Consider the following 56,227-nt stretch of genomic DNA (forward strand, 5'->3'; position numbering starts at 1 on the left):
GGTGCCCGATCAGTTCCCCGGCCAGGTCGCGCAGCAGCGGCGGGGCGATTGCGGCCAGCCCGAGCCCCACGTCGGCGTGCGCCCGGCGCAGCTCGCGGTGCAGCCGGTCCCGGTCGCCCGAGCGGACCCCGGTCACCACCCGGCGCAGCAGCTCCCGGGAGTCGTCGACCCGCTCGTCCGGCTCGTCCGGCGGGTCCTCCCGGCCGCCGGTCAGCTCCGCCACCCGCACCGCCCACCAGCGCCGCGCCGTCGGCTGCTCGCCCTGCTCCGGTACGCCGCCCGGGGCCGGCGGCGGCACGTCACCCCGAGGCGAGTCGTGCTTCGGGCGCCGGTCGTCGGCCTGCGGGGCGGGCGCCCCGTCGGCGGCGAGCCCGATCGCGGCCAGGTACCCGGACAGCTGCTCCTGGGCCACCCGCAGCGCGTACCCGGCGGTCTCCGCGTGCTCGGTCGCGGCGGACAGCTCCGGCGCGCCCATCGGGTTGGCCGACTCCTGTCGCACCCAGCGCAGCCGCTCGGCGGCCTGGCCGAACTTCTCCAACGCCAGGGCGAGTTGGGCGAGCGGCAGCTCGTCGGCGGCGGCGCGGACCTGCGCGCCGATGTCCTCCACGATGGACACGGCCGGCCCTAGAGGGTGGAGACGTAGAGCTGCGCCTGCTCGACCGCGACCAGGGTGGCGGCGAGGCACTCCTCCAGCTCCTGGCTGGCCTGGGTCAGCGACGCCTGGGCCGCCTCGACCGTCTCGTGCCCGCTGCCCTCCAACGCGCCGGCCAGGGTCTGCTGCGCCTCGGCCAGCTTCTCGCCGGCCGCCTGCACGGCTGTCTGCCCGTCACCTATCTGCTGGAGGGCGACATCGATGGCTGCCTTCAGCTCGGCGACGCTCGCCACGGGGGACCTCCTGGGGGCGGGGAGATCTCCATTACATCCCATCCCGACGGGCACGCGAACATCCGCCCTCGCGGTGTTTCTGCCCGGCTGCCCGATTACGGCTCTGACGTGCGCGGAGGCCCTCCGGCCCGACCACGCCGGTCCCGTCGGCGAGTCATCCGGTCCCGTTCACCGGGTCGCCCGGCCGTCACCTGCCCGGCGACGCTCAGCGATCCCGCGGTAGCCAGCGCGGACCGTGCACCTCGGCGCCCAACGCGCCCACCCGGGCCCGCAGCTCCCGGTCGGCGGTGACCACGACGCGGCGACGGTCCGCCGCCGCAGCGACCAGCTCGACCATCGTGTCGTCGCCGGAACCGGGGGCGGCGACCACCTCCACCCCCGGCACCGCCGGCACGCCCCGCGCCGCCCCCTCCACCACCAGCACCACCTTGACCGGTGGCGGCAGCTCCGGCGGTACGCCCGCCTCGGCCAGCGGCACCAGCGCGTCACGCAGCCGGGTCGCCGCCCCGGCCCGGTCCCGCCACCAGCCGTCCGGCCGCGAGCCCACCACGTTCGCCCCGTCGACGATCAGCAGCGCACTGGTGTCCATGCTCCCAGCCTGCCACCGGGCCGGCCGCCACCGGGCTCTCGACCCGCCCGCGTTTGTCGCGCCGGCCGCCGGGTAGCCACCGCCGACCGTGCCGCGCCATGTCGCCTCGGCGGCCGTGCCGCGTCAGGTCGCCTCGGTGACCGTGCCCGCCCGAGCAGCGGAGGACAGAGATGATGGGACCCGGTGACTTCGGCTCCGACCCGTGGGACGAGTTCCTGGCCCGGTACTTCGGCCGGGGCGAGGGGGGACGCCGGCCGGCGCACCGGGTCGACATCACCCGGCTGATGACCGCCGACGCGCGGGAGATGCTCGCCGACGCGGCCCGCCGGGCCGCCCAGAAGCACAGCAACGACCTGGACACCGATCACCTGCTCTGGGCGGCGCTGCAACGCGAGCCGCTGCGCGACCTGGTACGCCGCGCCGGCGCGGACCCGGACGCCCTGGTCAACGCGCTCGGCGGGCGCGGCGACGGGGCGCCCCGGGGCGAGGTGCCGCCGAACCTGTCGCTCACCCCGGCGGCCAAGCGGGCGCTGCTCGACGCCCACCAGTTGTCCCGGGCGATGGGCGCCAACTACATCGGCCCCGAGCACATCCTGATGGCGTTGCCGCTGAACCCGGAGTCGCCGGCCGGGCGGATGCTCGCCGCCGGCCGGATCCAGCCGGAGTCGTTGCAGGCGGCCAGCGCGGAACGCGGGGGTACCCCGCGGCCCGACCGGGGCACGCCCACCCTCGACCAGTACGGCCAGGACCTCACCGAACTGGCCCGCAACGACCAGATCGACCCGGTGATCGGGCGGGCGGACGAGATCGAGCAGGCGGTGGAGATCCTGTCCCGCCGGACCAAGAACAACCCGGTGCTCATCGGCGAGGCCGGCGTCGGGAAGACCGCCATCGTGGAGGGGCTGGCCGAGCGGATCTGCGACGGGGACGTGCCGCAGACCCTGATCGGTAAGCGGGTGGTCCAGCTCGACCTGCCCGGCCTGGTCGCCGGCACCCGCTACCGGGGCGACTTCGAGGAACGGCTGAAGAAGGTGATCGACGAGATCCGGGCGCACCGCGACGAACTGATCATCTTCCTGGACGAGATCCACACGTTGGTCGGCGCGGGCGGCGCCGGCAGCGAGGGCGGCATGGACGCGTCCAACATGCTCAAGCCCGCCCTCGCGCGGGGCGAGCTGCGGGTGATCGGCGCGACCACGCTGGACGAGTACCGGCGCAGCATCGAGAAGGACGCCGCGCTGGCCCGCCGGTTCCAGCCGGTCTTCGTGCCCGAGCCGAGCGTCGAGGACACCGTCACCATCCTGCGCGGCCTGCGGGACCGCTACGAGGCGCACCACCAGGTCCGGTTCACCGACGAGGCCCTTGTCGCCGCCGCCGAGCTCGCCGACCGCTACGTCACCGACCGCTTCCTGCCGGACAAGGCGATCGACCTGATCGACCAGGCCGGCGCGCGGGTGCGGCTGCGTACCCGGACCCCCGCAGAGGACGTGCGGGAGCTGGAGCGGCAGCTCGACGAGGTACGCCGCAACAAGGACCAGTCGGTCGCCGACGAGCAGTACGAGCGCGCCTCCGAACTGCGCGACCGGGTGTCCGAACTGGAGGACCAGATCCGCCGCGCGAAGGGGGAGGGCGAGCCGTCGAACGTGCCGACGGTCGGGCCGACCGAGATCGCCGAGGTGGTCTCCCGGGCCACCGGGATCCCGGTCAACCAGCTCACCGAGGAGGAACGGGACCGGCTGCTGCGCCTGGAGGGCCAGCTGCACGAGAAGGTGATCGGCCAGGACGACGCGGTCCAGGTGGTCGCCGAGGCGGTCCGGCGCTCGCGTACCGGGCTGGCCGACCCGAACCGGCCGATGGGCAGCTTCCTCTTCCTCGGCCCCACCGGGGTCGGCAAGACCGAACTGGCCCGGGCCCTGGCCGAGGCGCTCTTCGGCGAGGCGGACCGGATGGTCCGGGTGGACATGAGCGAGTTCCAGGAGCGGCACACGGTCAGCCGGCTGGTCGGCGCCCCGCCCGGCTACGTCGGCTACGAGGAGGCCGGTCAGCTCACCGAGGCGGTCCGCCGCCGCCCGTACGCGGTGGTGCTGCTCGACGAGATCGAGAAGGCGCACCCGGACGTGTTCAACATCCTGCTCCAGGTGCTCGACGACGGCCGGCTCACCGACAGCCAGGGCCGGACGGTCAACTTCAAGAACACCGTACTGATCATGACGAGCAACCTGGGCTCGGAGCTGATCACCGGCACCCAGCGTGCGGTCGGCTTCGCCACCGGCGCACCCGGCCAGCAGGAGGCGACCGAGCTGCGGGAGCGGCTGATGCGCCGGCTCCAGGAGAACTTCCGGCCAGAGTTCCTCAACCGGATCGACGAGATCATCATCTTCCAGCGGCTGGAGGCGCAGCAGCTGCGCCAGATCACCGAGCTGCTGCTGGAGGAGACCCGTCGCCGGCTGCACGCCCAGGACATCCAGGTCGACTTCACCACCGCCGGGGTGGACTGGCTCGCCGAGCACGGCTACCAGCCGGAGTTCGGCGCCCGCCCGCTGCGCCGGGTGATCCAGCGGGAGGTCGACAACCGGCTCTCCCGGATGCTGCTGGAGGACCGGATCTCACCCGGACAACGGGTCACCGTCGACGCGCGGGACGGTCAGCTCTCCATCGAGGTGGCCGCCGGCGAGCGCGGCTACACCGCCGCCGCGACGTCCCATCCACGATGAGCGGCGCGGTGTCGTGCCGTCCGCGAGGCGTGGCGAGGATCCATCCCCGACGGACCGGAGGGCGGGCATGACCGAACCCGAGGAGACCCGGGAGGACGCCGAGCGCAGCGAACCGATCGTGAGCCCACCGACGGCGAACCCGTCCCGGGTCAAGGTGCCGCCGGAGGGTGTGAAGAAGCAGACCGACGAGGGCGACCGGATCCCGTCCGGGCCGCCGCCGGAACAGGAGGCGTGATGGTACGCGAACAGCGCGTGGATCCCGAGGTGGACGTGCTCTGGGACGACTTCCACGCCCTGGTGAACGTCCCCTCCGAGCAGTTGCGCCAGTGGCTGCTGACCCGGGGCTCGGGCGAGGAGTCGTTCGGCCCCGACCCGAACATGGACCTGCCCGAGCCCGGCCGCCACATCCTGCGGGTGCTGAGCAAGCGCAAGGTGGACCTCACCCGCGAGGACATCGAGGTGATGCAGGAGGCCGTCGACCGCATCCAGTCCCTCATCGAGACGCGGCCGACCGCGGGCAACACCGACAACGAGTGGCGGTACTCGCTGCTCGACCTCGGCCACGACGTCCTCGTCGAACGCTGAGCCGCACCGGCGGCACCCGGACCGGGTTCCGGGTGCCGTCCGCGTTTCCGGGAACTACTCGGATTCCATGCTCGGCAGTTGCAGTCCGGCCGCGTCGGCGGCGGCCTGCCGGTCGGCGCGGGCCCGCTCCTCCCGGCTGAGCAGGTTGGCGTACTCGGTGATGTCGCCCGGCTCGGGCACCTCCGGCAGGCGGCGCAGGAAGGTCTCCACGTCCTCGGAGGCGGCGGTGTGCACGGCGGCCGCCTGGCGCAGCAGCTCGCGCTGGTCCGCGGCGGGATACAGATCAGTCATGTCGCCCTGATACCCGCGCTCAGGCGGTTCGCACCCCACCGGCCGCCGCCGGCTGCGCGCCGAAGTCGGGGTGCCGCAGCAGCCAGGCCAGGTAGTCCGGATGGTTCGCCAGCGCGTCGGTGTACGCGGCCACCGCCGTCTCCAGCACCGCCTCGGCGACCCGGGCGGCCGGCGCGTCCGGGTGCCAGCCCAGCAGCAGCCGCCAGCGCAGCGGCGCCCCGGCCAGCCGTCGGGTGACCAGCCCGGCGGGCGGCCGGAAGGTGGCCTGGCAGAGCGCCACCCCCTCGCCCGCGTCGACCAGGTCCACGCAGCCGCGTACATCCGTCTCGTAGACCTTGCGCGGGGTGAAGCCGGCGCGGGCGCAGGCGGCGGCGAAGCAGTCACCGAAGCACCCGTCTCCGGGCGCCGCCACCCACTGTTCGCGCCGCAGATCCGCCAGGCGAACCTCGTCCCGGTCGGCCAGCGGGTGGTGCTGCGGCAGGAGCACGAAGACCGGGTCGACGGCCACCTCCCGCCAGGTCAGCCCGAACGCCGCCGACGGGCTGGCGTCCCCGCACGCCCCGGTCAGTGCGAAGTCGAGCCGGCCGCCGGCCACCAGTTGGGCCAGCTCGTCCACCCACCAGGACGCGTACGTGGTGATCCCCATGTCCGGCCGCTCGGCGGCGAGCCGGTGCACCAGCCGGCCGAGGATCGGGCTGTTCACCCCGCCGAACCGGTACCGGCTCAGCGGGTCTCCCGCGCCGGCCAGCCGGGCCGCCTCGTCCTGGAGGCCCTTCATCGCGGGGAGCAGCACCCGGGCCCGGTCCAGCACCAGCTCGCCGAGCGCGGTGGGGCGGGCGCCGCGACGGTCCCGTTCGAACAGCGGGCCGCCGAGGGTCCGCTCGATGCGCTGGAGCTGGGCGGTCAGCGCCGGCTGGGCCAGGCCGAGCGCCGAGGCCGCCTTGGTGACGCTCCCCGTCTCCGCGATCGCGCAGACCACCCGCAGGTGTCGCAGCTCCAGGTTCATACGGTGACGGTAGGACCGCGAACCGTTATGCGGAAGAGCCGGCACGCCATCGGCGTATCTCGATCGGCCCGGGGTCTGATGCGTGTGGGGCGCTCGGACTCAGCGCGCCCGGCGCCGCGCCCGGCCCGGCAGGCGGGTACGCCGGCCGGTCACCACGTCGCGGACCTTGTCCAGTACGCCCAGCGCCGGCTCGACGAGCTTGTTCCACGGCGGGGTGGCCGGGGTGTCCGGGTGCGGCCGGGTCGGCGCCGCCTCCTCGGCGATCTCCCACCGGTTGCCGAGCCGGATCAGCTCGACCTCGGTGGCCACCCGACGCAGCCGCGTGACCAGCGTGGCGACCCGGTCGACGTGCCGGCGGACCCGGTCGGTCACGTCCGCCAGCGCCGGGTCCTCCGGCCCGGACAGTCCCTTCAGGGCGGTGAGCAGCGCCGCGTCCGCCGCGATCTCCCGGTCCACCAGCTCCGCGCTCTCCGGCACGGCGGCGCGGGTGGCGGGGAAGAGGTACTGCTCCTCGGCGGAGAGATGCCGGGAAAGCGCGGCGGTGAGCACGTCGAGCACCTCCCGGCGGCGGGCGGCCGGCAGGCCCGGTTCGGTGAGCCGCCCGGCCAGGCCGAGCAGCGCCCGGTGCTCCCCGGCCACGATGTCGTCCAGGTTCCGACCACCCGGCCGGTACGCGTCGCCGGCGCCGGGCGGCAGCGGCGGCAGGGAGACGCTCAAGGGGCCCTCCTCGACTGACGCCGGCGGGGGATCGTGGGGGCCGGCGGGCTCGGGCGGTGCGGGGACGTGTCAACGGCGGTACCCGGACGCGCCATCCGCGAAACCGCGGGTGGACGGGGGCGGGCCGGCCTACGGTGCCGGCTGGTATGAAGAAGCGATGACGAGCGACGCCGCCTCCGCCCTTCCCGACCCCACCGACGAGGTCGTGGACCTCTGCCGCGACCTGCTGCGCATCGACACCACCAACACCGGGGACAACGACACCAGCGTCGGGGAGCGGCGCGCCGCGGAGTACGTCGCGGCGAAGCTCGCCGAGGTCGGGGTCGACGCGGAGATCCACGAGTCCGCGCCGGGCCGGGCCAACGTGGTCGCCCGGATCGCCGGCACCGACCCGGGGCGGGACGCCCTGCTGGTGCACGGCCACCTCGACGTGGTGCCCGCCGACCCGGACGAGTGGTCGGTGCACCCGTTCTCCGGCGAGATCCGCGACGGCTACCTGTGGGGCCGCGGTGCGATCGACATGAAGGACTTCGACGCGATGGTGCTCGCCGTCGTGCGCGGCTGGCAGCGCACCGGGGTACGCCCCTCGCGGGACATCGTGCTCGCCTTCACCGCCGACGAGGAGGCCGGCAGCGACTACGGTGCGCACTACCTCACCCGCGAGCACCGCGGCGTCTTCGACGGCTGCACCGAGGCGATCGGCGAGGTCGGCGGCTTCTCGTACTCGGTCGACGAGCAGCAGCGGCTCTACCTGATCGAGACCGCCGAGAAGGGCCTCGACTGGCTGCGCCTGCACGCCAAGGGCCGCCCCGGCCACGGCTCGATGGTGCACGACGACAACGCGGTCGTCGCGCTCGCCGAGGCGGTCGCCCGGATCGGCCGACACCGCTTCCCCGTGGTCGTCACCGACACCGTACGCGCGTTCCTGGCGGAGGTCTCCGACGTACTCGGCATCGAGATCGACCCGGACGACCCGGAGACCGCGATCGCCAAGCTCGGCCCGATCGCCAACATCATCGGCGCCACCATCCGCAACACCGCCAACCCGACCCGGCTCGACGCCGGCTACAAGGACAACGTCATCCCCGGCCGGGCCACCGCCACCATCGACTGCCGCAGCCTGCCCGGCCAGTCCGAGCTGCTGGAGCGGCAGCTGCGGGAGCTGATCGGCCCGGACATCGCCATCGAGTACATCCAGCGCCAGCCCGCCCTGGAGACCACCTTCGACGGCGACCTGGTCGAGGCCATGTCCGCCGCGCTGCGCGCCGAGGACCCGGGCGCCCGCCCGGTGCCCTACATGCTCTCCGGCGGCACCGACGCCAAGGCGTTCTCCCAGCTCGGCATCCGCTGCTTCGGCTTCGCGCCGCTTCGGCTGCCCGCCGACCTCAATTTCTCCGGCCTGTTCCATGGCATCGACGAGCGGGTTCCACTGGACGGACTACAGTTCGGCGTGCGGGTTCTCGACCGGTTTCTCCGCAGCTGCTAACCGTGTCCGTCGCGTCACTGTCGGCGCGGATTCTCCCCATCGTGAAAGGGACTGCCTCACATGACCGACCAGCACGGTGAGCTGGACGCCGCCCTCGAACGCGTGATCGACGCGGCCCGGGCCCACCTGGCCGCCGTCCGAGCCGCCCAGGGCCGGATCGACGACGACGCCGTCTGGCAGGCGTACGTCAATTTGAACAACGCCTCGTTCGCGTACGACGAGCTGCTGCTCGACGGGTTCGGCGAGGTGACCCCGTGGGACGTCGAGTCGATCGACCCGGACGAGGCCGACGAGCGCTTCGGCGCCGTCGAGGGCATCGAGGCCACCGACCCGCACCCGCGGGTCATCTCGGTGCGGCAGCGCCGCGACTACCGCGTACCGAGCGTGTCCGCCCTGATCCGGGCGGCCGAGGCGGCCCGCCGCGAGGGCACTCCGGAGGAGGACGAGCCGGCCCCGGTAGAGGGCGTCGGCGAGGCCGTGCTGGAGCTGCTGCAGAGCGGCGACGGCTCGCTCAGCGCGTTGGACGTGCCCGAACTGGAGCCGCTCGACGGCCTGGTCATGGTCAGTGAGGTCGGCACCCCGGTCGACCTGGAGTCGTTCGACGACGACGACCCGCTCGGCCCGTTCCAGCCGGCCCCCGACGACCGCCTCGTCGGCCGACTCGACGAGCACCCGTTCCTCGAGCTCGACGAGGAGCACGACCACGCCCACTAGGGCAGGTCACCGGCAAACGGGCCTCGGCCACGCCGTCCCCCGGGACGCGACCCACCCGGTCCGCGTCCCGGGGTCCGGCGTGGCCGCCGGTCCAGTCCAGGCCGCGCCGGCCCGGCATCCAGAACGGCTTGACCACCAGCGCGCCGCTCGGCCAGCCGCGTTCCGCCCTGACGTGACGGCGGACGGCCTGGCGGTCGCGAGACGGCGTGCTAATACGACAGGCCCGGCTGCGGCTGGTTGACCAGGCGGCGGCGCAGCATCACCTGCCGCGTGCCGTCCCGGTACAGCCGCACCCGGGCCAACTCCCAGCCGGAGAACTCCGCCTGGATCGCCAACTGCGCCGCGGCGGTCACCCGGTCGACGTTCGGTGGCAACCGCAGCGGCGCGTATTCGTAGTCCATGACCTCTATGCTGCCCAGCCCGGTGGCCCACCGCCACCCCCTGCGGGCGACCGGGATCGCGTGTCGGCCGCCCGACGCCGGCCGGGCGGCTCAGCCGTCCCGTTCGGGATAGCCGACCGGCACCGCCGAGACGTCGTCCAGGGCGGTGACGATCTCCTCGGGCAGGGTCATCCGCTCCACCTGGAGCGCCCCGAGGAGCTGCCCCACGGTGCGGGCGCCAAGGATCGGCGCGGCCACCCCGGGCCGGTCCCGGATCCACGCCAGCGCCACCTCCAGCGGCGACACCCCCAGCCCGCCGGCGGCGGTGGCGACCGCCTCCACGATGCTGGAGCAGCGTGGCTCCAGGTACGGCGTGACGAAGCGCTCGAAGTTCGGCGACGCGGCCCGGGAGTCGGCCGGGCGGCCGTTGCGGTATTTGCCGGTCAGCACCCCCCGGCCCAGCGGCGACCAGGGCAGCACCCCCAGCCCCATCGCGTCGCAGGCGGGCAGCACCTCGCGCTCCACGCCCCGCTCCAGCAGCGAGTACTCCACCTGGGCGGCGACGATCGGGGCCCGCCCCGGCCAGGCGGCCTGCCAGGCGGCGGCCCGGGCGGTCTGCCAGCCGGAGAAGTTGGAAACCCCCACATACCGGGCCTTTCCGCTGGACACGGCGTGGTCCAGCGCGGCCAGGGTCTCGTCGAGGGGGGTGTCCGGGTCGTATCCGTGCACCTGCCAGAGGTCGACGTGGTCGGTGCCGAGCCGGCGCAGCGACGCATCGAGGGTCCGCAGCAGGTGCCCCCGCGAGCCGTCCCGGCGGCGGCCGCTGCCCGGCCGCAGCCCCGCCTTGGTCGCGATGAGCAACTCGTCCCGGGGGACCAGGCCGCCCAGCAGCGAGCCGATCACCGACTCGGCGTCGCCGTCGGCGTACACGTCGGCGGTGTCGACGAGGTTGCCGCCCGCGTCCAGGTAGCTTTTCAGCTGGGCGGCCGCGTCGTCGGCGTCGGTGTCCCGTCCCCAGGTCATGGTGCCGAGCGCGAGCCGCGAAACCGCCAGCCCGCTTCGGCCGAGCGGTCGCTGTTGCATGGGTGAACCTTATTTCGAACCTCGCGTCACGGATATCCTCGCCCGGAGTCAAGTTCCTGCTCCACCGACCGTGGCGGTTGTGACGTTCGGGGGTGAGCCGGTGATCGGTTCGGCCACCCGCATTGCGTAACCTGATGCGACCTGTGGTGCGGACGGTGGGAGGACCAGTGCGACTCGGGCTCAGCCTCGGATACCAGACGGCGTGGAGCACGCCGGCCGATCATCTGGCCCTGGCCCAGGAGGCGGACCGGCTCGGCTACGCGGTGGTGTGGGCGGCGGAGGCGTACGGCTCCGACTCCCCGAGCATGCTGTCGTGGATCGCCGGCCAGACCGAGCGGATCGACGTGGGCAGCGCGGTGATGCAGATCCCGGCCCGTACGCCGGCGATGACCGCGATGACCGCGGCCACCATCGACGCGCTCTCCGGCGGCCGGTTCCGGCTCGGCCTGGGCGTCTCCGGCCCACAGGTCTCCGAGGGCTGGCACGGTGTCCGCTTCGCCAAGCCGCTGGCGCGCACCCGCGAGTACGTCGACATCGTCAAGCTGGCGGTCGCCCGCAAGGAGGTCGCGTACGACGGCGAGCACTACACCCTGCCGCTGCCCGACGGCCCGGGCAAGGCGTTGCGGCTGGGCTTCCATCCGCCGCGCGCGCACATCCCGATCTACCTGGCCGCTGTCGGCCCGAAGAACCTCGAACTGGCCGGCGAGATCGCCGACGGCTGGCTGGCCGTCTTCTACGCGCCCGAGTTCGCCGAGGAGCAGCTCGCCGCCGTCCGCGCCGGCCGCGCCAAGGTCGGCAAGGAGCTGGCCGGCTTCGACGTGGTGCCGTCGGTCCCGGTGGTGGTCGGTGACGACGTCGCCTCCTGCGCCGAGCTGGTCCGCTGGTACGCCGCCCTCTACGTCGGCGGCATGGGCAGCCGGCAGCAGAACTTCTACAACCAGCTCGCCACCCGGATGGGCTACGGCGACGCCGCCCGCGAGGTGCAGGACCTCTACCTGGCCAAGCGGCAGCGCGACGCCGCCGCCGCGGTGCCGATGGAGTTCATCGACCGCACCTCGCTGCTCGGCCCGAAGGAGCGCATCGCCGACCGGATGCGGGAGTACGCCGCCGCCGGCGTGACCACCCTGTCGGTGACCATGTTCGTCGCGGATCGGGAGAGCGGTGTGCAGACCCTGCGTACCGTCGCCGAGGCCCTGGAGCTGTCGGGAGTCGGCGAGTGACCTGGGTTGAAGCCATCGTCCTGGGCATCGTCCAGGGGCTCACGGAATTCCTGCCCGTCTCCTCCTCCGGGCACCTGCGGATCACCTCGGCGCTCTTCTTCGACCGGGACGCGGGCGCGTCGTTCACCGCGGTGACCCAGCTCGGCACCGAGGCGGCGGTGCTCATCTACTTCATCAAGGACATCGGGCGGATCGTCCGGACCTGGTTCGTCGGCATGTGGGACCGCTCGGTGCGGTCCAGCCTCGACTACCGCATGGCCTGGTACGTCATCGTCGGCACCATCCCGATCGGCATCTTCGGGCTGCTGTTCAAGGACCAGATCCGCACCGCCGGCCGGAACCTCTACCTGATCTCCTTCACGCTGATCTTCTTCGCGCTGGTGCTGGCCTTCGCCGAATACTGGGGGCGGCAGACCCGCACGCTGGAGAACTTCCGGATGCGCGACGGCGTCGTGATGGGCTTCGCCCAAGCCATGGCGCTGATCCCCGGCGTGTCCCGCTCCGGTGGCACGCTCACCTTCGGCCTCTTCCTCAACCTCACCCGGGAGACGGCGGCCCGGTACTCGTTCCTGCTGGCGATCCCGGCGGTGGTGATCTCCGGGGTCTTCAGCCTCCCGGACGTCTTCGAGCCTTCCGCGCCGGGGACCGCGGCACCGAGCGTGGCCCAGATGTTCGTCGCGACGGTGATCGCCTTCGCCATCGGCTACGCGGCCATCGCCTGGCTGCTGCGCTACGTCGCCCACCACACCCTGTACCTCTTCGTCCTGTACCGGGTGGCGCTCGGCTCGCTGCTCCTCTGCCTGCTCCTCACCGGGACGATCAGCGCGACCTGATCCGCGGGTGCGAGGGAGCCCGGTCCGGGCGTTCCGGGTACGCCCGCGTCGCGCTCTGGTGGATACGCCGCTGGCCGGCACCCCGGTTGCGGGGTGCCGGCCAGCGGCGTTCATGTGTTCGGTTCTGTGGTTGTCAGCTGTTCCAGTACTGGGCGACCAGGTCAGCGGCCTGCTGCTCCCACTGGGCGTAGGCATCCGGGTACGCCGACACCTGCACCGTCTGGGCGGCCTTGGTCAGCGGCATGTCCTGCCACCCGTCAACCTGCTTCAGACCCTTCAGGAACGCCATCGTCGAGTACTCCGGATCAGTGATCTGCTCCGGCGAACCCCAACCACTGGACGGACGCTGCTGGAACAGACCCAGCGAGTCATGGTCATTCTTGTCGCCGAGGTGGCCCAGGTTCTCCAACTTCGACTCCTGCAGACTCGTCGCGATCGACACCACCGCGGCCCGCTCCGGCATCCCGGCCTTCTTCGTCGCCGCGATGATCGCCTTCACGTTGCCGGTCTGCTCGTCGTTCAGACCGATCCTCGACTGCGCGCCCTGCACACCATGCGGAATCAGCTTGCCGCTGTCCGGCTTGTCGGCCTGCACGGCGGCCACGGGGGTCATCGCGGTGGTGGGGGTCGCGTCGTGGTGGTTCAGCGGACCAGCCGCGAGGCCACCAGCGAAAGCCAGACCAGCAACACCAAGAACGCTCTTACGCAGCATCGTGTTCATGACAAAGCTCCATTCGGGGGTTGGCGCACACCCGCCGACAGGGGGACGGCATTTCGTGTGCGCAAGCACCACGTCAGGCGCTCAAAGCAAAGGGGAAAGTCATCGACCGGAACGCTCACGGGGCGAGGGGATCGCCTCCTCGTGGCGCCGGGACCATGTACAACGACCGACCACCCGGCGTCATTCCCGGGATCGACCCACCCGCCGACGCGGGCGGCCCGGGGCCTGGAGGCTCCTCGGTCGTGCAGCCCTGTACAACGACCCCCGCCCGTCAGCCATTCCGGCCGCAGGATGCCGCCGCTCACTCCCGAACCGGACATCCGGCGCGAAACGCGACACCGGGTGATCGCGGAACTCCGTGATCCACTCCATGTGCCGCAAACGGTGGTCACCGGCCCCGCCGAGACCACCACATGCCGCACACGGAGTCGACCAAGACGCGGCCGAAGCCGGGCGGCCAACCGGACCCCTCACTCCACCCAAGCCGGCAGTCAACCCCGCCGAAGCGGGCATCCCCCGCAAACCGCGCCCCCAGGCGGTCGCGAGTTCGGGTGATCCACTCCGTGTCGCGTAAATGGTGGTCACCGGCACGGCCGTGACCACCAGATGCCGCACCTGGAGCCGATCAAGACTCGGTCGACCGACCCACCCGTCCCGCCACCATCAGGCGGGCAGGCGGGTTTATGACCGCAGAGAGCGACCGCCAACGGGCACGGCGGGACACACCCGGCGTCGTACCGCCCTAGGGTGGTCAGGGTGGCGACCCTTCTGCTTCTGCGACACGGCCGAACCACCGCGAACGCCGACGGCGGCCTGGCCGGCCGGCAGCCGGTCGAGCTGGACGAGACCGGCCGTGCCCAGGCCACGGCCGTCGGTGAGCGGTTGACGGGGTTGTCGCTGGCAGCGGTGGTGACCAGCCCGCTGATCCGCTGCCGGCAGACCCTGCAACTGGCGCTGCCGGGGGTCGAGCCGGTGGTGGAGGAGGGGCTGATCGAGTGCGGGTACGGCAGCTGGGAGGGACAGCCGCTGAAGAAGCTGGCCAAGGAGCCGCTCTGGCCAGTGGTCCAGCAGCATCCCAGCGCGGCCGTCTTCCCGGCGGGGGAGTCGATGGCGGCGATGTCGGCGCGGGCGGTCGCGGCGGTGCGCTCCTGGGATGCCCGGGTCACCGCTGAGCACGGGCCGGAGGCGGTCTGGCTGGCGTGCAGCCACGGCGATGTGATCAAGGCGATCGTGGCGGACGCGCTCGGCGTACATCTGGATCTCTTCCAGCGGATCGTCGCGGACCCGGCGTCGGTGACGGCGATCCGTTACACGCCGCTGCGCCCGTTCCTGGTCCGACTCAACGACACCGGCGGCGACCTCGCGGGTCTGGTACCGCCGCCGGCGAAGCGGCGCCGGCGGGCGGCGCGTACGACGGATTCGGACGCGGCCGTGGGCGGCGGCGCGGGGGCGGCCCCGTGAGCGCGAGGAGTGAGCCGGTCCTGCGAGCCCCGCAGTCGTGAACTGAGGTGGTCCCGTGAGCGCGAGGAGTGAGTCCTGCGAGCCCCGCAGTCGCCGACTGGGGTGAGCCTGCCCGCCACGCCCGGGAAGGGCCCCCGTGGGTCCCGGCGTTTCGCCCTGGGCGGATTCAAGTCGGTGCGCTGCGCGGCGCTTCCGGCGTCCGGATAGGGTCGTGGGTATGACCCACCAGGTGCACGCCTTCGAGCCGCCGGAGCGGTTCGTCGCCGGAACCGTCGGCCCGCCGGGGGAGCGCACGTTCTTCCTCCAGGCGCGGGGTGGTGGTCGGCTGGTCAGCGTCGCGCTGGAGAAGGTCCAGGTGTCCCTGCTCGCCGAGAAGCTGGAGGAGCTGCTCGCCGAGGCGCAGCGCCGGTTCGGCGTCCAGCTGCCCGAGGCGCCCGCCTCGGCCGGCGACAACGACCCGCTGGACACCCCGGTCGACGAGGAGTTCCGGGTCGGCACGCTGGGCCTGGCCTTCGACGTGGACTCCGCCACCGTGGTGATCGAGGCGATCGCCGCCGGTGAGACGGAGGTCGCGGTCGCGCTGGGCGAGGCGGACGACGACGAGGACGAGGACCCGGACGAGTCGGACGACGACCTGGACCGGCTCCGGGTACGGCTGACCCCCGAGGCGACCCGTGCGTTCATCGAGCGGGCCCGCCGGGTGGTCAACGCCGGCCGCCCGCCCTGCCCGCTCTGCGGACAGCCGTTGGACCCGGCCGGCCACCTCTGCCCGCGGCACAACGGCTATCACCGGTGACCTCGTCGGAACTTCAGCCCCGACAGGACGGTGCCGCCGCGCTGCGGCTGCTCACCGACGGTGAGCTCGCCCTGGAGGGGCGGCTGGTCGACGCCTCCAACACCACCCTGCGCGGGATCCTCACCCTCGACGGGCTGACCGCCCGCTGTGTCTACAAGCCGGTCCGGGGCGAGCGTCCGCTCTGGGACTTCCCGGACGGCACGCTCGCCGGCCGGGAGGTCGCGGCCTACCTCGTGTCCCGGGCCACCGGGTGGGATCTGGTGCCGCCGACGGTGCTGCGGGACGGGCCGTTCGGGCCCGGCTCCTGCCAGCTCTGGATCGACGAGCCGGAGGAGGTCGAGCCGCTGGTCGGGTTCGTGCCGGCCGCGGCGGTACCGGCGCGCTGGTTCCCGGTCGCGGCAGCCCGCGACGACGACGGTGCCGAGTACGCCCTCGCCCACGCCGACGACCCACGCCTGGCCCGGCTGGCTGTCCTCGATGCGGTGATCAACAACGCCGACCGCAAGGGCGGCCACGTGATCGTGGGCCCGGCCGACCAGATCTACGGGGTGGACCACGGCGTCTGCTTCCACGTCGAGGACAAGCTGCGGACGGTGCTGTGGGGCTGGGCCGGCCAGCAGCTCCCGCCGGATGCGGTGGAGATGCTGGCCGGGCTGGCCGGGCAGCTCACCGGACGGCTCGGCGACGAGCTGTCCGAGCAGCTCACCATCGGTGAGGTCGCCGAGCTGGCGGCTCGGGTGGACCGGCTGCGGGAGACCGGCCGGTTCCCGCTGCCCCCACAGGACTGGCCGGCGATGCCCTGGCCGCCCATGTGAGCCGCTGTCGCGTTGATCACTCCGGGCCCGCCGCCCGAGCCCGTGACGGATCGTTAGGCTGGCGGTCATGGAGTCTTGGGTGGGGCACGAGGTGCCACGGCTGCCGGGCATGGGCCAGCCACTGAGGTTGTACGACTCGGCGCGGCGAGGTGTCCACCCCAGCCAGCCCGGCGGCGTCGCCTCGATGTACGTCTGCGGCATCACCCCGTACGACGCGACGCACCTCGGGCACGCCGCCACCATGATCACCTTTGACCTGGTCCAGCGGATGTGGCGGGACGCCGGCCTGACCGTGCGGTACGTGCAGAACGTCACCGACATCGACGACCCGCTGTTGGAGCGGGCCGAGCGCGACGGCGAGGACTGGAAGGTCCTGGCCATGCGGGAGACCGCCCTGTTCCGGGAGGACATGGAGGCGCTGCGGATCATCCCGCCGGCGCACTACGTGGGCGCGATCGAGTCGATTCCGGACATCGCCGAGAAGGTCCTCGTGCTGCTCAAGGACGGCGCGGCGTACCGGCTCGACGACGGCACCGGCGACGTCTACTTCGACATCACCGCCGCGCCGGCGTTCGGCTACGAGTCCAATCTGTCCCGCGAGCAGATGCTGGAGATCTTCCCGGAGCGCGGTGGCGACCCGGACCGGACCGGCAAGCGCGACCCGCTCGACCCGCTGCTGTGGCGTGGCGCCCGGGCGGGTGAGCCGTCCTGGCCGGGTGGTGACCTGGGCGCCGGCCGACCCGGTTGGCACATCGAGTGCACCGTGATCGCCCTGAACCTGCTCGGCGACCGGATCGACGTGCAGGGCGGCGGCAACGACCTGCTCTTCCCGCACCACGAGTGCTCGGCGGCGCACGCCGAGCGGCTGACCGGAGAGGCGCCGTTCGCCGCCCACTACGTGCACGCCGGCATGATCGGGCTGGACGGCGAGAAGATGTCGAAGTCCAGGGGCAACCTGGTCTTCGTCTCGCGGTTGCGGGCCGACCGGGTGGACCCGGTGGCGGTCCGGCTGGCCCTGATGAGCGGGCACTACCGTGCTGACCGCTCCTGGACCGACGAGCTGCTCGCCGTGGCGCAGCAGCGGCTGGCCCGCTGGCGGCAGGCCGCCGCCGCGCCGTCCGGGCCGTCCGGGGCCGAGCTGCTGGCCGGGGTACGCGCCCGCCTCGCCGAAGACCTCGACACCCCCGGTGCCCTGGCGGTGGCGGACGCCTGGGCCGAGCAGGCCCTGGCCGGCGTCGCCGCCGACGCGGAGGCCCCGAAGCTCTTCGCCGACACGGTCGACGCCCTCCTCGGCATCCGCCTCTGACCGGCGTTCCCGGACCCACCCACCCGCCGCCCCAGGGCGACAAGATCCCGCTCGATCCATGAAGTAGTGGCCTCGTCGTGCCGGTGAGGCCACTACTTCCGCGTTCGATTGTGATCAATCCAGGGTCGACGTCACCGCGGGCGGCGGGCGGGATCAGCCGAGGACGAGGCCGGGATCGGGGTCCGGGTCGGGGGCTGGGGCGGGGATCTTGTACTCCTCGGTGAGGGTGGTCATCGGGCCGGGCCAGGTGGCCTGGGCGACCTCGATCGGCTTGCGCCGCTCGTCGTACGCGATGTGCAGCAGGTGCAGCACCGGGGTGTCCGGCCGGATCTGGAGGGTCTCCGCCTCCTCCCGGCTGGGCTGGCGCGCGCTGATCGTGTCGGTCGCGGTGACGTACCGGCGGCCGGTGGCCTCCTCGGCCTCCTGGTAGAGCGGGCGGCCGAACGCCTCGGCCCGTTCCAGCGAGGTGCCGGCGGTGTCGCCGGGCAGGAACCAGGAGGCGCCCACCTCGACCGGTGACTCGTCGGTGCGGACCAGGTGCCGGCGGCAGAGCAGGTCGGTGCCGTCGGGCACGCCGAACGCGTCGGCCACCTCGGGCGGGGCGGGGGCGCGGCCGACGGAGACGAGCTGCTGCCGGTACCGGGCGGCCAGGTCGGTGTGGTAGCCGCGAAAGCCGCCGTACCGGCCGCGGGAGAGCCGGTTGAGCCGGCGCCGGGTGCCCCGGACGTACGTACCGGAGCCGGGTTTGGTGATCAGGATGCCCTCGACCCGCAGCTGGTCGACGGCGCGTTGCACGGTCTGCTTCGCGACGCCGAACATCTCGGCGATGGCCGGGATGGACGGCAGTCGCTCGCCCGGCCCCCAGTCGCCGCGGCGGACCTGGGCCTTGAGCTGTGCGGCGATCTGCCGGTGCGGGAACTCCGCCGCCCCCGGGTTGATCTGCATGCCCGCCTCCTCATGGCAGCTAGGTTCCTAGGATGCCCTAGCGGCGGTGACCACGCCACCCCCGACACGAAGAAACCGGGCCCCGCACGGAGCCCGGTTCCCCGAGTGACTACCAGGAGCCGGCGGTCGGGCCGGCGGAACCGCCGCGGCGGCGCAGGTACTTCTCGAACTCCTGGGCGATCTCGTCCCCGGTCAACGGGGTGATGCCGGCGTCGCCGACCCGTTCCTCCAGCTCGCGGACGTACTCGCCCAGCTCGGCGTCCTGCTCGGCGGCGCTGCGCACCCGCCGCTCCCACTCGGCGGCCTCCTCGGCCAGGTCGGCCATCGGCACCGGCAGGTCGAGAACCTCCTCGACCCGGTGCAGCAGCGCCAGGGTGGCCTTGGGGCAGGGCGGGTTGTTGGCGTAGTGCGGCACGTGCACCCAGAACGACACCGCGTCGACCTCGGCCCGGGTGCAGGCGTCGTGCAGCACCCCGACGATGCCGGTCGGCCCGTCGTAGCGGGTGGGGGTGAGCTGGTAGCGCTTGGCGGCGTCGACGTCCGACGCGCTGCCGCTGATCGGCAGCGGCCGGGTGTACGGCACGTCGGCCAGCAGCGCGCCGAGCAACACCACTCGCTCGACCTCCAGGCTGTGGCAGATCTCCAGCACCTGCTCGCAGAAGGTGCGCCAGCGCATGCTCGGCTCGATGCCGCGGATCAGCACCACGTCCCGCTCGGTGCCCGCCGGGCTGGCCACCATGAAACGGGTGGTCGGCCACTCCACCCGGCGGGTCTCGCCGTCGGCCATGGTGATGGTCGGCCGGCTCACCTGGAAGTCGTAGAAATCCTCCGGGTCCAGCTCGGCCACCTGCCGGGCCTCCCAGACCTGCTCCAGGTGCTCCACTGCGGCGGTGGAGGCGTCCGCGGCGTCGTTCCAGCCCTCGAAGGCCGCGATGGCGACCGGGGAGCGCAGCACCGGCAGCCCGTCGAACTCGGTCACGCCGTCACCCCGCCCCGCTCGTCGGGAGCGTCGCCGGGTCGCTGCCCGGACGTCTGCCCGCCTACGACAACTCCAGTTCGGCGCGTCTGACGCCGCGCCGCGACCTGGCGCCGTCGCACGGTCGCGTCCCTGATGTCCTTCACGCCCGTCAGCCTACGTGCCAGCGCGGGAAGCGGCCCGCCGGCCGCGCCGGTCGGGACAGCGGACCACCCCGCCGAACCGGACGAAAGGTGCGGGCGTGCTCCCGCTCACAGTATGTGGGAAGGCGTGGTTGCGGTGACCCGGCGTGGGCCCGCCGCACTAACCTGGCTCTGTGCGGACTTCGTTGCTCGATGTGCTGGCAGAGCGGATCCTCATCGCCGACGGGGCGATGGGAACCATGCTCCAGGCGGCCGACCTGACGCTGGACGACTTCGACGGCCTTGAGGGCTGCAACGAGATCCTCAATCTGACCCGGCCGGACGTCGTGCGCGGTGTGCACGAGGCATACCTGGCCGCCGGAGCGGACTGCGTCGAGACCAACACCTTCGGTGCCAACCTGCCGAACCTCGCCGAGTACGGCATCGCCGGGCGGATCCGGGAGCTGTCCGAGGCGGGGGCGCGACTGGCCCGGGAGGCCGCCGACGCGTACGCGACGCCGGAGCAGCCCCGCTTCGTGCTCGGCTCGATCGGCCCCGGCACCAAGCTGCCCACCCTGGGGCACGCCGCGTACGCCACGCTGCGCGACGCGTACCAGCAGAACGCCGCCGGCCTGATCGAGGGCGGCTCGGACGCGCTGATCGTGGAGACCTGCCAGGATCTGCTCCAGGTCAAGGCCGCGGTGATCGGGTCGAAGCGGGCGATGGCCGAGCTCGGACGGCGGATTCCGATCATCTGCCACGTCGCCGTCGAGACCACCGGCACCATGCTGCTGGGCAGCGAGATCGGCGCCGCGCTGACCGCGATCGAGCCGCTCGGGGTGGACCTGATCGGGCTCAACTGCTCGACCGGCCCGGCCGAGATGGGCGAGCACCTGCGCTACCTGTCCCGGCACTCGCGCATCCCGCTGTCGGTGATGCCCAACGCCGGGCTGCCCGTGCTGACCGCCGAGGGGGCGTACTTCCCGCTGACGCCGGTCGAGATGGCCGACGCTCTGGAGCAGTTCGTCACCGACTACGGCGTGTCGCTGGTGGGCGGCTGCTGTGGCAGCACCCCGGAACACATCCGGGTGCTGGTCGAGCGGCTGCGCGGGGTGCGGCCGGTGGCCCGGGAGCCGCGGCCGGAGGCCGGCGTCTCGTCGATCTACCACCACGTGCCGTTCGCCCAGGACGCCAGCGTCCTGATGGTGGGGGAGCGGTCCAACGCCAACGGTTCCAAGGCGTTCCGGGAGGCGATGCTCGCCGGCGACTGGCAGGCGTGCGTGGAGATCGCTCGGGGCCAGGCCCGGGACGGCTCGCACCTGCTGGACCTCTGCGTCGACTACGTCGGCCGGGACGGCACGCAGGACATGCGGGAGCTGGCCGGTCGGTTCGCCACCGCGTCCACCCTGCCGATCATGTTGGACTCCACCGAGCCGGCGGTGATCGAGGCCGGGTTGGAGATGCTCGGCGGGCGCTGCGTGGTCAACTCGGTGAACTTCGAGGACGGCGACGGCCCGGACTCCCGCTACGCGCGGGTCATGCCGGTGGTGAAAGAGCACGGCGCCGCCGTGGTCGCCCTGCTCATCGACGAGGAGGGCCAGGCCCGGACCCGTGACTGGAAGGTGCGTGTCGCGGCCCGGCTGATCGAGGACCTGACCGGCCGGTGGGGGCTGCGCCGGGAGGACATCCTCATCGACGCGTTGACCTTCCCGATCGCCACCGGTCAGGAGGAGACCCGCCGCGACGGCATCGAGACCATCGAGGCGATCCGGGAGATCGTTTCCCGCTACCCGGGGGTCAACTTCACCCTCGGCATCTCCAATGTCTCCTTCGGCCTGAACCCGGCCGCCCGGCAGGTGCTCAACTCGGTCTTCCTGCACGAGTGCGTCCAGGCCGGGCTGACCTCGGCGATCGTGCACGCCAGCAAGATCCTGCCGATGTCGAGGATTCCCGACGAGCAGCGCGAGGTGGCCCTCGACCTGGTCTACGACCGCCGCCGCGAGGGCTACGACCCGGTGCAACGGTTCATCGAGATCTTCGAGGGCGTCGACGCGGCGTCGGCCCGCGCCACCCGCGCCGAGGAGCTGGCCGCGCTGCCGCTGGACGAGCGGCTCAAGCGGCGGATCGTCGACGGCGAGCGCAACGGCCTGGAGGCCGACCTGGACACCGCGATGGCCGAGGGCCGCTCGCCGCTGTCCATCATCAACGACCTGCTGCTCGACGGGATGAAGGTGGTCGGCGAGCTGTTCGGCTCCGGCCAGATGCAGCTGCCGTTCGTGCTCCAGTCCGCCGAGGTGATGAAGACCGCGGTGGCCTACCTGGAGCCGCACATGGAGAAGACCGACGACGACGGCGGCAAGGGACGCATCGTCCTCGCCACCGTCAAGGGCGACGTGCACGACATCGGCAAGAACCTGGTGGACATCATCCTGTCCAACAACGGCTACGAGGTCGTCAACATCGGCATCAAGCAGCCGATCAACGCGATCCTCGACGCGGCCGAGCAACACCGGGCCGATGCGATCGGCATGTCCGGGCTGCTGGTCAAGAGCACGGTCATCATGAAGGAGAACCTCGCCGAGATGGCCGCGCGCGGGGTCGCCGAACGCTGGCCGGTGCTGCTCGGCGGGGCGGCGCTCACCCGGGCGTACGTCGAGGACGACCTGCGGTCGATGTTCCCCGGGCAGGTGCACTACGCCCGGGATGCCTTCGAGGGGCTGTCCCTGATGGATCGGGTGATGGCCGCCAAGCGCGGCGGGGCGCCGGTGGTCGACCCGGAGCGGGAGGCCGCCCTGGCGGCCCGCCGCGAGCGGCGGGAGCGGCAGCGCGCCCTGGTGCGCGAGGCGCTGCCCGAACTGGACGACGCCTCCGTCCGCTCCGACGTGGCCACCGACGTGGAGGTGCCCTCGCCGCCGTTCTTCGGCACCCGCGTGGTCAAGGGGGTGCCGCTGGCCGACTACGCGGCGCTGCTCGACGAGCGGGCCACCTTCCTCGGCCAGTGGGGGCTGCGCGGCGCCCGCGGCGGCAAGGGACCGTCGTACGAGGAACTGGTGGAGACGGAGGGCCGGCCGCGGCTGCGCTACTGGCTCGACCGGCTCATCGCCGACCAGGTCCTGGAGGCAGCCGTGGTGTACGGCTACTTCCCGGCGTACGCCGAGGGCAACGATCTGGTGGTGCTGGACGAGAACGGGCACAGCGAGCGGGCCCGGTTCTCGTTCCCCCGGCAACGGCAGGAGCGGCGGCTCTGCCTGGCCGACTTCTTCCGGCCCCGGGGCGAGGAGTTGGATGTGGTGGCGTTGCAGCTGGTCACCGTCGGGCAGCCGATCAGCGAGTACACGGCGAAGATGTTCGCCGGCAACGAGTACCGCGACTATCTGGAGGTGCACGGCCTGTCCGTGCAGCTCACCGAGGCCCTCGCCGAGTACTGGCACCGGCGGATCCGGTCCGAGCTGACCCTGCCCGGTGGGCGTACCGTCGCCGACGACGACCCGGCGGACGTGGCCGGCCTGCTGCGCACCGACTACCGCGGCTGCCGGTACGCGTTCGGCTACCCGGCCTGTCCGGACCTGGAGGACCGGGCGAAGATCGTGAAGCTGCTGGGTGCGGAGCGGATCGGCGTCCAGCTGTCGGAGGAGTTCCAGCTCGTGCCGGAGCAGGCCACGGACGCGATCGTGGTGCACCACCCGGAGGCGAACTACTTCAACGCCAAATAATCGGGGCAAGTGCTCTGACCTGCACTTTCACCCCCGGCGAGGGTCGCTGAACCATGATCATGCCGTCTCCAGGCCGTCACCGGCTTCCGGGCCGTCGTCGGCCGCCTGGACCTCACCGAACGCCTTGTCGATGGCCCGCCGGGTGCGGTCCTCGCTGCTAGGCAGGAGGTGTGTGTAGGTCCGCAGGGTGAAGCCGGGATCGGCGTGGCCCAGGTAGGCCGACAGGGCCTTGATGCTCTCTCCGGCGTCCAGGAGCACCGAGGCGTAGGTGTGTCGGAGAACGTGCATTCCGTTGCGTCGATCCTCGGGTATGCCCGTGGCGCGGATCGTGGGCTTCCAGACGCCGGGGTTGAACCTGGAGCGACTGAGCGCGGTGCCGTCAGGAAGCGTCAGGTAGAGCTTGACGGTTACCGGCTCGCCGGTCGAAGTTCCCCACGGCAAGGTGACCTCGACGGGCGCGTACTGCTTGGCATGGGCCTCCAGGCGGCGGGCCACCGAATCGGGGAGGGGGACCTCTCGGGTCTTTCCGCCCTTGGGTAGGGCGAAAATCAGGGTGCCTCGCACGAGCTTGATTTGGCGGTTGACGTTGAGGATGGGGCGAGTTGCGTCCAAGTCGTCGGGACTTAAGCCGACGGTCTGTAAAGCAAGGCCGTCGGCTGATGCGGTCAGGGTTGGCCCGAGGATCGCTGGCGACCACCCACCGGGCGGGGCGGCTGCCGACAGCAACGGTGACAGCAAAGACGGGCTGACCAGGGCACGAGCCAGGTATACCCGAGGTCGGCGCGGAGCCATCCAGAGTTCCACTTCAACGTCTGCCCCTCGGGCGGGGTGACCAACTGGGTGACGACCGGGACGACCGACGCTGGACGCCCACGGACGATGGTGGACTGTTCTGGCAGCTCACCCCGGCTCCTGGCCCAGCTTATCGACGGTTGATCATTCTTTCGGGACGAAGAGGTCAGCGTGCCCGATGCGTGCCCGATGCAACGGTCAACACCGGCCTACAAGGGCACCCGGGGCAGCAGCACTCGGCACGCTGCGTGCTTCCTGGCCAGGCAGTGCGGCTACCGATGGTCTAGATCCAAACCGATTCCCAAGCTGAGGGTAGGCACCGTCAGCGCCGGCCCGGCCCTGGCCTGCTGTCGACCTCCGGCCGGCATCGGCCCAGCCGGCCGGCCACGCTGGCGGACGACCAGGACGAGGCGGACCGCCCTGGGTGATCAACTGGGTGACGACCGGGACGACCGACGCTGGACGCCCGCGGACGATGGTGGACTGTTCTGGCAGCTCACCTACGCTGCTCGCCCAGCTCATCGACGGGTGATCATTCTTTCACACCGAAGAGGACCGGCTAACCTTCTGCATGTGGACCGTCACGGCCAGTGCGACGTGAAGATCCAATCGAGGCCGTCTTCTCCTTGGCTGTCAAGGTGTTCGGCGCGATGTAAGCCGGCTCGCGCAGCGACCCGCTGGGAGGCTGTGTTCTCAGGGCGGACTCGGGCGATGACCGGATAGTCGGGGCGATGGGCGGTGGCCCAACCTACGACGGCCGTGGCTGCTTCGGTGGCTACCCCGTCGCCCCAGGCAGATGGATCGAGGCGATAGAACAGGTTCAGAATCTCGTGGTGCCTCAACTTCATGATTTTGATGCCGCAGAAGCCAAGGCCCTTGCGATCGGCATGGACGACCCAGTACCCGAAGCCCTGGCGCTGCCAGTGCTCATCCCACCGCTGGTAGAGGTCTTCCGCCTCAGCGCGGTTGCTCAGCATGTCGGCTGGGTTATGCGCGCAGGCTCGCGGGTCGCTGTGGATGCCGTAGATCAGGTCGATGTCGGCAGGAGTGGGGCGGCGCAGCGATAGCCGCGCGGTCGTCAGCTCCTCGTTGCCGAAACCTCGATTGCCCATCACGCAACTGTACGAGTTTGCTTCGCCTCTCCATGATGACCGTGCCCGGTCCGTGCCCGATGTAGCGGTCAACATGGGGTTGCAGCGGCCGTGCTGTAGGGACGATCCATCGACGCTGTGTGCCGGGCACCGGTTAGATGGCTACCCACGGTGTGGAAAATCCGATTCCCAAGCTGAGGTTAGGCACCTTCCAAACTGACCGTGCGAGGATGAGCGACCATGAGCGACGCCTGGAGCTTGCTGGACGGCAGAGCTGAGCGAGCAAGGCGCTCGTGGCCAGAGATCAGGTCGGCACTGCCTGTGGGTAAACGAGTCCGTGGCCGTGTCTTCGCGGCGATGCCGTTCGGCGTCTTCGTCGAGATCGACGGCCAGCCGGATGCGCTTGGCCTGGTGGAGGTAACCACGCTTCCGCACGGCAGCGAGCTTCCAGCTATAGGCGTCTACCTCGACTTGGTCGTGGTCGACCATGCCGCTCACAGCTGGCAGGTGCGGCTACGGTCAGCCGACAGCCGGGCGAGTCCAAGATCAGGCCGTATCCAGGCCGTCAGAGGTGAACCAAGAGCAACGAACGTTGACCACCGATGACAAATGAACGCGCAGCTCAGACGGCATCTTGTCCGTGTTGATCGACTGTGCCCTCACCTTTGATCAATACAACGCCAAGTAGTCGGGGCAGCCGAGAGGGCCCTGATGCTCTCTCCGGCGTCCAGGCGGCCCGCAACGGCCCGCACGCGCCGCCGCCTGGGCGCGCGCCGGCCGCTGCCGGTGTCGCTCTGCGGCCGTCACGCCTGATGCCCGACGGCTGGCGCGGAAAGCGGGAAGCCCGGAGGGCCGCCGCAGACGGTAGCGCCGAGAGTGGTTGAGGTTCGCGGGCCGGCAGCCGGCCGCGCCGCGCCCGAGCGACGCGACGAAGGGCACGCCGGGTCCGCGCGGCGGGTCGCGGCGGCGGACCGGTGGCGGTCACTGCGCCTCCGGCGGGGCACAGCGACTCCAGGATGGCCGGGGCTCCGTCCGCGCGTTGCTGTCCGCGGGTGGTTGCGGTAGCCACCCCGCCTGCCACCGACCCGGGCGAGCCGAGCAGACCACCGCCCGAACCGCCAGCGTCCGAACGTGCGTCAAGGTCCGCTTGACATGGCGGACCGGGCGGCGGCCCGCTCCGCAGCAGGGCGGGTCGGCGGCATACGGATGGCAGGTTGGCGCTGCGGGACGTGCCTCGATGGTCGGGCGGCCAGAGCATGAGGTGGGGCGTCCGAGGTTCGCGAGCGGTGGCGGCCAGTGTGCATCCGGTAGCCCTCGCTAATCGATCTGGCCGATTACTCATCGTACGGGCGGCGGCCGCGATCAGCGCTACTACTTTTCGTAGGTGCGTAGTCCGTTACCCATCGCGAAGAAGGTCGGGGCCCACTCGCCGATAAAGATGCCCCACCGGTCCGCGCGCTCGATGCCAGCATGTTCGAACCGCTTGGAAAGCAGCCAGCTTGTGAACGCCAGGCCGACACTTACCATGCCGGCCGCGTAGCAGTGTTCAGCCTTCAACCCCGAGTTGTGCAGCTGTTCCAACATCGGTGACCAGTCCTCTCTCTGGGTTCTCGCGCGGCACGACACCGCTTGAGCGCAGACGGGTTACCCGGCGCAACCAGAGCTACACGCCTCAGGGACACCGCGGCTCGTCCGGACCGATCCGACGAGAACCATCGGGCCAGGCAGTGGATCGCCCTGGGTGACCAACTGGGTGACGATTTTCCAGTCTCGCCAAGGTGGGCTCATCCAGATCGCGCCAGATCACGCCTTCACGGTGTCTGAGGCCATGTTCGGGTCTGCGGACACGATTTCCGGTAGCGGCCAACTGCGTCCGGGCGACTTGGCAGCGGATGGCCAGGTTGCGTCCACGGGAGTGGTGTACGACTTGCCCGTGATGGGCGTGTTGCGTAGATGAGAGACGGCCATCGCGTCGATCCTTCAAGACGACCAAGTCAGAGAAGGAAGAAGAGGACGCGATGGCCGCTTCAGCGAGTGTGAACCCTGTTGACCTGCTGCGCGAGCAGATCGAGGGCGCGTCGCCTGATGTGTTGCAGGCGATGGTGAAGACGTTCGCGCAGGCGTTGATGTCCGCCGAGGCGGACGCGGTCTGCGGCGCGGGATATGGGCAGCGCAGCGATGAGCGGGTGAACTCCCGCAACGGTTACCGGCATCGGGAGTGGGACACCCGCGCCGGGACGATCGACCTGGCGATCCCGAAGCTGCGGCACGGCAGCTACTTTCCGGAGTGGTTGCTCACCCACCGGCGGCGGGCCGAGCAGGCCTTGGTCTCGGTCGTGGCCACGAGTTACCTGCTGGGGGTGTCGACGCGGCGGGTGGAGAAGCTGGTCGAGCAGCTCGGGATCCGGCAGCTGTCGAAGTCGCAGGTCTCGGAGATGGCCGCCCACCTGGACGCGCAGGTCGAGGCGTTCCGCAACCGGCCCTTGGACTCAGGGCATTACACGTTCGTGTGGATGGACGCGCTGACGATGAAGGTCCGCGAAGCCGGTCGCACCGTCAACGTCCACGCGCTGATCGCTGTCGGCGTCAACGCTGACGGCCAACGCGAAGTCCTCGGCCTCGACGTCGCCTCCGACGAAGACGGCGCCGGCTGGCTGGCGTTCCTGCGATCGTTGACCGCCCGCGGCCTGTCCGGTGTCCGCCTGGTCATCTCCGACGCCCACGCAGGCCTGGTGCATGCCATCGGGGCGGCTCTGCCCGGGGCCTCGTGGCAGCGGTGCAGGACCCATTACCTGCGCAACCTGCTGACCAAGGTGCCGAAGTCCGCGCAGCCGTGGATCGCCACCCTCGTCCGGACGATCTTCGACCAGCCCGACGCCGACGCCGTCCGCGCCCAGTTCGACAGGGTCGTGACCACCATCGAAGCGAAGTTCCCGGCCGCGGCCGAGCACCTCGATGCCGCCCGCGACGACCTCCTGGCGTTCACCGGCTTCCCGCGTGAGATCTGGCGCCAGATCTGGTCCAACAATCCTCAGGAGCGACTGAACAAGGAGATTCGCCGCCGCACCGACGTCGTCGGGATCTTCCCCAACCGGCCGGCGATCATCCGCCTCGTGGGCGCAGTCCTGGCCGAGCAGACCGACGAATGGACCGAAGGACGCCGCTACATGGGCCTGGAACTACTGGCCAAAGCCCGCCTGATCACCGTCGACACCAGCCAACACGACACCGACCAGCCCGACGCGGCGCCGATCGCCGCATAGCATCAGAACGGATCACGCGATGGCCGTCTCTTACACCACCAGCGCGGACGTGACCGATGGCCAGCTGGTTCTGAGGATGAAGGATGCCCAAGCATGCCTCGAATTGAACACTCGGCGTAGCTGGCGGGGGGAGGTGAGCCTGTGGCAATGGGCCGACGACCCGGACACCGGGGAACGCGAAACCCTCGTCCAGAGGTCTGCCTGCTAGCCGCGCGAAATGTTGACCGAAGGTAGGCAGTCGAGCGCCGTCCCGGATCGGTGCTGGACCTTTCCCCTGGGATAGGGCCCAGCATCGTCGGTGCCGGCCACCGGCCGGTATGAGCCGACCGGGGGTTGTGGGTATGGGAGCGCCGACGAGAGCGGCTGGAACTGGTAGCGACGCCGGTGGCGGTGCCGGCACGGGCGCAAGGGTACGCAGGCTGGGCGCGTATCTGGTGGACCGGCGTCCACTGGCGATCCCCGCGTACCGGCGGCTGTGGGTCGCGTCGGTGATCGCCGCGGTGGGTGGCTCGTTCAGCGTGCTTGCCATTCCCACACAGCTGTTCACCTTGACCGGCTCGTCCGCGACCGTTGGTGTGTCGGCGGCCGTCTCGTTGGTCGCGCTGCTGGTCGCGGCGTTGTGGGGTGGCGCACTCGCGGACGCCATGGACCGGCGTCGGCTGCTTCTCGGCGCCAACGGTGGCCTGGCGCTGACGTACGCGGGGTTGTGGGCGCAGGCGGCGCTGGACCTGCGGTCGGTGCCGGTGTTGATGGCGCTGGTCGCGGGCCAGGGCCTCAGCTACGGAGCGATCATGGCGGCGATGGGCGCGGCGGTGCCCCGCGTGGTACCGGCCGACCTGCTGGCCGCCGCGAACGGACTGAGCTCGCTGGTCCGGTACACCGGGTCGATCGTGGGTCCGCTGCTGGCCGGGGTGCTGATCCCGGTGGTGGGGCTGGGCGTGTTGTACCTGTTGGACACGCTGGCGCTGGTGGTCGTCGCGTGGTCGGTGTTCCGGCTGCCCCCGCTCCCACCGGCACCGCCGTCGATGCCGACCACCGGAACGACGCCTTCCTCGGTTGGCGCGAGCGTGGCGCTGCGGCGGTCGATGGTCGGCCGGATGCTGGCCGGTTTCCGGTTCCTGTTCGCACGGCGGCTGCTGGTGGCGCTGATCGGGGTCGACCTCGCCGCGATGGTGTTCGGGGCGCCGTGGGCGCTGTACCCGGAGCTGGCCGAGCGGGAGTTCGGCGGCGCGGCCGGGGGCGGTTTCCAGCTCGGTGTGCTCTACGCCAGCTTCCCGGCCGGCGTGGTCGCGGTCGGGTTGCTGTCCGGCGTGTTCACTCGTGCCGGGCGGCACGGTGTGCTGATGGCGTCCGCCGCGGCCGCCTGGGGTGTGACGGTCGTAGTGCTGGGGCTGGCACCCCAGCTGTGGCTCGCCGCCGTCGCGCTGGTGGCCGGCGGGGGCGCGAACTTCGTGCTGAGTACGTTCCGCCGTGCGATCAGCCAGGCGAACACCGAGGACGCGCTGCGCGGCCGGATCGAGGGGTCGATGGTGGTCGTCACGGTGGGCGGCCCACAGGTCGCCAACCTCCTGCACGGTGTGGCGGGGGCGGCGTGGGGACCACGCTGGGCGATCTCAGTCGGTGGGGTGCTGACCGTTCTCGCCGTCGCGGGGATCATCCGGGCCCTGCCGCAGCTGTGGCAGTACGACGCCTCGCTCCAGCGGTTGCGCTCACACGGTGACGTGCGACGGCGGTCAGGCCGGCACCAGGACGGCAGGGCGTCGGATAATTGCGGCCAAGACAGGCTGACAGGCACAAACTGCGCCGGTCGGGGTTCAAGCCGCGCCGGTGGAGGCGTTGAGCGGTCGGCCGGGGGTATTTGCCTGGTTGGGCCCGCCTGGACACCTGAACAGCGCAGAAGATGCGGGCGCTGGGGGTGCTGGCGAGGATAAGGTGGTGAGGGAAGGGGACGACCATGGCCGACGACACGCCAGTCAAGGCTCGGCGGGCCACGCCCACGATCGTCGGCGTGTCGGCCGAACCTCCCGAGGAACCACCGAGCAGCCTCGACCTGTGGGCCCGGGCCCAGGTGCTGCACCGCTGTTTCGGTGAGGACGACGGGGAGCCGCACATCATGCGGGGCCTCGACTGAGCTCACGCCCGTCGCCGGGCGCCCCGCCATCTGCTCGGGCCGGGCGGGACCCGGACGAGTCAGCCCAGCCGGGCAGCGCGGGCGTGCAGGTAGCGCTGCTGGGCCAGGTTCATCGACCGGCGGGCCGCCGCCAGGTACGCCTGCCGTGCCGCCGCCGCCTCGCCGGCCAGCTCCAGCAGGTGCGCGCGGGCGGCATACCGGCGGGGGTCCTCGGCGACCCGGCGGTCGGCGCCGAGCGCGTCGAGTAGCCGCAGCCCGGCCCGGGGACCACGGGCCATGGCCACCGCCACCGCGTGGTTGAGGCGGATCACAGGGTTGTCGGAGCCGGCCAGCAGCAGTTCGTACAGGGCGACGATCTGTGGCCAGTCGGTGGCCGCCACGCTGGGCGCCTCGTCGTGCAGGGCGGCGATCGCCGCCTGGAGCTGGTACGGGCCCACCGCGCCCCGGGGCAGGGCGGCGTCGACGAGCCGGATCCCCTCGGCGATCTGCTCACCCCGCCAGCGGCGCCGGTCCTGTTCGGCCATCGGCACCAGCGAACCGTCCGGCCCGGTCCGGGCCGGGGTACGCGCGTCGGTGAGCAGCATCAACGCCAGCAGCCCGGCCGCCTCCGGGTCGTCGGTGAGCCGATGCAGCAGCCGGGCCAGCCGGATCGCCTCGGCGCGCAGGTCGGTGCGGTGCAGGTGCTCGCCGGCTGTGCTCGCGTACCCCTCGTTGAAGACCAGGTAGAGGATGTGCAGCACGGCATCGAGCCGGGCGGCCCGGTCCGCGCCGGCGGGCAGGGCGAACGGCAGGCCGCTGGCGCGGATGCGCTGTTTGGCCCGGGTGATCCGCCGGGTCATGGTGGCCTCCGGCACCAGGAACGCCCGGGCCACCTCGGCGGTGCTCAGCCCGCCGACCGCGCGCAGGGTGAGCGCGATCTGCCCGGCCGGTGGCAGCGACGGGTGGCAGCAGAGGAACAGCAGGATCAGCGTGTCGTCGGCGTCGTCCGGCCCGTGGTCGGCCGGCGGTGCCAGCCACCGGTCCGGCGGAAGTCGGCGGGCGACGGCGTCCTCCCGCCGGCGCCGGGCCTGTTCGGCGCGGAGCAGGTCGGTCAACCGGCGGGACGCGACGGTGATCAGCCACGCCTTCGGATCGTCGGGCAGCCCGGTTCCGGGCCATCCGCGGGCGGCGGCCAGCAGTGCCTCCTGGGTGGCGTCCTCGGCGGTGTCGAAGTGCCCGTACCGGCGCACGAGCGCGCCGAGGACCTGCGGTGCCAGGGCGCGCAGCAGGTCCTCGACGCTGTCGATCACCGGTCAGTCCTGGAGTTCCTCGAGGCCGCCCACGACCGGGCGCACGTCGACGTACTCGCCCTCGGCGTCGGGGTTGACGAACCGGGCGGCGATCTCGGTGGCCCGGTCGAAGCTGGCGCACTCGACCATGGTGTAGCCGGCGAGCACCTCCTGCGTCTCGGCGTACGGGCCGTCGGTGACCACGGGCGCGCCGCCGCGCAGCCGGACCCGGCGGGCATGCACCGGGGCGGCCAAGCCCTGCGTGTCCACCAGCTCCCCGGACTCGGCCAGCTCCTTGTGGACCGCCTCCATGTGCGCGTGCATCGCCGCGACCTGCTCAGGGCTCATCGGCGGCTGCCCGCCCGGCCGCCCGGCGAGGGCGTCGTAGTCCTGCTGGCTGCCGTAGAGCATGATCAGATACTTCACGGTCTCTCCTCTCGGCCGGCGCCCGTCGCGCCGCTCACCCGGGACGTCGGAGCCGGGCAGCCGCCCCGGACACCAGCCTAGGGACGTCAGCCGCCCGTGCCCTGCGGCCGCGTCCGACGGCTGCGCCATGTTCCTACCGTCGGAATGACGACGATTCTGGTTGGGGTGCGGGTGGTCGCCCTGGCCGCGGCGGCGGTCGGGTTCGTGTCCTGGCGGGACCGGTCGCGGTCCGTCGCGGGCGAGGACCGGACGGTCGCCCACGACGCCGGGGTCCCGCCAGCAGCGGTACGAGGGGCAGCGCCACGCCGCCCAGGGCGACACGATCCGCCGGGACCAGTGTTCGGCCTGTGACCTCGCGACCGGGGTTGATGCCGTAGGTCACCCGCGCCGGGTGGCCCGGGCGCCGGCCCGCACCGGCTGGAAGGATCGGCGGGTACGCCAGCGTGTGAAGGAGGCCCCGCTGATCAGCAAGCATCCCGCCGCCGTGCTCTTCGACATGGACGGCACCTTGGTCGACAGCGAGAAGCTGTGGGACGTCGCGTTGCAGGAACTGGCCGCGGTCTACGGCGGCGAGCTGTCGGAGACCGCCCGCAAGGCGATCATCGGCACCAGCATGGCCGCCTCGATGCGGATCCTGCACGACGATCTCGGCCAACCGGAACGGGATCCGCAGGCCAGCGCCGAATGGATCAACGCGCGGATCCTGGAGCTGTTCCGTACCGGGCTGCGTTGGCGACCGGGCGCGCTGACCCTGCTGCGGGCGGTCCGCGCGGCCGGCATTCCGACGGCCCTGGTCACCTCCAGTGGCCGACCACTGGTCGAGGTCGCCCTCGACACACTCGGCCGGGACAGCTTCGACGCGGTGGTGTGCGGGGACGAGGTGGGCGCGGCCAAGCCGCACCCGGAGCCGTACCTGACCGCCGCCCGGCTGCTCGACGTGCCGATCGAGCGGTGCGTGGCGATCGAGGACTCGCCGACCGGGGTGGCCAGCGCCCTGGCCGCCGGGGCGGCCGTGCTGGCCGTGCCGGCCGAGGTGCCGCTGCCGCCGACGGACGGCGTACACCAGTTGGAGAGCCTGACCGGGGCGGACCTGGAGCTGCTCGCGGCGCTGCTCGGCGATCCGCCGGCATGAAAGGAGGGGCCCCTTGTTAACAGACGTCTGTTAACAAGGGGCCCCTCCTTTCACCTCACTCGTGGGCGATGGCGCCCAGCACGTTGATCCGGGCGGCCCGGACCGCCGGCAGGACCGCGGCGATCACCCCGACGATCGCGGCCAGGCCGAGCATGACCCCCATCTGGCCCCAGGGCAGGATCAGGTCGTTGATCCCCTCGTCCTTCAGCGCCCGGACCACGGCGGCGCCGAGGCCGCTGCCGACGGCGACGCCCAGCAGCGCGCCGAACACCGAGATCACCACCGCCTCGACGGTGATCATGCGCATGGTCTGCGCCCGGCGCAGCCCGATCGCCCGCAGCAGGCCCAGCTCCCGGGTGCGTTCCAGCACCGACAGGGCCAGGGTGTTCACGATGCCGAGGACCGCGATCACGATGGCCAGCGCCAGCAGGATCTGGATCATCTGGAGCAGCCCGTCGAGCGAGCCGGCCTGCTGCTTGATGAACGCGTCCCGGTCGGCCACCGACACCTCGGGGGAGTCGGCGAGCAACTGCTCCACCTGCGGCTGGACGTCGGCCACCCGAGCGCCCGGGGCGAGCTGCAGGTAGCCCTGCATCGGCTTCGGGCTGGCGAAGTCGCGGGCCGCCTCCGGGGGCAGCATCATCGGGTTGGTCAGCTGCGAGCTCTGGTAGATGCCGCTGACCGTGTACGTGCGAGCCTCGCCGCGGGACAGCTGCACGGTCACCTCGGAGCCGACGGAGAGGTTCCGTGACTTCGCCGTGTCCGAGCTGACCAGCATCTGTTCCGAGGTGAGCCGGCTGATGTCACCGGAGCTGGCCTTCGCCCCGAAGATCCGCTCCAGCGCGGCCACGTTGCTGGATGCGGCCACCCAGGTCCGTTGGCCGTTGACCAGGGCCATGTCGCCGTACTCGCCGTCGACCAGCTGCACGCCGGGCAGCGCCGCCGCCTTCTCCAGCACCGCCGGGTCGAAGCTCGGCGGTCGCGGGCCGCTCTGCGTCCCGGCGATCACCAGCTCGGCCTTGATGGTGTCCTTCGCCAGGGCGGTGATGCTTCCCTTCGCCGAGTCCAGGATCACCGTCACGCCGGTGACCAGGGCGATGCCGACCATCAGCGCGGCGGCGGTGATCGCCGTACGGCGGGGGTTGCGCCCCGAATTGAGCCGGCCCAGCTTGCCGGGCACCGACCAGGCGAAGATCGCCCCGAGCAGGGAGACCACCGGGCGGCTGATCAACGGGGTCAGCAGCGCCACGCCGATGAATGCGAACAGCACACCGCCCAGGATGGTGGTCAGGGTGTTGTCCCCGGCGTTGCCGCTGAGCCCGAGGAACAGCAGCGCGGCGCCGACCGCGGTGACCAGCGCGCCGGCCACCGTGATCCGGGTCAGCGGCCGGTCGGGGTTGGCCACGTCCTGCATCGCCGCGATCGGCGGGATCCGGGACGCGCGCAGCGCCGGCAGCAGCGCCGCCACCACGGTGATCACCAGGCCGACCGCGAACGCGCCGATCACCGCCGCCGCCGGTACGCCGATCCCGGCCAGGCTGAGGCCCCCGGCGAGGTTGCCGAAGAGCCACGCCAGCAGCGCGCCGATGCCGACGCCGGCGGCCAGGCCGAACACCGAGGCGATCAGGCCCACCGCGATGGCCTCCAGCACCACCGAACCGATGATCTGCCGGCGGCTCGCCCCGACGGCCCGCATCAGGGCCAGCTCACGGGTCCGCTGCGCGACGATGATCGAGAAGGTGTTGAGGATCAGGAACGTGCCGACCAGCAGCGCCACCGCCGCGAAGCCGAGCAGGATCCGGTTGAAGAAGGACAGCGCCTCCTTGAAACCCTGCGCGGCCTCGGTGGAGAGCTGCTCGCCGGTCTTGACCACGTATCCGTCACCCAGGGCGGCGGCCACCGCGTCGCGCAGCGACTCGTCGGAGACGCCACTGGCGGCCGTGACCGTCACGCTGCTGAAGGTATCCGCCTCGCCCAGCATCAGCCGTTGCGCCGTCGGGGTGGTGAACATGATCTCGTTGGTGCCGCCGACCGAGTCGCGGCCGCCGCTGTAGCCGAAGATCCCGACGATGGTGAACTCCTGCTTCGGCGCGATGGGCGTCAGCACCCCGACCCGGTCGCCGAGCTTCACCTTGGCGGCGGTGGCGAGCCCCTGGTTGATGACGATCTCGTCGTCGGCGCGCGGGTCGTGCCCCTCGCGCAACGTCAGCTGCTCGGACTCGCCGGTCCAGTTCTCGCCCAGCTGCGGCGGGCCCAACGAGGCGACCACCTTGCCGTTGCTGCCGATCAGCTGGGCCCCGTCAGCCGCGACCACGCCGGTGGCCGAGGCCACCCCGGGCACCGCGCGGACCTTGTCCACCGTCGCCGCCGGGAGCGGGGTCGCCGTCTGCTCGCCCTCCATCTCCGACACGGCGATCTTGGGCTTGGCCGCGACGTTGACGTCCACCCCCTGGTACGCGTCGGCGAAGATCGCGTCGAAGGTGCGGCCGAGGGTGTCGGTCAGCACGAACGCGCCGGAGACGAACATGACGCCCAGCACGACCGCCAGACCCGACAGCACGAGGCGTACCTTTCGGGCCAGCAGGCTCTTCAGGGTTGCCCGGAACATCAGTTCGCCACCTCGGCCGAGGTGTCCAGCTTCTTCATGGTGTCCAGCACCGTGTCGGCGGTCGGCTCGATCAGTTCGGAGACGATCTGCCCGTCGGCGAGGAAGACCACCCGATCGGCGTACGCGGCGGCGGTCGGGTCGTGGGTCACCATCACGATGGTCTGGCCGTGCTCGCGGACCGAGTTACGCAGGAAGCTGAGCACCTCCGCGCCGGAGCGGGAGTCCAGGTTGCCCGTCGGCTCGTCCGCGAAGATCACGTCGGGACGGGCGACCAGGGCGCGGGCGCAGGCCACCCGCTGCTGCTGACCGCCGGAGAGCTGCGCCGGCCGGTGCCCCAGCCGCTCCCGCAGACCCACCGTGTTGATCACCGTGTCGTACCAGGCCGGGTCCGGTTTGCGGCCGGCGATCGACATCGGCAGCAGGATGTTCTCCTGGGCGGTGAGCGTGGGCAGCAGGTTGAACTGCTGGAAGATGAAGCCCACCTTGTCCCGGCGCAGCTTCGTCAGCCCGGCGTCGCCGAGCCCGGTCACCGTGGTGTCGCCGATCGTGACGGTGCCCCGGGTCACCGTGTCCAGGCCGGCCAGGCAGTGCATCAGCGTCGACTTGCCCGAGCCGGACGGGCCCATGATCGCGGTGAACCGGCCCCGTTCGAACTCGGCGGTCACCCCCCGCAGCGCGGTGACCTGAGCCTCACCGCTGCCGTACACCTTCCACACGTCGTTCGCCCGGGCCGCGGCCTGCGCCTGCTGGCCTATCGTCGCGGTCACGTCATCTACCTCTTCCGTCTGCCTGCTGATCCACACCGCCCCCGCTGGCCGGTGCGGCAGTTCCCATCCTCGGCGCCGTCGAACGGGGATCCGTCCGACCCCGGGCGGAGCCACCGCCGGAAATCACGGTGAGGGTCGACCCCGAGACCGACTCAGGGTCCCCCCTGACCCCCGTCGCACGGCGTCGCCGACGCTAGGACGTCACGTTGCGTCAGAGTCAACCCTGCCGCAGCACCGATGGTCACGGTAGGTGACCGTCGCCACCCCCGTACGCCGCTCAAGCTCCCGGGCGCACCAACCCAGTCTCGTACGCCAGCACGACCGCCTGCACCCGGTCACGCAGCCCCAGCTTGGTCAGCACGTGCCCGACGTGTGTCTTGATGGTGGTCTCGCTGACCGACAGCGCCCGCGCGATCTCGGCGTTGGACAGCCCGCGCGCCACCTGCACCAGCACCTCCCGCTCCCGCTCGGTCAGCGCGTTCAGCGCCTTCGGCGGGGCCGCCGCGGGATCGGGCAGCACGTCGGCGAAGCGGTCCAGCAGCCGGCGCAGGATCCGCGGCGCCACCACCGCCTCCCCGGCGGCCACCGTACGGATCGCGGTAACCAGGTCCTCCGCCGGCACGTCCTTGGCCAGGAAGCCGCTCGCCCCCGCCCGCAGCGCGCCCACCACGTACTCGTCCAGGTCGAAGGTGGTGAGGATGAGCACCCGCACCGGCAGCCGGGCGTCCACGATCGCCCGGGTCGCCGCCACCCCGTCCATCCGCGGCATCCGGATGTCCATCAGCACCACGTCCGGCAGCAGCCGCCGGGACAGCTCCACCGCCTCCAGGCCGTCCCCTGCCTCGGCGACGATGTCCAGGTCGTCCTCGGTGCCGAGCACCATCCGGAAGCCGGTACGCAGCAGCGGCTGGTCGTCGGCGAGCAGGATCCGCACCGGTCGTGGTCGCGTCGTGCTGTCGGTCATCCGTCTTCCCCCGTCGTGCTGGCCGGGCCGGGAACGGTCACGCCGCGACCGCCCCGGCGGACTCGAGCGGAATCCGCGCGTACACCCGGAAGCCGCCGCCGGCCCGCGGACCGGTCCGCAGGATCCCACCGTAGAGGGCGACCCGTTCCCGCATGCCGACCAGGCCGTGCCCGATCCGGTCGGGCAGCGGCGCCGGGCCGCGACCGGTATCGGTCACCTCCACGGCCAGGAATTCGTCGGTGACGGTGAGCCGCACCAGCGCCGTGGCCGCCCCGGCGTGCTTGAGGGCGTTCGTCAGCGCCTCCTGCACGATCCGGTAGACGGTGAGCGCCACGCCCTCCTCCAGCGGCCCCAACCCGCCGTCGACCCGCAGCGTCACCGGCAGCCCCGCCTCCCGGACCTGCTCGACCAGGGCCTCGATGCCCGTCACCCCCGGCTGCGGGGCCAGCTCGGCGACCGGCTCCGTTTCCGTGCGCAGCACGTCCAGCAGCCGGCGCAGCTCGCGCAGGGTGGCCCGGCCGGTCTCCTCGACCGTGGCCATCGCCGCGTCGGCGGCGTCCGGGTCACGGCGCAGCACGCGGCGGGCCCCGGTGGCCAACACTCCCATCACGCTGACCTGGTGGGCGACCACGTCGTGCAGTTCCCGGGCGATCCGGCGCCGCTCGTCGGCGACGGCCTGCTCGGCCAGGGACCGCTGCGTCGCCTCGGCGACCCGGGCCCGCTCGCGCAGCATCCGGGTGGACTGCCGGCGGGCGTGCACCGCACGGCCGACCGCGTACGCCACCGACCCGGTGAGCAGGTTGTTGAGCACCGTGTACGCCGGATTCGTGTCGAACACGTTCTCCGGCGGCGTGAACAGGTTGGCCAGCGCCACCGGCACCCAGAGCAGTACCGCGGCGAGCGCGGCCGGTCGTACGCGTCGGTGCGCCGCCATCGTGTAGGTCAGCACGATGAAGGTCAGGCCCTGGGTGGGCGGCGCGTGTCGCAGCAACACCGGCACCGCCAGGGTGGCCACCGCCAGGCCGACCGCCGGCCACGGCGCAACGCGGCGCAGCGCCACCGGGACCGCCCCGAGCGCGCTCCAGCCCAGCGTCACCCACAGTTGCGTGGGCCGTAGGTCGGGCGGCGCCAGCAGCAGAAACAGTGCGGACACCAGCAGCACGGCGACCGCCACGCAGGTGTCGGCGGCCAGCGGTCGACCGCGTATCCACGCCCGCGCCCGGTTGGTCATGCCCTGACGCTAGCCGCCAGCCGGCTCGGCTCCTCGTCGCCGAAGCCGAACCCGGTCTCCTCCCCGCGGATGAGGGTCACTCGTCCGCGCCCGGGGCGGCCGGCCGGGACCGGGCGTCGGTCAGCGGATCACCGGCACCGGCCGCCGGGAACGGCGGCGGGGTGCCGCCGAAACTCGGGCAGAGCGCCTGATGGGCGCACCAGTCGCAGAGCCGGCTCGGCCGGGGACGGAAGTCCTGCCGCTCGGTGGCCTGCTCGATGGCCTGCCAGAGCGCCACCACCGTGCGCTCGAAGCGCATCAGCTCCTCCGCGTCGGGGGTGTAGTCGCACACCTCGGCGTCTCTGAGGTAGAGCAGCCGGAGCACCCGTGGCACCACGCCGCGGGTGCGCCACAGCACCAGCGCGTAGAACTTCAGCTGGAACAGCGCCCGGGCCTCGAACGCCTCGCGCGGCGCGCCGCCGGTCTTGTAGTCGACCACCCGCAGCGCGCCGTCCGGGGCCACGTCGAGCCGGTCCAGGTAGCCTCGGATCAGCAGCTCCTCGTCGACCACCGCCGAGATCAACGCCTCCCGCTCGGCCGGCTCCAGCCGGCGCGGGTCCTCCACCGCGAAGTAGCCCTCCAGCAGCGCGGCGGCCGAGCGGAGGAACTCGGCCGGCCCGCTGACGTCGCCCTCGGCGAAGAGCGTCCCCAGCTCCGGCTGCTCGGTGACCAGCCGATCCCACTGCGGGGCGACCAGGTCGCCGGCGGACCGCGGGGTGCGCGCCGCCGCCGGCAGGTCGAACAGCCGCTCCAGCACCGCGTGCACCAGCGTGCCCCGGGCCTGCTCCATCGTGGGGCGCTCGGGCAACCGGTCGATGCTGCGGAACCGGTAGAGCAGCGGGCAGGTCTTGAAGTCCGCCGCCCGCGACGGCGACAGCGACGCCCGCACCGTGGGCGGTGCCGCCGTGGGGAGGTCCTGCCCGTCGATCACCGGTTCCGCCGTCATGTCCGGAAGGTTAGGGCACCGGTGTGACAGGGCCACCGCCGCCGCACCGGGACATGATCCGCGCCGCGTAGCATCGACCCGGTGGAGCAGAGGCCCCGACCACCGCACCGGCCCGGACTGACCGTCGGCCGGGTGTGTGGGGTGCCGCTGCGCGTCGACGCCTCGATGCTGCTGCTCGCGCTGGTCGTCACCATCCTGTACGCCGCCCTCGCCCGTCGGCAGCTCGACCTCGGCCCGCTCGGCGGCTACCTGGTCGGCCTCGGCTTCGTGGTCTCCCTGCTCGGCTCGGTGCTGCTGCACGAGCTGGGCCACGCCCTGACCGCCCGCCGCTACGGCATCGGTGTGCGCGGCATCACCCTGGAACTGCTCGGCGGCTACACCGAGATGGACCGGGACGCTCCCAGCCCCCGCGTCGACCTGCTCGTCTCCCTCGCCGGGCCGGCCGTGTCCGCGCTGCTCGGCGGCGCCGCCGTCGCCGCCACCGTGGCCCTGCCGGACGGCACCCTCGCCCACCAGTTCGCCTTCCAGCTCGCGGTGAGCAACGTCGTGGTCGCCGTCTTCAACAGCCTGCCCGGGCTGCCGCTCGACGGCGGCCGGGCGCTGCGCGCCGCCGTCTGGGCGCTCACCCGGGACCGGCACCGCGGCACCGAGGTGGCCGGCTGGGTGGGCCGGGTGGTGGCCGTCGGCACCCTGGCCCCGGTCGTCCTGCTCACTCTGCGCCGGGCGGTCGACCCGGTGCTCCTGCCGCTGGTGCTGCTGGTCGCGGTCACCCTCTGGCGGGGCGCCGGCCAGTCCATCCGGATGGCCCGGATCAACCGCCGCCTGCCCCTGGTCGACCTGGCCCGGCTCGCCCGCCCGGTGTTCCCCGTACCCACCGGCACCCCGCTCGCGGAGGCGCAGCGCCGCCGCGCCGAGGCCGCCACCCCCGCCGCCGCGCTCGCCGTCGTCGACGCCGTCGGCCGGCCGGTCGCCCTGGTCGACCCGGCCCGGGCCGACGCCGTACCCCCGCAGCGGCGGCCGTGGCTCGCGGTGGACGCGGTCGCCCACGACCTGGACACCCTGCCCGCCCTACCCGTCGGCGCCGACGGCGAACGGGTGCTGGAGGCCCTACGCACCCACCCGGCCGCACAGTACGTCGTGACCGCAGGCGAAGATGTCGTCGGCGTTCTGCACATCGCGGATCTGGCTCAGCTTTTGGAACCCAAACGGAAGACGAACACGTGACCGCACATTCCTCCGCCGTCCCGGCCGACCCCGCCGCCGCGGCGCTGCCCCCAGTTCACCGTGGGCCGTTCCGCCCCGGCGACCGGGTGCAGCTGACCGACCCGAAGGGCCGGATGCACACCGTGACGCTGGAGCCCGGCAAGGAGTTCCACACCCACCGGGGGATCCTCAAGCACGACACCCTGATCGGCCTGCCCGACGGCAGTGTGGTCACCACCGCCGGCGGCGGCACCGCGTTCCTGGCCCTGCGGCCGCTGCTGTCGGACTACGTGCTCTCCATGCCGCGCGGCGCCCAGGTGATCTACCCGAAGGACTCGGCGCAGATCGTCGCCATGGGCGACATCTTCCCCGGTGCGAAGGTCCTGGAGGCCGGCGCCGGCTCCGGCGCGCTCTCCTGCTCGCTGCTGCGCGCCGTCGGCGTCGAGGGCGAGCTGCACTCGTACGAGCTGCGCGAGGACTTCGCCGCGATCGCCAAGCGCAACGTCGAGGCGTTCTTCAACGCGCCGCACCCCGCCTGGCGGCTGCACGTCGGCGATGTCGCCGACTGCCAGGAGACCGGATTCGACCGGATCATCCTGGACATGCTCACCCCCTGGGAGATGCTCGACATGGTCGAGCGGGCGCTCGTCCCCGGCGGCGTCCTGATCGGGTACGTGGCCACCACCCCGCAGCTGTCCGAGCTGGTGGAGGCACTGCGCGAGCGCGGCGGCTGGACCGAGCCGCGGGCCTGGGAGTCGCTGGTCCGGGACTGGCACGCCGAGGGGCTGGCGGTGCGGCCCGACCACCGCATGATCGCGCACACCGCGTTCCTGGTCTCCGCGCGCAAGCTCGCCCCGGGGGTCACCGCGCCGCCGCGCCGCCGCAAGCCCAGCAAGGGCACCGAGGCGTACGTCCAGCGCCGGCAGGCGCTGCGCGAGGCGGAGGCGGCCCGGCAGGCGGCGGTCGAAGCCGACCCGAGCGGGCCGGCGCCGGACTGACCCGGCGGCACGGACGGGGATGAACGGGCGGATCAGGCGTCCCGGCGCGGACGACACCGGAACGGGTGGAGACGGTGGCATGAGCGAACGGATCATCAGGCTCAGTGCGGTCGCCGACCGGAGGGAGGCGGCGGCATGAGTAACCCCGGATACGGCAACGGCGACCTGCCCGCCGTCTTTCCGGACTGGTCGCCCTACGCCGACCTGGAGTCGGCCGCCCGGGCGTACCTGCGCGACCCGGACATCGCCCTGGACGCCCTGGGCGGGGTGCTGCGCGGCGCCTCGGTGCTCGGCTTCACGCTGGAGCGCTTCGTCAACGAGGTCAACGGGGTGTGGCAGGAGGTCGTCGTCTGCGACGGCAGCCGGCTGGTCCTCTGGCACGGCGAGGACGTCCCGCCGGGGGAGGGGCCGCCCGGCTCGATGACCTCGTCGCTGCGGGTGGTGCCGGTCTCCACGGTCACCGAGGTCGGCTGCCGGCGGCGGCTCACCCGCTCGGAGACCGGCGAGATCCGGGTCGACAGCATCGACGTGTACCTGCTGCTGTCGTCGCTGGACGAGGCGCCGCCCAGCGACGAGGTGGTCGGCGCGCCCCGGCACGACGCGCTGCGCTTCGGCAAGACCCTCGACGACGGCGGCGCCGGACAGATCGCCCGGCTGGAGGAGTTCGCCCGGCTGGTCGCCTCGGTCGTCGGCCGTCCACTGCTCTGAGACGCCGCGCGGGCCGGGGACGTCCGTCCCCGGCCCGCGCCGTCCGTTCGTCGGGGGTCAGTCCTCGGCGTCGGGCCCGGCGACCTCGACGCCGTCGCTGCCGCGAACCACGTGGATGCACTCGCCCGGGCACTCCTTCGCCGAGTCGATCACCTCGAGCCGTAGGTGCTCCGGCACGTCGACCCGGGCGCCCGGGTCGAGCCGCAGCTCGCCGTCCGGGCCCTTGACGTACGCCAGGCCGTCGACGTCGAACTCGAAGACCTCGGGCGCGTACTGCACACACAGCCCGTCGCCCGTGCAGAGATCCTGATCCACCCAGACCTGAAGCTGGTCTGTCGCGACCTCCGTCATCGGTGCACCCCCCATGTTCTCCCGTCCCACCCCGCGACGGTACCCGAACGCCCGTACCCGCCCGACGACCAGCCCGCGGCGATCAAGCTTCGGTGACGAGCGCGTTGCGTAGGACCGAATCGAGCTCACAGCGGCTAGTGTTAGCTCAGAACGTTCAAGCCCCCCGGGGAGGTGGGACGTGGCACGCAGCGACGACGCGGACTCGCGCGCCGCACGGTGGGAGAAGGAGGCCCACGATCTCTCCACGCAGGTCGCGTTCCTGCAAGAGGAACTCGCCCTGGTGCGGCGCAAGTTGACCGAAAGCCCCCGACACGTCCGGCAGCTCGAAGAGCGGCTGGCGGCCACCCAGGCCCAGTTGGCGCGGCTGACCGAGAACAACGAACGGCTCGTGAGCACCCTCAAGGAGGCTCGCGCGCAGATCGTGACGCTCAAGGAGGAGATCGACCGCCTCGCCCAGCCACCGAGTGGCTACGGCGTCTTCCTGGCCAAGCACGACGACGGCACGGTGGACGTGTTCACCGGCGGGCGCAAGCTCCGGGTGGCCGTCTCGCCCTCGCTGGAGGTCGACGAGTTGCGGCGCGGCCAGGAGGTCCTGCTCAACGACGCGCTCAACATCGTCGACGCGTTCGGCTACGAGCGGGTCGGTGAGGTCGTGATGCTCAAGGAGGTGCTCGCCGGGACCGGCGGCGCACCGGGCGACCGGGCGCTGGTGGTCTCGCACTCCGACGAGGAACGGATCGTGCACCTCGCCGAGACCCTGATCGGCGCCCCGATAAGGGCCGGCGACTCGCTCATGATCGAGCCCCGTTCGGCGTACGCGTACGAGCGGATCCCGAAGAGCGAGGTCGAGGAACTCGTGCTGGAGGAGGTGCCGGATGTCGACTACGAGGACATCGGCGGCCTCCAGGCGCAGATCGAGCAGATCCGCGACGCGGTGGAGCTGCCGTTCCTGCACGCCGACCTGTTCCGTGAGCACCACCTCCGGCCGCCGAAGGGCATCCTGCTCTACGGCCCGCCCGGCTGCGGCAAGACGCTGATCGCCAAGGCGGTGGCCAACTCGCTGGCCAAGAAGATCGCCGAGCGGCGCGGCGAGGAGAAGCACACCAGCTTCTTCCTCAACATCAAGGGTCCCGAGCTGCTCAACAAGTACGTCGGCGAGACCGAGCGGCACATCCGGTTGATCTTCCAGCGGGCGCGGGAGAAGGCCGGCGAGGGCACCCCGGTGATCGTGTTCTTCGACGAGATGGACTCCGTCTTCCGCACCCGTGGTTCCGGTGTCTCCTCCGACGTGGAGAACACCATCGTCCCGCAGCTGCTCAGCGAGATCGACGGTGTCGAGGGCCTGGAGAACGTCATCGTCATCGGCGCCTCCAACCGGGAGGACATGATCGACCCGGCGATCCTGCGCCCCGGCCGGCTCGACGTCAAGATCAAGATCGAGCGGCCGGACGCCGAGGCGGCCAAGGACATCTTCTCCAAGTACATCCTCTCCGGCCTGCCGCTGCACGCCGACGACCTCGCCGAGCACGGCGGCGACCCGCAGGCCACCGTCGCGGCGATGATCGACGCGGTCGTGCTGCGGATGTACTCGGAGACCGAGGAGAACCGCTTCCTCGAGGTCACCTACGCCAACGGCGACAAGGAAGTCCTCTACTTCAAGGACTTCAACTCGGGCGCGATGATCCAGAACATCGTCGACCGGGGCAAGAAGATGGCCATCAAGGAGTTCCTCACCTCCGGGCACAAGGGGCTGCGGTTGCAGCACCTCCTCGACGCCTGCGTCGACGAGTTCCGCGAGAACGAGGACCTGCCCAACACCACCAACCCGGACGACTGGGCGCGCATCTCCGGCAAGAAGGGCGAGCGGATCGTCTACATCCGTACGCTCGTCTCCGGCGGCAAGGGCGCGGAGGCCGGCAGGTCGATAGAGACGGCCAGCAACACCGGCCAGTACCTGTAAGCCCGACGGCACGGCGGAGGCCCGCGACGCGTCGCGTCGCGGGCCTCCGCGCGTCCGTGTCGGACCCGCCTCGACCCGCCACACCGGACGCCCCGGGGCGGCCACGCCCTTTTCCCTGTGCCGGCGACTACGCTCGACGTGACGGGGGACCGGAACGGCGAGCGGAGCGGCAGGTCGATGAGCGTCAGACGGATCATGGGCACCGAGGTCGAGTACGGCATCTCCGTGCCCGGCCAGGCCGGGGCCAACCCGATGGTCACCTCCTCACAGGTGGTCAACGCCTACGGAGCGCGCCCGGAGCTCAACCGGGGTGGCCGGGCCCGCTGGGACTACGAGGAGGAGTCGCCGCTGCGCGACGCCCGCGGTTTCACCTACTCCGGGGCCGCCTACGACCCGGCCGAGGCGCTCGCCGACGAGGACCTCGGGCTGGCCAACGTCATACTCACCAACGGGGCTCGGCTCTATGTCGACCATGCCCACCCGGAATACTCCACTCCCGAGGTGACCAACCCCCTCGACCTGGTGCGCTGGGACAAGGCGGGTGAGCGGGTGATGGCCGAGGCGGCCCGGCGGGCGGCGACCATCCCGGGCACCCACCCCATCCACCTGTACAAGAACAACACCGACAACAAGGGCGCCAGTTACGGCGCCCACGAGAACTACCTGATGCGGCGGCAGACCCCGTTCGCCGACATCGTGGCGTACCTGACGCCGTTCTTCGTCACCCGGCAGGTGGTGTGCGGCGCCGGCCGGGTCGGCATCGGCCAGGACGGCGGCCAGAGCGGCTTCCAGATCTCCCAGCGGGCCGACTTCTTCGAGGTCGAGGTGGGGCTGGAGACCACCCTGAAGCGGCCGATCATCAACACCCGGGACGAGCCGCACGCGGACGCCGACAAGTACCGGCGGCTGCACGTCATCATCGGCGACGCCAACCTGTCGGAGATCTCCACGTACCTCAAGGTGGGCACGACCGCGCTGATCCTCACCATGATCGAGGAGAAGGCGCTCGGCTCCGACCTCGGCATCGCCGACCCGGTCAGCGAGCTGCGCGCGGTCAGCCACGACCCGTCGCTCAAGCACCTGATGCGGATGCGTGACGGCCGGCGGCTGACCGCCCTGGACGTGCAGTGGGCGTACCTGGAACGGGTCCGGTCCTTCGTGGACGACCGGTACGGCGACGACGTCGACGCGCAGACCGCCGACGTGCTCGACCGCTGGGAGAGCGTGTTGGACCGGCTCGGCCGCGACGCGTTCCTCTGCGCCGACGAGCTGGACTGGGTGGCCAAGCTGCGGCTGCTGGAGGGCTACCGGGAGCGGGAGCGGCTCGGCTGGGGCGCGCACAAGCTCCAGCTGGTCGACCTGCAATACTCTGACGTCCGGCCGGAGAAGGGCCTCTACCACCGGCTGGTCTCCCGTGGCGCGATGAAGACCCTGCTCGACGACGAGCAGACCCGTGTCGCGATGACCGAGCCGCCGGAGGACACCCGGGCCTACTTCCGCGGTCGCTGCCTGGCCCAGTTCGCCTCCGAGGTGGTCGCGGCGAGCTGGGACTCGGTCATCTTCGACGTGGGCCGGGAGTCGCTGGTCCGGGTGCCGATGATGGAACCCGAGCGGGGCACCCGAAAGCACGTCGGCGCGCTGTTCGACCGGTGCGAGAGCGCCAAGGACCTGCTGGAGACGCTGACCGGGGGCTGAAACGTACCCTGCCGGAAGGCCCGCCCCGTGCTGGAACCCGGCGCGCGGCGGGCTTTTCGTCGCTCTCCCGAGGTAAGTTCATCGCAGGCGATCGTGGAGGAGGCAACGATGGCGACCCAAGAAGGCGGCCAGACCCAGCACGGCAAGTCGCACGAGGAGGTCGAGGAGGTCACCGCGCAGGCCAACCCCGAGGTTGCCGAGCGGCACGCCGAGATCACCGAGGACGTCGACGACCTGCTCGACGAGATCGACTCCGTCCTGGAAGAAAACGCAGAGGAGTTCGTGAGGGGATATGTCCAGAAAGGGGGTGAATGAGAAGAATGCCCGATTCGCCCAGCGAGTCGGACAAGAAGTGCCCGCAGTGTGAGCGGTTGTTGCCCGTCACGGACTTCCACCGCAACCGGCGGCGGGCGGACGGGCTCGCCTATTACGGCAAGGCTTGTGCGGTGGCCCGCTCGCAGGCGAGCCGCCGCAAGCGCGGGATCGGACCGCAGAAGAGATCTTCGGTTCCGGTTCCTGCCGGGTTGAAATGGTCCCCAGACTGCGATCAGGTCAAGCCCCTTGAGGACTTTCCGCGAACGAAGAAGGTCAGCGGACGACACTCTCACTGCAAGCCCTGTCACAACGCCCGCGGTAAGGAGACCGCACAGCGGCTCTATGGCGGCACGCGCGAGTACCACCTGCGGCGGCGGTACGGGATCGGGGAGAAGGAGTTCCAGGAGCTCCTCGCCGAACAGGGCGGTGTCTGCGCGGCCTGCGGCGACCCCGATCCGGAACATGTGGACCACGATCATCGCACCGGATGGGTGCGCGGGATACTCTGCTTCAACTGCAACGGTGGTCTTGGTCAGTTCCGGGACAATCCCACGAGGCTGGCCAGGGCGATCACGTACCTGAGAGGAACCACGTGGCAGCGGGTTTTGATCCATCCGGGCGTCTACCAGATGTGTTCACCAACGCGGGGACGTCCTCCTTCACAGCGTTCCTGAGCAAGGTGGCGCCCGAGATGCTGCCCGGCCGGCGGCCGCTGCCGCCCGGCATGGCCGCCGACATGGCGCCGCACGCGACGACCATCGTGGCCATCTCGGCCGCCGGTGGCGTGGTGATGGCCGGCGACCGGCGCGCCACGATGGGCAACCTGATCGCCCAGCGCGACATCGAGAAGGTGCACCCGGCCGACGCGTACTCCCTGGTCGGCATCGCGGGCACCGCGGGCATCGGCATCGAGCTGATGCGACTGTTCCAGGTGGAGCTGGAGCACTACGAGAAGATCGAGGGCGCGATGCTCTCGCTCGACGGCAAGGCCAACCGGCTGGCGTCGATGATCCGGGGCAACCTGGGCGCGGCCATGCAGGGGCTCGCCGTGATCCCGCTCTTCGCCGGCTTCGACCTGGCGGCCGGCGACCCGGCGCGGGCCGGGCGGATCTTCAGCTTCGACGTGACCGGCGGCCCGTACGAGGAGACCGGCTTCGACGCGATCGGTTCCGGCTCGCTGTTCGCCAAGTCGGCCCTGAAGAAGCGGTTCCGGGCGGGCCTGTCGATCGACGACGCGGTGCGGCTCGCCGTCGAGGCGCTCTACGACGCGGCCGACGACGACACCGCCACCGGCGGCCCGGATCTCACCCGCCGGATCTACCCGGTGGTGATGACCGCGACGGCGGAGGGCACCCACCGGCTCACCGACGCCGAGACGGCGGCGGTCGCGGAGAGCGTCGTGGCCGGTCGGATGGAGAACCCGGGCGGCTGATGCCGCCCTCACCCACCTGAGTCAGCAGTCCCACAGCACAGCGCCCGAAGGAGAACCGCCGCCGTGGCCATGCAGTTCTACGCCTCGCCCGAGCAGATCATGCGCGACCGCTCCGAGCTGGCCCGCAAGGGCATCGCCCGGGGTCGCAGCGCGGTGATCCTGAGCTACGAGGGCGGGGTGCTCTTCGTCGCCGAAAACCTGTCCAGCACCCTGCACAAGGTCAGCGAGATCTACGACCGGATCGGCTTCGCCGCGGTGGGCCGGTACAACGAGTTCGAGAACCTGCGCCGCGCCGGGGTGCGGATGGCCGATCTGAACGGCCTGAGCTACGACCGGCGGGACGTGACCGGCCTCGGCCTGGCCAACGCGTACGCGCAGACGCTGGGCGCCATCTTCACCGAGCAGTCGAAGCCGTTCGAGGTGGAGATCTGTGTGGCGGAGGTGGGCGCGACCCCGGACGACGACTCCCTCTACCGGGTGACGTATGACGGTTCGGTCAACGACGAGCCGGGCCGGATGGCGATGGGCGGCCAGGCCGAGGCGATCACCGGGGTGCTGAAGAACGAGCACCGGCCGGACATGTCGCTGTCGGAGGCCGTCCGGGCGGCGGTCAAGGCGCTGGGCAGCGTCGGCGGGGAGGGCGGGGCGGCCCGTACCATCGCCGCGAACCAGCTGGAGGTGGCGGTCCTGGACCGGCGCCGGGTGGGGCGTACGTTCCGGCGGGTGACCGGGGCGGCGTTGGCCGGGCTGCTGGAGGGGGACGCCGGCGCGGACACCGCGCCGGCGCCGGGGCGGGCGCAGACCCCGACGGTGCCCACCGAGGAGGCGAAGAAGCCGATCTCGTCGGCCGGCTCGGCGGACCTGGAGGGCCAGCGGCAGGAGGAGCAGGAGCAGCCCGGGGAGTGACAGCCGGGCCTCGGCCCCGGGCCGGTGGTCGCCGTCCACCCGACCCGGGGCGCTCACCTGCCGCCACCGCAGGCGCGGCGCGCCCTCAGCGGTGCGGCTTGAGCGGCCGCCACCAGTCGCGGTGCTCGCGGTACCAGTCGATGGTGGCGGCGAGGCCCCGGTCCAGGTCGACGGTGGGGGCCCAGCCCAGTTCGTGGCGGGTGGCGGTGCAGTCCAGCGAGTACCGCCGGTCGTGGCCCTGGCGGTCGGCGACCGGTCGGACCCGGTCCCAGCCGGCGGCGCAGGCGGCCAGCAGCCGGCCGGTCAGCTCGCGGTTGGTCAGTTCGGCGTTGCCGCCCAGGTGGTAGACGCCGCCGGCCCGACCGTGGGTCTGGGCGAGCGCGATGCCGTGGCAGTGGTCGTCGACGTGCAGCCATTCCCGGACGTTGCCGCCGTCGCCGTAGAGGGGTACGTCGTGCCCGTCGAGCAGGTTGGTGACGAACAGCGGCACGATCTTCTCCGGATACTGGTACGGGCCGTACGTGTTGGCGCCCCGGGTGACGACGACGTCGAGGCCGTGGGTGCGGTGGTAGGCGAGGGCGAGCAGGTCGGCGGCGGCCTTGCTGGCCGAGTACGGGGAGCTGGGGTCCAGCGGCGCCTGTTCGGTCCAGGAGCCGGTGGCGATGGAGCCGTAGACCTCGTCGGTGGATACCTGCACGAACCGCCGGACGCCGTGCCGCAGGGCCGCGTCGAGCAGGATCTGCGTGCCGACCACGTTGGTGGTGACGAAGGCGGCGGCGTCGGCGATGGAGCGGTCGACGTGGGACTCGGCGGCGAGGTGCACGACGATGTCGTGTCCGGGGACGGTGGCGTCGACGAGGGCGGCGTCGCGGATGTCGCCGCGGACGATCCGTAGCCGGGGGTCGGCGCGTACCGGGTCGAGGGCCGACTCGGTGGCGGCGTAGGTGTAGGCGTCGAGCACGGTGACGGCGTCCACGTGGAGGCTCGGCTCGGCGCCGGTGAGCAGCCGCCGGACGTACGCCGATCCGATGAAGCCGGCGCCGCCGGTGACCAGGATTCTCACGGGTCGGAAAGTACCGGTGCCGGGAGTTGCCCGCGGAAGGATGTCGGGACGACTGTGCGCGAACGCCGCAGAGATGGCTGGGTTGAGCGCTGCCCATTCGGGGCCTCGGGCGGCTAATGTCATTTCATGGAGCGGCGAATCTTCGGCCTCGAGACCGAGTACGGCGTCACCTGCACCTATCGCGGCCAGCGCCGGTTGTCCCCTGACGAGGTCGCGCGGTACCTGTTCCGGCGGGTGGTGTCGTGGGGCCGGTCGAGCAACGTGTTCCTGCGCAACGGGGCCCGCCTCTATCTGGACGTGGGCTCGCACCCGGAGTACGCGACGCCCGAGTGTGATTCCGTGACCGACCTGGTGGCGCACGACCGGGCGGGGGAGCGGATTCTGGAGGGGCTGCTCGTCGACGCGGAGAAGCGGCTGCACGACGAGGGCATCGCGGGCGAGATCTACCTGTTCAAGAACAACACCGACTCGGCCGGCAACTCGTACGGCTGCCACGAGAACTACCTGGTCTCCCGGCACGGGGAGTTCGGCCGCCTGGCCGACGTGTTGATCCCGTTCCTGGTGACCCGGCAGTTGATCTGTGGCGCCGGGAAGGTGCTCCAGACGCCGCGCGGGGCGGTCTACTGCCTCTCACAGCGGGCGGAGCACATTTGGGAGGGCGTCTCCTCGGCGACCACCCGGAGCCGGCCGATCATCAACACCCGCGACGAGCCGCACGCTGACGCGGAGCGGTACCGCCGGCTGCACGTGATCGTCGGCGACTCGAACATGAACGAGGTCACCACGCTGCTGAAGGTCGGGACGGCCGACATCGTGCTGCGGATGATCGAGGCCGGGGTGGTGATGCGGGACCTGACGCTGGAGAACCCGATCCGGGCGATCCGCGAGGTGTCGCACGACATCACCGGCCGGCGCAAGGTGCGGCTGGCCTCCGGCAAGGAGATCTCCGCGCTGGAGATCCAGCAAGAATACCTGGCGAAGGCGACGGAGTTCGTGGAGCGCCGCGGCGGAGACCAGACCGCGAAGCGGGTGGTGGATCTGTGGGCGCGGGTGCTGCGGGCGGTGGAGACCGGCGACCTGGACCCGGTGGCTCGGGAGATCGACTGGGTGACGAAGCTGCGTCTGATCGAGCGGTACCAGCGCAAGCACGACCTGCCGCTGTCGCATCCGCGGGTGGCGCAGATGGATCTGGCGTACCACGACCTGCGGCGCGGGCGGGGCCTGTACGGGCTGCTGGAGCGGCGGGGCGAGGTGGACCGGGTGGCGACCGACCCGGAGATCTTCGAGGCGAAGGAGACCCCGCCGCAGACCACCCGGGCGCGGCTGCGGGGCGAGTTCATCCGGCACGCGCAGGAGAAGCGGCGGGACTTCACAGTCGACTGGGTGCACCTGAAGCTGAACGACCAGGCGCAGCGGACCGTGCTGTGCAAGGACCCGTTCCGGGCGTACGACGAGCGGGTGGAGCGGCTGATCGCGAGCATGTGAGCGGACCTCGGCGGCCGGTGCTGCGGGCACCGGTCGCCGAGGTACCGGTACGCTGACGTCGCGATGAATACTTCCGAACCCTCCGGCCGGGACCGCGGCACCGAGAAGCTCAACTGGATCGACCGGCGCCGGGAGAAGATCCGCGCCGAGATCGAGCGGAACCGCCGCGGCGAATACCGGGTGCCGACCTGGGTGTTGGCGGCGACCCTGATCCTCATCGTGGGCGCCTGGCTCGCGTTGATCTTCCTCGTCGGCTGAGACCGCCTGCCGCCGGGCGGCGGTCGGGTCAGTTGTAGGGCATGCTGGGGAACCAGCCGATGCCGAATCGGGCGGGCACCCGCAGGTCCCAGTAGACGACGGTGAAGATGCCCAGGGCAACGAGCAGGGCGCCGGTCACCACCGTGGCGCGGCGGGGATCGGCCATCCAGCGGATGAAGCGCCCCCGGGTGACCAGCACGATGACCGCGAAGATCAGCGTGACGAGCAGGATGTTGCCCAGCGACTGGAGGGTGAAGGCGAGCGCTCCGTAGGCCGGGTTGCCGGTGTCGGCGGCCCAGTGGAACAGCTTGTTGAACAGCGGGTACGGGCGTCCGATGAGGAAGCCGCCGACGAGCGCGCCGATCGTCACCACCCGGCCGACCGGCCGGTGGGCGAAGACGTCGGGGAGCAGTCCGAGTGCCGCGAGCCCGAGGTAGGTCAGCGCCAGGCCGATCACGCCGAACACGACCGACGACTGGATGAGGCGGACCGGGACCCCGTCGACCACGTCGGTGGAGAGTTGGGGGAGCCGGTCGCCGAGCAGGACGCCGACGACACCGTAGCTGGCCGAGACCGCGATCATGCCGAGGGCGAGCCAGCCGACGGGACGCAGCAGGGCCCGCAGGGGTGGCTTGTCGGTGTCGGACACCTGGCTCATCGGGCCGACCGAGGCGGCCATGGCGATGTTGCAGGCGGTGAAGGTGCCGGCGAAGCCGGAGACGAACGCGAAGAGCAGCCCGGCGGCGGTGCCGGTGATCGCGGTCGCCTTGGCGTCGTGACCGAGCACGGTGTTCGCGACGTTGTCGCCGATGGTCTTGTCGACCAGCTCGAACGACCACAGGACGGCGAGCAGGATGCCGGCCGCCGCGCTGAGCAGGGCGATCCGGAGGCGGCGCCCGGGGCGGGGCGCCGGGGTGACGAGCTGGTGTTCGGGGAGTTGTCGCAGTGACATGGCGCTTCGCTTTCCGCTACGGGCCGGCCGTCCCGCGACGGGCCCTGCCGTTGGTGGCGGTGCGGGGCAGGACGGGCCGGGACGGTGCGGCCGGGTCGCTACCTGGACAGCATGGAGCCTGCCGGCCCGCCGGAGGACCTTCGGCCGTGCGCTCTTCGGTTCGGCGGTGGGTGGGCGGCCGGCGGCGCGGTGAGTGCCGCACCGGGGAGACCGCCGCCCGGCGGGGCCGGCAGGGTTGCCCTCAGCCCGGTCCGACGCCGCGGCGCGGGCTGGGCGTCGGTCGCCGGCGGCTGGTCGCGGCCCGGCTCAGCCGAGCAGTCGGGCCGCGTGGCGACCGGCGGCGGCCGCGGCGAGGAAGTAGGCGTGGTCGGCGTCGAGGCCGCGGCCCATCGTCGACAGCCCCACCGGGCTGGCCCGCAGCGCCGCGTCCAGCCCGTCGCTGGGCACGGCGACGATCCGGTGCCGCTGCGCGAGGGGGGCCAGCGCCGCGGCGACCTCGGCGGCGAGGGCCGGCTCCAGGCCGTCCGGCACGACCAGCTCCGCGGCGGCGAGCGCCACCCGACCGTACGCGGTGAGGCTGTGGTGGGAGACGCCGCGGTGGCGGGGACGGGGGTCGGCGGCGGAGATTCGTAGCGAGCCGACGGCCCGCCCGCCGAGGGCGGCGATGGCGTTGACCGCCTCGCCGACGGCCACTCCGGAGAAGCCCCAGCGGGTGCCGGTGCCGAGGTTGCCCGGCCCCTGGGCGACGATCGCCACGTCGGCGCGGAGCACGTGCCGAGCGGCGAGCAGGCCGCTGTGCAGGGTGCTCGCCTCCAGGTCGCCGCCGAACGCCTGCCCGACGCTGATCGTGCCCACGAGGTGGCCGGCGAGCCCGGCGAGGGTGCGGGAGAACCAGGCCGGCAGCGCACCGCCGTCGGTGAGCAGGTACGCCACCCGGACGCCGGGGGCGTCGGCGTGCACGCCGGCCAGGATCGCCGGCAGGGCGGAGTGCAGGTCGGCGGTGACCACCGGCATCCCGTCGAGGCTCTCCACGGCGGCCAGCAGGTCGTGGTACGGGGAGGCCTCCTCGTCGACGCCGAGCAGGATCGGCTGCAGCGGGGTGTAGCGGGCCTTGACCAGGTGACCGGCCTCGCGGGTGCCGGCGGCCTGCGGCGGGTCGGCGGGGAGCCGGTCGGGCAGGGCGACGACCAGCGCGTACCCGCCGGTGCCGAGGCCCATCAGCAGGGCGCCGGCGTTGAGCAGCACCCGGTCGCCGGGCTCCGGGTCGCCGACCAGCGCCGGGTAGGCGAGGGCCCGCATCCGGCCGCCGTCGGGCAGGTCGACGTCGAGTTCCGTCGCGCCGGCCCACCGTCGCCGTACCGCCGTGACCGTGCCTGACCGCCATCGCACCATGCCGGGCACGCTATCGGCCGCGGGCGGGCCGGGCCGCGGCCGGGTCGTCGGCGCGTGGATCGAGGGCCGGTCGGCGGTCAGTCCTCGTTCTGCGTGTGCCGGGCGCCGCGGGCGGGGTCGGGCATCGAGCGGGTTGGGTCGAGGAAGACGTACGCGATCTCGGGGTAGCGTTCGGCCAGCCGGCGCTCGGCCTCGTCGGCGGCGGCCTCGATGTCGGCGCCGGTGGCGTCGTTGTGGAAGTCGACCTTGGCGGCGACCAGGATGTCGTCCGGGCCGAGCAGCATGGTCATCAGGGTGTCGACCCGGTCCACCGCCGGCAGCGCCTCCAGATCCTGCTCGATCTGCCGGTGGACGCGGTCCGAGACGGCCCGGCCGACGAGCAGCGACACGTTGCTCCTGGCCAGAATGGTGGCGACCGTCAGCAGCAGGCCGCCGATCAGGATCGAGGCGATCCCGTCGTAGAGCTCGTCGTCGGTGAGCTCGGACAGCCCGAGGCCGACACCGGCGATGAGCAGACCGACGAGGGCGGCGGAGTCCTCCAGGAAGACCGCCTTGACGGTGGTGTCGGCGGTTAGGCGGAGGTAGCGGCGCGGGGTGGCCCGCCAGCGGCGCGACTCCCGGCGGATCTGCCGGATCGCCCGGGCCAGGGAGACCGACTCGACCGCGAAGGAGACCACCAGTACGAGGTACGACACCAGGTAGTTGCCGGTGTGCTGGTGCACGAGGATGGTGGTCACGCCGTGGGTGATGGCGAAGCCGGCGCCCACCACGAAGGTGAACAGGGCGGCGAGGAACGCCCAGACGTAGCTCTCCTTGCCGTACCCGAACGGGTGCCCGGTGTCGGCGGGGCGGGCCCCGCGGCGCAGCGCCAGGAAGAGCAGCACCTCGGTGGTGGTGTCGGCGACCGAGTGGACGGCCTCGGAGAGCATCGCCGCCGAGCCGGAGATCAGGCCGGCGATCAGTTTGGCGGCCGCGATGACGAGGTTCGCCGTGCCGGCCACGACGACGGTGCCGACGCTCTCGGTCTTGACCTCGGCTTCCGCCATGCGCTCACCCTATGGCCGGGGCGGGCGGCCTGCCCGGCGAGCGGAATCACCCGCGGTCACCGGGATGTGACGGGCGCCCGCGGCGGTCCGCGTCACGGCGCGCCCGCGTGGATTCACGCCCACGGCGGGCGGGCTGCTAGCGTTCACACGTGTCGCGGAGCCGTACCGAACGCCTGGTCAACCTGGTGATCTGTCTGCTGTCCACGCGACGGTTCCTCACCGCCGCGCAGATCGCCGCGACCGTGCCCGGATACGAGCACGATCCGGAGGACGTCAAGGACCACGAGGCGTTCCAGCGCAAGTTCGAGCGGGACAAGGCGGAGCTGCGCGAGCTCGGGGTGCCGTTGGAGACGGGGACGGCGAGCGTGTTCGACGCCGAGCCCGGCTACCGGATCGCCCCCCGCGAGTACGCCCTGCCCGACATTCCCCTCGAACCCGACGAGGCCG

Annotated in this window: 55 protein-coding genes (2 of these 55 running past the window's edge); 29 read left to right on the plus strand and 26 right to left on the minus strand. The window is 71.9% G+C overall.

From position 1 onward, the window contains the following. The 3 genes from GA0070604_RS12055 to GA0070604_RS32345 all read right to left on the minus strand — a co-directional run. Positions 1 to 616, minus strand: partial view of a hypothetical protein gene (locus GA0070604_RS12055; RefSeq protein WP_091118035.1) — the 5' portion only. 275 nt of this gene lie to the left of the window's left edge; the window shows 616 of its 891 coding nt (coding positions 1-616); it begins with the start codon at positions 614 to 616; its stop codon lies beyond the left edge, outside the window. A gap of 8 nt (positions 617 to 624) precedes the next feature. Continuing rightward, positions 625 to 885: a hypothetical protein gene (locus tag GA0070604_RS12060; protein ID WP_007076395.1), complete on the minus strand. Its 261-nt coding sequence runs from the start codon at positions 883 to 885 to the stop codon at positions 625 to 627. Between the two features lie 205 nt (positions 886 to 1,090). After that, a complete protein-coding gene (locus GA0070604_RS32345) occupies positions 1,091 to 1,474 on the minus strand; it encodes a hypothetical protein (RefSeq protein ID WP_167363441.1) in 384 nt (127 codons plus the stop codon). A 170-nt stretch (positions 1,475 to 1,644) separates the two neighbouring features. Between GA0070604_RS32345 and GA0070604_RS12070 the strand changes: the two genes are divergently transcribed. The 3 genes from GA0070604_RS12070 to GA0070604_RS12075 all read left to right on the plus strand — a co-directional run bounded on the left by GA0070604_RS12070 (position 1,645) and on the right by GA0070604_RS12075 (position 4,773). Next, entirely contained in the window at positions 1,645 to 4,188 is a 2,544-nt protein-coding gene (locus GA0070604_RS12070) for an ATP-dependent Clp protease ATP-binding subunit (RefSeq protein WP_091118036.1), read from the plus strand. A gap of 67 nt (positions 4,189 to 4,255) precedes the next feature. Continuing rightward, positions 4,256 to 4,423 (plus strand): hypothetical protein, encoded by a 168-nt coding sequence (locus tag GA0070604_RS32350; RefSeq protein ID WP_167363442.1) that lies wholly within the window; start codon positions 4,256 to 4,258, stop codon positions 4,421 to 4,423. Continuing rightward, positions 4,423 to 4,773, plus strand: a complete 351-nt coding sequence (locus tag GA0070604_RS12075; protein WP_091118037.1) for a DUF3140 domain-containing protein — start codon at positions 4,423 to 4,425, stop codon at positions 4,771 to 4,773. The genes GA0070604_RS32350 and GA0070604_RS12075 overlap by 1 nt, the downstream gene beginning before the upstream one ends. A 54-nt stretch (positions 4,774 to 4,827) precedes the next feature. Here the strand turns inward: GA0070604_RS12075 and GA0070604_RS12080 are convergent, their stop codons facing one another. From GA0070604_RS12080 to GA0070604_RS12090, 3 genes are all read right to left on the minus strand, one after another. After that, positions 4,828 to 5,064 carry a hypothetical protein gene (locus tag GA0070604_RS12080; RefSeq protein WP_091118038.1) on the minus strand — a complete coding sequence of 79 codons (237 nt, stop codon included), beginning with the start codon at positions 5,062 to 5,064 and terminating at the stop codon, positions 4,828 to 4,830. 19 nt (positions 5,065 to 5,083) lie between these two features. Further along, a complete protein-coding gene (locus GA0070604_RS12085) occupies positions 5,084 to 6,070 on the minus strand; it encodes a LysR family transcriptional regulator (RefSeq protein WP_091118039.1) in 987 nt (328 codons plus the stop codon). A gap of 99 nt (positions 6,071 to 6,169) precedes the next feature. Beyond that, positions 6,170 to 6,787, minus strand: coding sequence for a hemerythrin domain-containing protein (locus GA0070604_RS12090; RefSeq protein WP_091118040.1), 618 nt, complete (start codon positions 6,785 to 6,787; stop codon positions 6,170 to 6,172). Positions 6,788 to 6,944: 157 nt separating this feature from the next. Here GA0070604_RS12090 and GA0070604_RS12095 point away from each other — a divergent pair, with 157 nt between their 5' ends. Then, positions 6,945 to 8,273, plus strand: a complete 1,329-nt coding sequence (locus GA0070604_RS12095) for a M20/M25/M40 family metallo-hydrolase (RefSeq protein WP_091118041.1) — start codon at positions 6,945 to 6,947, stop codon at positions 8,271 to 8,273. A gap of 60 nt (positions 8,274 to 8,333) precedes the next feature. After that, positions 8,334 to 8,987 carry a hypothetical protein gene (locus tag GA0070604_RS12100; protein WP_091118042.1) on the plus strand — a complete coding sequence of 218 codons (654 nt, stop codon included), beginning with the start codon at positions 8,334 to 8,336 and terminating at the stop codon, positions 8,985 to 8,987. A gap of 209 nt (positions 8,988 to 9,196) precedes the next feature. Here the strand turns inward: GA0070604_RS12100 and GA0070604_RS12105 are convergent, their stop codons facing one another. Next, positions 9,197 to 9,388: a DUF5703 family protein gene (locus tag GA0070604_RS12105; protein ID WP_091118043.1), complete on the minus strand. Its 192-nt coding sequence runs from the start codon at positions 9,386 to 9,388 to the stop codon at positions 9,197 to 9,199. 90 nt (positions 9,389 to 9,478) lie between these two features. Further along, positions 9,479 to 10,450, minus strand: coding sequence for an aldo/keto reductase (locus GA0070604_RS12110; RefSeq protein ID WP_091118044.1), 972 nt, complete (start codon positions 10,448 to 10,450; stop codon positions 9,479 to 9,481). A gap of 167 nt (positions 10,451 to 10,617) precedes the next feature. Here GA0070604_RS12110 and GA0070604_RS12115 point away from each other — a divergent pair, with 167 nt between their 5' ends. Both GA0070604_RS12115 and GA0070604_RS12120 read left to right on the plus strand, forming a co-directional pair. After that, positions 10,618 to 11,670 carry an LLM class F420-dependent oxidoreductase gene (locus GA0070604_RS12115; protein ID WP_091118045.1) on the plus strand — a complete coding sequence of 351 codons (1,053 nt, stop codon included), beginning with the start codon at positions 10,618 to 10,620 and terminating at the stop codon, positions 11,668 to 11,670. After that, a complete protein-coding gene (locus tag GA0070604_RS12120; RefSeq protein ID WP_091118046.1) occupies positions 11,667 to 12,503 on the plus strand; it encodes an undecaprenyl-diphosphate phosphatase in 837 nt (278 codons plus the stop codon). The genes GA0070604_RS12115 and GA0070604_RS12120 overlap by 4 nt, the downstream gene beginning before the upstream one ends. Before the next feature lie 133 nt (positions 12,504 to 12,636). Here the strand turns inward: GA0070604_RS12120 and GA0070604_RS12125 are convergent, their stop codons facing one another. Continuing rightward, positions 12,637 to 13,224: a hypothetical protein gene (locus GA0070604_RS12125; protein WP_091118047.1), complete on the minus strand. Its 588-nt coding sequence runs from the start codon at positions 13,222 to 13,224 to the stop codon at positions 12,637 to 12,639. Between the two features lie 747 nt (positions 13,225 to 13,971). Between GA0070604_RS12125 and GA0070604_RS12130 the strand changes: the two genes are divergently transcribed. From GA0070604_RS12130 to mshC, 4 genes are all read left to right on the plus strand, one after another. Next, a complete protein-coding gene (locus GA0070604_RS12130; protein WP_091118048.1) occupies positions 13,972 to 14,685 on the plus strand; it encodes a histidine phosphatase family protein in 714 nt (237 codons plus the stop codon). 217 nt (positions 14,686 to 14,902) lie between these two features. Further along, on the plus strand, positions 14,903 to 15,481 hold the full coding sequence (locus GA0070604_RS12135) for a DUF3090 domain-containing protein (RefSeq protein WP_091118049.1): 579 nt from the start codon (positions 14,903 to 14,905) through the stop codon (positions 15,479 to 15,481). Further along, the gene (locus GA0070604_RS12140) at positions 15,478 to 16,296 is read left to right on the plus strand and encodes an SCO1664 family protein (RefSeq protein ID WP_091118050.1); all 819 of its coding nucleotides are present in this window, start codon (positions 15,478 to 15,480) and stop codon (positions 16,294 to 16,296) included. Before GA0070604_RS12135 ends, GA0070604_RS12140 begins: the two co-directional genes overlap by 4 nt. A 67-nt stretch (positions 16,297 to 16,363) precedes the next feature. Next, a complete protein-coding gene (mshC, locus tag GA0070604_RS12145) occupies positions 16,364 to 17,602 on the plus strand; it encodes a cysteine--1-D-myo-inosityl 2-amino-2-deoxy-alpha-D-glucopyranoside ligase (RefSeq protein ID WP_091118051.1) in 1,239 nt (412 codons plus the stop codon). A gap of 153 nt (positions 17,603 to 17,755) precedes the next feature. On the opposite strand, the gene GA0070604_RS12150 is transcribed toward mshC, so the two are convergent. After that, on the minus strand, positions 17,756 to 18,547 hold the full coding sequence (locus GA0070604_RS12150) for a GntR family transcriptional regulator (protein WP_091118052.1): 792 nt from the start codon (positions 18,545 to 18,547) through the stop codon (positions 17,756 to 17,758). 109 nt (positions 18,548 to 18,656) lie between these two features. After that, positions 18,657 to 19,526 carry a PAC2 family protein gene (locus GA0070604_RS12155; protein ID WP_091118053.1) on the minus strand — a complete coding sequence of 290 codons (870 nt, stop codon included), beginning with the start codon at positions 19,524 to 19,526 and terminating at the stop codon, positions 18,657 to 18,659. Positions 19,527 to 19,839: 313 nt separating this feature from the next. Between GA0070604_RS12155 and metH the strand changes: the two genes are divergently transcribed. Continuing rightward, entirely contained in the window at positions 19,840 to 23,358 is a 3,519-nt protein-coding gene (gene metH, locus GA0070604_RS12160) for a methionine synthase (protein ID WP_208602027.1), read from the plus strand. A gap of 57 nt (positions 23,359 to 23,415) precedes the next feature. On the opposite strand, the gene GA0070604_RS12165 is transcribed toward metH, so the two are convergent. The 3 genes from GA0070604_RS12165 to GA0070604_RS12180 all read right to left on the minus strand — a co-directional run bounded on the left by GA0070604_RS12165 (position 23,416) and on the right by GA0070604_RS12180 (position 26,825). Next, positions 23,416 to 24,084, minus strand: a complete 669-nt coding sequence (locus tag GA0070604_RS12165; protein ID WP_244161854.1) for a tyrosine-type recombinase/integrase — start codon at positions 24,082 to 24,084, stop codon at positions 23,416 to 23,418. Between the two features lie 647 nt (positions 24,085 to 24,731). Continuing rightward, positions 24,732 to 25,262 carry a GNAT family N-acetyltransferase gene (locus GA0070604_RS12170; RefSeq protein WP_091127056.1) on the minus strand — a complete coding sequence of 177 codons (531 nt, stop codon included), beginning with the start codon at positions 25,260 to 25,262 and terminating at the stop codon, positions 24,732 to 24,734. 1,350 nt (positions 25,263 to 26,612) lie between these two features. Further along, on the minus strand, positions 26,613 to 26,825 hold the full coding sequence (locus tag GA0070604_RS12180) for a hypothetical protein (RefSeq protein ID WP_091118056.1): 213 nt from the start codon (positions 26,823 to 26,825) through the stop codon (positions 26,613 to 26,615). 157 nt (positions 26,826 to 26,982) lie between these two features. On the opposite strand from GA0070604_RS12180, the gene GA0070604_RS12185 reads away from it, so the two are divergent. From GA0070604_RS12185 to GA0070604_RS32355, 4 genes are all read left to right on the plus strand, one after another. Further along, positions 26,983 to 27,198 (plus strand): hypothetical protein, encoded by a 216-nt coding sequence (locus tag GA0070604_RS12185; protein ID WP_091118057.1) that lies wholly within the window; start codon positions 26,983 to 26,985, stop codon positions 27,196 to 27,198. 61 nt (positions 27,199 to 27,259) lie between these two features. Further along, the gene (locus GA0070604_RS12190) at positions 27,260 to 28,504 is read left to right on the plus strand and encodes an IS256 family transposase (RefSeq protein ID WP_091113630.1); all 1,245 of its coding nucleotides are present in this window, start codon (positions 27,260 to 27,262) and stop codon (positions 28,502 to 28,504) included. Between the two features lie 434 nt (positions 28,505 to 28,938). After that, positions 28,939 to 30,435: an MFS transporter gene (locus GA0070604_RS12200; protein WP_244161855.1), complete on the plus strand. Its 1,497-nt coding sequence runs from the start codon at positions 28,939 to 28,941 to the stop codon at positions 30,433 to 30,435. 23 nt (positions 30,436 to 30,458) lie between these two features. After that, positions 30,459 to 30,635, plus strand: a complete 177-nt coding sequence (locus tag GA0070604_RS32355) for a hypothetical protein (RefSeq protein WP_167363369.1) — start codon at positions 30,459 to 30,461, stop codon at positions 30,633 to 30,635. Positions 30,636 to 30,694: 59 nt separating this feature from the next. Here GA0070604_RS32355 and GA0070604_RS12205 read toward each other — a convergent pair whose 3' ends face one another. Together GA0070604_RS12205 and GA0070604_RS12210 are read right to left on the minus strand one after the other, a co-directional pair. Continuing rightward, on the minus strand, positions 30,695 to 31,924 hold the full coding sequence (locus tag GA0070604_RS12205) for an RNA polymerase sigma factor (RefSeq protein WP_091118060.1): 1,230 nt from the start codon (positions 31,922 to 31,924) through the stop codon (positions 30,695 to 30,697). 3 nt (positions 31,925 to 31,927) lie between these two features. Continuing rightward, entirely contained in the window at positions 31,928 to 32,329 is a 402-nt protein-coding gene (locus GA0070604_RS12210) for a YciI family protein (RefSeq protein ID WP_091118061.1), read from the minus strand. A gap of 484 nt (positions 32,330 to 32,813) precedes the next feature. On the opposite strand from GA0070604_RS12210, the gene GA0070604_RS12215 reads away from it, so the two are divergent. After that, positions 32,814 to 33,461, plus strand: a complete 648-nt coding sequence (locus GA0070604_RS12215; protein WP_091127057.1) for an HAD family hydrolase — start codon at positions 32,814 to 32,816, stop codon at positions 33,459 to 33,461. Positions 33,462 to 33,516: 55 nt separating this feature from the next. Here GA0070604_RS12215 and GA0070604_RS12220 read toward each other — a convergent pair whose 3' ends face one another. The 5 genes from GA0070604_RS12220 to GA0070604_RS12240 form a co-directional block, all read right to left on the minus strand. Continuing rightward, a complete protein-coding gene (locus GA0070604_RS12220) occupies positions 33,517 to 36,069 on the minus strand; it encodes an ABC transporter permease (RefSeq protein WP_091118062.1) in 2,553 nt (850 codons plus the stop codon). After that, complete coding sequence (locus GA0070604_RS12225; RefSeq protein WP_091118063.1) at positions 36,069 to 36,836, minus strand: ABC transporter ATP-binding protein; 768 nt, start codon at positions 36,834 to 36,836, stop codon at positions 36,069 to 36,071. Before GA0070604_RS12225 ends, GA0070604_RS12220 begins: the two co-directional genes overlap by 1 nt. Positions 36,837 to 37,113: 277 nt before the next feature. After that, complete coding sequence (locus GA0070604_RS12230; RefSeq protein ID WP_091118064.1) at positions 37,114 to 37,800, minus strand: response regulator; 687 nt, start codon at positions 37,798 to 37,800, stop codon at positions 37,114 to 37,116. A 37-nt stretch (positions 37,801 to 37,837) separates the two neighbouring features. Next, a complete protein-coding gene (locus GA0070604_RS12235; protein WP_091118065.1) occupies positions 37,838 to 39,031 on the minus strand; it encodes a sensor histidine kinase in 1,194 nt (397 codons plus the stop codon). A 76-nt stretch (positions 39,032 to 39,107) separates the two neighbouring features. After that, positions 39,108 to 40,016 (minus strand): RecB family exonuclease, encoded by a 909-nt coding sequence (locus GA0070604_RS12240; RefSeq protein WP_091118066.1) that lies wholly within the window; start codon positions 40,014 to 40,016, stop codon positions 39,108 to 39,110. 72 nt (positions 40,017 to 40,088) lie between these two features. Here GA0070604_RS12240 and GA0070604_RS12245 point away from each other — a divergent pair, with 72 nt between their 5' ends. The 3 genes from GA0070604_RS12245 (at position 40,089) to GA0070604_RS12255 (ending at position 42,925) form a co-directional block, all read left to right on the plus strand. After that, positions 40,089 to 41,240: a site-2 protease family protein gene (locus tag GA0070604_RS12245; protein ID WP_244162188.1), complete on the plus strand. Its 1,152-nt coding sequence runs from the start codon at positions 40,089 to 40,091 to the stop codon at positions 41,238 to 41,240. Next, positions 41,237 to 42,217 (plus strand): tRNA (adenine-N1)-methyltransferase, encoded by a 981-nt coding sequence (locus GA0070604_RS12250; RefSeq protein WP_377592949.1) that lies wholly within the window; start codon positions 41,237 to 41,239, stop codon positions 42,215 to 42,217. The genes GA0070604_RS12245 and GA0070604_RS12250 overlap by 4 nt, the downstream gene beginning before the upstream one ends. Before the next feature lie 135 nt (positions 42,218 to 42,352). Continuing rightward, positions 42,353 to 42,925, plus strand: coding sequence for a hypothetical protein (locus GA0070604_RS12255; RefSeq protein ID WP_091118067.1), 573 nt, complete (start codon positions 42,353 to 42,355; stop codon positions 42,923 to 42,925). A gap of 57 nt (positions 42,926 to 42,982) precedes the next feature. On the opposite strand, the gene GA0070604_RS12260 is transcribed toward GA0070604_RS12255, so the two are convergent. Beyond that, the gene (locus GA0070604_RS12260; protein WP_091118068.1) at positions 42,983 to 43,276 is read right to left on the minus strand and encodes a ferredoxin; all 294 of its coding nucleotides are present in this window, start codon (positions 43,274 to 43,276) and stop codon (positions 42,983 to 42,985) included. Positions 43,277 to 43,454: 178 nt separating this feature from the next. Between GA0070604_RS12260 and arc the strand changes: the two genes are divergently transcribed. The 6 genes from arc to prcA all read left to right on the plus strand — a co-directional run bounded on the left by arc (position 43,455) and on the right by prcA (position 49,584). Beyond that, positions 43,455 to 45,236: a proteasome ATPase gene (gene arc, locus GA0070604_RS12265; RefSeq protein ID WP_091118069.1), complete on the plus strand. Its 1,782-nt coding sequence runs from the start codon at positions 43,455 to 43,457 to the stop codon at positions 45,234 to 45,236. Between the two features lie 177 nt (positions 45,237 to 45,413). Then, a complete protein-coding gene (gene dop / locus GA0070604_RS12270; protein WP_091118070.1) occupies positions 45,414 to 46,931 on the plus strand; it encodes a depupylase/deamidase Dop in 1,518 nt (505 codons plus the stop codon). Positions 46,932 to 47,039: 108 nt separating this feature from the next. Next, positions 47,040 to 47,246, plus strand: coding sequence for a ubiquitin-like protein Pup (locus tag GA0070604_RS12275; RefSeq protein WP_091118071.1), 207 nt, complete (start codon positions 47,040 to 47,042; stop codon positions 47,244 to 47,246). Positions 47,247 to 47,251: 5 nt separating this feature from the next. Continuing rightward, the gene (locus GA0070604_RS12280) at positions 47,252 to 47,920 is read left to right on the plus strand and encodes an endonuclease VII domain-containing protein (RefSeq protein ID WP_091118072.1); all 669 of its coding nucleotides are present in this window, start codon (positions 47,252 to 47,254) and stop codon (positions 47,918 to 47,920) included. Next, entirely contained in the window at positions 47,839 to 48,678 is an 840-nt protein-coding gene (gene prcB, locus GA0070604_RS12285; RefSeq protein ID WP_208602028.1) for a proteasome subunit beta, read from the plus strand. Before GA0070604_RS12280 ends, prcB begins: the two co-directional genes overlap by 82 nt. 63 nt (positions 48,679 to 48,741) lie before the next feature. Next, complete coding sequence (gene prcA, locus GA0070604_RS12290) at positions 48,742 to 49,584, plus strand: proteasome subunit alpha (protein WP_091118074.1); 843 nt, start codon at positions 48,742 to 48,744, stop codon at positions 49,582 to 49,584. 85 nt (positions 49,585 to 49,669) lie between these two features. Here the strand turns inward: prcA and rfbB are convergent, their stop codons facing one another. Beyond that, complete coding sequence (gene rfbB, locus GA0070604_RS12295) at positions 49,670 to 50,647, minus strand: dTDP-glucose 4,6-dehydratase (protein WP_091118075.1); 978 nt, start codon at positions 50,645 to 50,647, stop codon at positions 49,670 to 49,672. A 126-nt stretch (positions 50,648 to 50,773) separates the two neighbouring features. Here rfbB and pafA point away from each other — a divergent pair, with 126 nt between their 5' ends. Together pafA and GA0070604_RS12305 are read left to right on the plus strand one after the other, a co-directional pair. After that, positions 50,774 to 52,132, plus strand: coding sequence for a Pup--protein ligase (gene pafA, locus GA0070604_RS12300; RefSeq protein WP_089008061.1), 1,359 nt, complete (start codon positions 50,774 to 50,776; stop codon positions 52,130 to 52,132). A gap of 63 nt (positions 52,133 to 52,195) precedes the next feature. Continuing rightward, positions 52,196 to 52,390, plus strand: a complete 195-nt coding sequence (locus tag GA0070604_RS12305; RefSeq protein WP_091118076.1) for a hypothetical protein — start codon at positions 52,196 to 52,198, stop codon at positions 52,388 to 52,390. Between the two features lie 28 nt (positions 52,391 to 52,418). On the opposite strand, the gene GA0070604_RS12310 is transcribed toward GA0070604_RS12305, so the two are convergent. The 3 genes from GA0070604_RS12310 to GA0070604_RS12320 all read right to left on the minus strand — a co-directional run bounded on the left by GA0070604_RS12310 (position 52,419) and on the right by GA0070604_RS12320 (position 55,780). Next, on the minus strand, positions 52,419 to 53,342 hold the full coding sequence (locus tag GA0070604_RS12310; RefSeq protein WP_091118077.1) for a hypothetical protein: 924 nt from the start codon (positions 53,340 to 53,342) through the stop codon (positions 52,419 to 52,421). Positions 53,343 to 53,648: 306 nt separating this feature from the next. Beyond that, the gene (locus tag GA0070604_RS12315; protein WP_091118078.1) at positions 53,649 to 54,734 is read right to left on the minus strand and encodes a DUF3866 family protein; all 1,086 of its coding nucleotides are present in this window, start codon (positions 54,732 to 54,734) and stop codon (positions 53,649 to 53,651) included. A 77-nt stretch (positions 54,735 to 54,811) separates the two neighbouring features. After that, the gene (locus GA0070604_RS12320) at positions 54,812 to 55,780 is read right to left on the minus strand and encodes a cation diffusion facilitator family transporter (RefSeq protein ID WP_091118079.1); all 969 of its coding nucleotides are present in this window, start codon (positions 55,778 to 55,780) and stop codon (positions 54,812 to 54,814) included. 149 nt (positions 55,781 to 55,929) lie between these two features. Between GA0070604_RS12320 and GA0070604_RS12325 the strand changes: the two genes are divergently transcribed. Then, positions 55,930 to 56,227: the 5' portion of a helix-turn-helix transcriptional regulator gene (locus tag GA0070604_RS12325; protein ID WP_091118080.1), read on the plus strand. It continues 701 nt past the right edge of the window; 298 of the gene's 999 nt are visible here — the first part of the coding sequence; the start codon lies at positions 55,930 to 55,932; its stop codon lies off the right edge, out of view.

The sequence above is a fragment of the Micromonospora eburnea genome (genome assembly GCF_900090225.1).
Taxonomy (GTDB): domain Bacteria; phylum Actinomycetota; class Actinomycetes; order Mycobacteriales; family Micromonosporaceae; genus Micromonospora; species Micromonospora eburnea.

Bases quoted from the DNA above. Each gene is read 5' to 3' on its own strand.
- GA0070604_RS32345 (WP_167363441.1), bottom strand. From the start codon at position 1,474: ATGGACACCAGTGCGCTGCTGATCGTCGACGGGGCGAACGTGGTGGGC.
- GA0070604_RS12070 (WP_091118036.1), top strand. From the start codon at position 1,645: ATGATGGGACCCGGTGACTTCGGCTCCGACCCGTGGGACGAGTTCCTG.
- GA0070604_RS32350 (WP_167363442.1), top strand. From the start codon at position 4,256: ATGACCGAACCCGAGGAGACCCGGGAGGACGCCGAGCGCAGCGAACCG.
- GA0070604_RS12075 (WP_091118037.1), top strand. From the start codon at position 4,423: ATGGTACGCGAACAGCGCGTGGATCCCGAGGTGGACGTGCTCTGGGAC.
- GA0070604_RS12080 (WP_091118038.1), bottom strand. From the start codon at position 5,064: ATGACTGATCTGTATCCCGCCGCGGACCAGCGCGAGCTGCTGCGCCAG.
- GA0070604_RS12085 (WP_091118039.1), bottom strand. From the start codon at position 6,070: ATGAACCTGGAGCTGCGACACCTGCGGGTGGTCTGCGCGATCGCGGAG.
- GA0070604_RS12095 (WP_091118041.1), top strand. From the start codon at position 6,945: ATGACGAGCGACGCCGCCTCCGCCCTTCCCGACCCCACCGACGAGGTC.
- GA0070604_RS12100 (WP_091118042.1), top strand. From the start codon at position 8,334: ATGACCGACCAGCACGGTGAGCTGGACGCCGCCCTCGAACGCGTGATC.
- GA0070604_RS12105 (WP_091118043.1), bottom strand. From the start codon at position 9,388: ATGGACTACGAATACGCGCCGCTGCGGTTGCCACCGAACGTCGACCGG.
- GA0070604_RS12110 (WP_091118044.1), bottom strand. From the start codon at position 10,450: ATGCAACAGCGACCGCTCGGCCGAAGCGGGCTGGCGGTTTCGCGGCTC.
- GA0070604_RS12125 (WP_091118047.1), bottom strand. From the start codon at position 13,224: ATGAACACGATGCTGCGTAAGAGCGTTCTTGGTGTTGCTGGTCTGGCT.
- GA0070604_RS12135 (WP_091118049.1), top strand. From the start codon at position 14,903: ATGACCCACCAGGTGCACGCCTTCGAGCCGCCGGAGCGGTTCGTCGCC.
- mshC (WP_091118051.1), top strand. From the start codon at position 16,364: ATGGAGTCTTGGGTGGGGCACGAGGTGCCACGGCTGCCGGGCATGGGC.
- GA0070604_RS12150 (WP_091118052.1), bottom strand. From the start codon at position 18,547: ATGCAGATCAACCCGGGGGCGGCGGAGTTCCCGCACCGGCAGATCGCC.
- GA0070604_RS12170 (WP_091127056.1), bottom strand. From the start codon at position 25,262: ATGGGCAATCGAGGTTTCGGCAACGAGGAGCTGACGACCGCGCGGCTA.
- GA0070604_RS12180 (WP_091118056.1), bottom strand. From the start codon at position 26,825: ATGTTGGAACAGCTGCACAACTCGGGGTTGAAGGCTGAACACTGCTAC.
- GA0070604_RS12190 (WP_091113630.1), top strand. From the start codon at position 27,260: ATGGCCGCTTCAGCGAGTGTGAACCCTGTTGACCTGCTGCGCGAGCAG.
- GA0070604_RS32355 (WP_167363369.1), top strand. From the start codon at position 30,459: ATGGCCGACGACACGCCAGTCAAGGCTCGGCGGGCCACGCCCACGATC.
- GA0070604_RS12220 (WP_091118062.1), bottom strand. From the start codon at position 36,069: ATGTTCCGGGCAACCCTGAAGAGCCTGCTGGCCCGAAAGGTACGCCTC.
- GA0070604_RS12230 (WP_091118064.1), bottom strand. From the start codon at position 37,800: ATGACCGACAGCACGACGCGACCACGACCGGTGCGGATCCTGCTCGCC.
- GA0070604_RS12235 (WP_091118065.1), bottom strand. From the start codon at position 39,031: ATGACCAACCGGGCGCGGGCGTGGATACGCGGTCGACCGCTGGCCGCC.
- GA0070604_RS12240 (WP_091118066.1), bottom strand. From the start codon at position 40,016: ATGACGGCGGAACCGGTGATCGACGGGCAGGACCTCCCCACGGCGGCA.
- GA0070604_RS12255 (WP_091118067.1), top strand. From the start codon at position 42,353: ATGAGTAACCCCGGATACGGCAACGGCGACCTGCCCGCCGTCTTTCCG.
- GA0070604_RS12260 (WP_091118068.1), bottom strand. From the start codon at position 43,276: ATGACGGAGGTCGCGACAGACCAGCTTCAGGTCTGGGTGGATCAGGAT.
- dop (WP_091118070.1), top strand. From the start codon at position 45,414: ATGAGCGTCAGACGGATCATGGGCACCGAGGTCGAGTACGGCATCTCC.
- GA0070604_RS12275 (WP_091118071.1), top strand. From the start codon at position 47,040: ATGGCGACCCAAGAAGGCGGCCAGACCCAGCACGGCAAGTCGCACGAG.
- GA0070604_RS12280 (WP_091118072.1), top strand. From the start codon at position 47,252: ATGCCCGATTCGCCCAGCGAGTCGGACAAGAAGTGCCCGCAGTGTGAG.
- pafA (WP_089008061.1), top strand. From the start codon at position 50,774: ATGGAGCGGCGAATCTTCGGCCTCGAGACCGAGTACGGCGTCACCTGC.
- GA0070604_RS12305 (WP_091118076.1), top strand. From the start codon at position 52,196: ATGAATACTTCCGAACCCTCCGGCCGGGACCGCGGCACCGAGAAGCTC.
- GA0070604_RS12310 (WP_091118077.1), bottom strand. From the start codon at position 53,342: ATGTCACTGCGACAACTCCCCGAACACCAGCTCGTCACCCCGGCGCCC.
- GA0070604_RS12315 (WP_091118078.1), bottom strand. From the start codon at position 54,734: ATGGTGCGATGGCGGTCAGGCACGGTCACGGCGGTACGGCGACGGTGG.
- GA0070604_RS12320 (WP_091118079.1), bottom strand. From the start codon at position 55,780: ATGGCGGAAGCCGAGGTCAAGACCGAGAGCGTCGGCACCGTCGTCGTG.